The sequence below is a fragment of the Pseudomonas sp. NPDC079367 genome (genome assembly GCF_044542195.1).
Classification (GTDB): domain Bacteria; phylum Pseudomonadota; class Gammaproteobacteria; order Pseudomonadales; family Pseudomonadaceae; genus Aquipseudomonas.
This window is the reverse complement of sequence record NZ_JBITTW010000010.1, coordinates 1-57,671: the sequence shown is the minus strand read 5'-3', so window position 1 is coordinate 57,671 and position 57,671 is coordinate 1. Positions and strand designations below refer to the sequence as shown.

49 protein-coding genes, 1 tRNA gene and 1 pseudogene are annotated in these 57,671 nt (G+C 56.9%); 24 read left to right on the top strand and 27 right to left on the bottom strand.

Annotation, left to right across the window (positions count from 1 at the left end; translation table 11 throughout):
• Window positions 1-473 precede the first annotated feature (473 nt).
• Complete coding sequence (locus tag ACIGDJ_RS11705) at window positions 474-1,907, bottom strand: site-specific integrase (protein ID WP_038442568.1); 1,434 nt, start codon at window positions 1,905-1,907, stop codon at window positions 474-476.
• Between the two features lie 96 nt (window positions 1,908-2,003).
• Here ACIGDJ_RS11705 and ACIGDJ_RS11700 point away from each other — a divergent pair.
• Window positions 2,004-2,082: transfer RNA gene (locus ACIGDJ_RS11700), tRNA-OTHER, on the top strand.
• A gap of 88 nt (window positions 2,083-2,170) precedes the next feature.
• Window positions 2,171-2,536: a hypothetical protein gene (locus ACIGDJ_RS11695; RefSeq protein WP_144243166.1), complete on the top strand. Its 366-nt coding sequence runs from the start codon at window positions 2,171-2,173 to the stop codon at window positions 2,534-2,536.
• Window positions 2,537-2,697: 161 nt separating this feature from the next.
• Here the strand turns inward: ACIGDJ_RS11695 and ACIGDJ_RS11690 are convergent, their stop codons facing one another.
• From ACIGDJ_RS11690 to ACIGDJ_RS11680, 3 genes are all read right to left on the bottom strand, one after another.
• Entirely contained in the window at window positions 2,698-3,501 is an 804-nt protein-coding gene (locus ACIGDJ_RS11690) for a 2OG-Fe(II) oxygenase (protein ID WP_038442566.1), read from the bottom strand.
• Between the two features lie 83 nt (window positions 3,502-3,584).
• On the bottom strand, window positions 3,585-4,394 hold the full coding sequence (locus tag ACIGDJ_RS11685) for a glycosyltransferase (protein WP_038442565.1): 810 nt from the start codon (window positions 4,392-4,394) through the stop codon (window positions 3,585-3,587).
• Between the two features lie 166 nt (window positions 4,395-4,560).
• Window positions 4,561-5,529 carry an IS5 family transposase gene (locus ACIGDJ_RS11680; RefSeq protein ID WP_038442563.1) on the bottom strand — a complete coding sequence of 323 codons (969 nt, stop codon included), beginning with the start codon at window positions 5,527-5,529 and terminating at the stop codon, window positions 4,561-4,563.
• A gap of 124 nt (window positions 5,530-5,653) precedes the next feature.
• Between ACIGDJ_RS11680 and ACIGDJ_RS11675 the strand changes: the two genes are divergently transcribed.
• Window positions 5,654-6,757, top strand: coding sequence for an IS5 family transposase (locus ACIGDJ_RS11675; protein WP_038442562.1), 1,104 nt, complete (start codon window positions 5,654-5,656; stop codon window positions 6,755-6,757).
• Window positions 6,758-6,879: 122 nt separating this feature from the next.
• Here the strand turns inward: ACIGDJ_RS11675 and ACIGDJ_RS11670 are convergent, their stop codons facing one another.
• The 4 genes from ACIGDJ_RS11670 to ACIGDJ_RS11655 all read right to left on the bottom strand — a co-directional run bounded on the left by ACIGDJ_RS11670 (window position 6,880) and on the right by ACIGDJ_RS11655 (window position 10,259).
• Window positions 6,880-8,292 (bottom strand): ATP-binding protein, encoded by a 1,413-nt coding sequence (locus ACIGDJ_RS11670; RefSeq protein WP_235205582.1) that lies wholly within the window; start codon window positions 8,290-8,292, stop codon window positions 6,880-6,882.
• Complete coding sequence (locus ACIGDJ_RS11665) at window positions 8,268-8,933, bottom strand: response regulator (protein WP_038442561.1); 666 nt, start codon at window positions 8,931-8,933, stop codon at window positions 8,268-8,270. The genes ACIGDJ_RS11670 and ACIGDJ_RS11665 overlap by 25 nt, the downstream gene beginning before the upstream one ends.
• A 95-nt stretch (window positions 8,934-9,028) precedes the next feature.
• A complete protein-coding gene (locus ACIGDJ_RS11660) occupies window positions 9,029-9,466 on the bottom strand; it encodes a hypothetical protein (RefSeq protein WP_038442560.1) in 438 nt (145 codons plus the stop codon).
• Between the two features lie 28 nt (window positions 9,467-9,494).
• Window positions 9,495-10,259: a membrane protein gene (locus ACIGDJ_RS11655; protein WP_038442559.1), complete on the bottom strand. Its 765-nt coding sequence runs from the start codon at window positions 10,257-10,259 to the stop codon at window positions 9,495-9,497.
• Between the two features lie 262 nt (window positions 10,260-10,521).
• Here ACIGDJ_RS11655 and ACIGDJ_RS11650 point away from each other — a divergent pair, with 262 nt between their 5' ends.
• Window positions 10,522-11,205 carry a histidine phosphatase family protein gene (locus ACIGDJ_RS11650; RefSeq protein ID WP_038442558.1) on the top strand — a complete coding sequence of 228 codons (684 nt, stop codon included), beginning with the start codon at window positions 10,522-10,524 and terminating at the stop codon, window positions 11,203-11,205.
• 33 nt (window positions 11,206-11,238) lie between these two features.
• Here the strand turns inward: ACIGDJ_RS11650 and ACIGDJ_RS11645 are convergent, their stop codons facing one another.
• Window positions 11,239-11,925: a response regulator transcription factor gene (locus ACIGDJ_RS11645; protein ID WP_038442557.1), complete on the bottom strand. Its 687-nt coding sequence runs from the start codon at window positions 11,923-11,925 to the stop codon at window positions 11,239-11,241.
• 233 nt (window positions 11,926-12,158) lie between these two features.
• Between ACIGDJ_RS11645 and ACIGDJ_RS11640 the strand changes: the two genes are divergently transcribed.
• Entirely contained in the window at window positions 12,159-12,464 is a 306-nt protein-coding gene (locus ACIGDJ_RS11640) for a hypothetical protein (protein ID WP_038442556.1), read from the top strand.
• 169 nt (window positions 12,465-12,633) lie between these two features.
• Window positions 12,634-13,314: a class I SAM-dependent methyltransferase gene (locus tag ACIGDJ_RS11635; protein ID WP_038442555.1), complete on the top strand. Its 681-nt coding sequence runs from the start codon at window positions 12,634-12,636 to the stop codon at window positions 13,312-13,314.
• A gap of 139 nt (window positions 13,315-13,453) precedes the next feature.
• Here the strand turns inward: ACIGDJ_RS11635 and ACIGDJ_RS11630 are convergent, their stop codons facing one another.
• The 11 genes and pseudogenes from ACIGDJ_RS11630 to ACIGDJ_RS11580 form a co-directional block, all read right to left on the bottom strand.
• Window positions 13,454-14,830 carry a UDP-glucose/GDP-mannose dehydrogenase family protein gene (locus ACIGDJ_RS11630; protein ID WP_038442554.1) on the bottom strand — a complete coding sequence of 459 codons (1,377 nt, stop codon included), beginning with the start codon at window positions 14,828-14,830 and terminating at the stop codon, window positions 13,454-13,456.
• Window positions 14,827-15,228, bottom strand: coding sequence for a 4-amino-4-deoxy-L-arabinose-phosphoundecaprenol flippase subunit ArnF (gene arnF, locus ACIGDJ_RS11625; protein ID WP_038442553.1), 402 nt, complete (start codon window positions 15,226-15,228; stop codon window positions 14,827-14,829). Before arnF ends, ACIGDJ_RS11630 begins: the two co-directional genes overlap by 4 nt.
• Window positions 15,225-15,569 (bottom strand): 4-amino-4-deoxy-L-arabinose-phosphoundecaprenol flippase subunit ArnE, encoded by a 345-nt coding sequence (gene arnE / locus ACIGDJ_RS11620; protein WP_038442552.1) that lies wholly within the window; start codon window positions 15,567-15,569, stop codon window positions 15,225-15,227. The genes arnF and arnE overlap by 4 nt, the downstream gene beginning before the upstream one ends.
• Window positions 15,566-17,215, bottom strand: coding sequence for a lipid IV(A) 4-amino-4-deoxy-L-arabinosyltransferase (arnT, locus tag ACIGDJ_RS11615; RefSeq protein ID WP_038442551.1), 1,650 nt, complete (start codon window positions 17,213-17,215; stop codon window positions 15,566-15,568). The genes arnE and arnT overlap by 4 nt, the downstream gene beginning before the upstream one ends.
• On the bottom strand, window positions 17,212-18,096 hold the full coding sequence (gene arnD, locus ACIGDJ_RS11610; RefSeq protein ID WP_038442550.1) for a 4-deoxy-4-formamido-L-arabinose-phosphoundecaprenol deformylase: 885 nt from the start codon (window positions 18,094-18,096) through the stop codon (window positions 17,212-17,214). The genes arnT and arnD overlap by 4 nt, the downstream gene beginning before the upstream one ends.
• Window positions 18,096-20,087 (bottom strand): bifunctional UDP-4-amino-4-deoxy-L-arabinose formyltransferase/UDP-glucuronic acid oxidase ArnA, encoded by a 1,992-nt coding sequence (arnA, locus tag ACIGDJ_RS11605; protein ID WP_041024279.1) that lies wholly within the window; start codon window positions 20,085-20,087, stop codon window positions 18,096-18,098. Before arnA ends, arnD begins: the two co-directional genes overlap by 1 nt.
• Window positions 20,084-21,099, bottom strand: a pseudogene (gene arnC, locus ACIGDJ_RS11600) (undecaprenyl-phosphate 4-deoxy-4-formamido-L-arabinose transferase). Before arnC ends, arnA begins: the two are co-directional and overlap by 4 nt.
• A complete protein-coding gene (gene arnB / locus ACIGDJ_RS11595) occupies window positions 21,096-22,244 on the bottom strand; it encodes a UDP-4-amino-4-deoxy-L-arabinose aminotransferase (protein WP_038442547.1) in 1,149 nt (382 codons plus the stop codon). The pseudogene arnC and the gene arnB overlap by 4 nt, the downstream one beginning before the upstream one ends.
• Window positions 22,245-22,703: 459 nt before the next feature.
• Entirely contained in the window at window positions 22,704-23,774 is a 1,071-nt protein-coding gene (locus ACIGDJ_RS11590; protein ID WP_038442546.1) for an ABC transporter ATP-binding protein, read from the bottom strand.
• On the bottom strand, window positions 23,771-25,369 hold the full coding sequence (locus ACIGDJ_RS11585) for an iron ABC transporter permease (RefSeq protein WP_038442545.1): 1,599 nt from the start codon (window positions 25,367-25,369) through the stop codon (window positions 23,771-23,773). The genes ACIGDJ_RS11590 and ACIGDJ_RS11585 overlap by 4 nt, the downstream gene beginning before the upstream one ends.
• Window positions 25,370-25,372: 3 nt before the next feature.
• Window positions 25,373-26,386: an iron ABC transporter substrate-binding protein gene (locus tag ACIGDJ_RS11580; protein WP_038442544.1), complete on the bottom strand. Its 1,014-nt coding sequence runs from the start codon at window positions 26,384-26,386 to the stop codon at window positions 25,373-25,375.
• A 501-nt stretch (window positions 26,387-26,887) separates the two neighbouring features.
• Here ACIGDJ_RS11580 and ACIGDJ_RS11575 point away from each other — a divergent pair.
• From ACIGDJ_RS11575 to ACIGDJ_RS11540, 8 genes are all read left to right on the top strand, one after another.
• A complete protein-coding gene (locus ACIGDJ_RS11575; RefSeq protein WP_038442543.1) occupies window positions 26,888-27,859 on the top strand; it encodes an NAD-dependent epimerase in 972 nt (323 codons plus the stop codon).
• Window positions 27,860-27,893: 34 nt separating this feature from the next.
• Complete coding sequence (locus ACIGDJ_RS11570) at window positions 27,894-28,637, top strand: glycosyltransferase family 2 protein (RefSeq protein ID WP_038442542.1); 744 nt, start codon at window positions 27,894-27,896, stop codon at window positions 28,635-28,637.
• Window position 28,638: 1 nt separating this feature from the next.
• Entirely contained in the window at window positions 28,639-28,932 is a 294-nt protein-coding gene (locus tag ACIGDJ_RS11565; protein WP_038442541.1) for a lipid-A-disaccharide synthase N-terminal domain-containing protein, read from the top strand.
• A 67-nt stretch (window positions 28,933-28,999) separates the two neighbouring features.
• Window positions 29,000-30,457: a glycosyltransferase family 39 protein gene (locus tag ACIGDJ_RS11560; RefSeq protein WP_052435191.1), complete on the top strand. Its 1,458-nt coding sequence runs from the start codon at window positions 29,000-29,002 to the stop codon at window positions 30,455-30,457.
• Window positions 30,458-30,473: 16 nt separating this feature from the next.
• Window positions 30,474-31,427, top strand: coding sequence for an SdiA-regulated domain-containing protein (locus ACIGDJ_RS11555; protein WP_051903141.1), 954 nt, complete (start codon window positions 30,474-30,476; stop codon window positions 31,425-31,427).
• 201 nt (window positions 31,428-31,628) lie between these two features.
• Window positions 31,629-33,095 carry an ArnT family glycosyltransferase gene (locus ACIGDJ_RS11550; protein ID WP_397478866.1) on the top strand — a complete coding sequence of 489 codons (1,467 nt, stop codon included), beginning with the start codon at window positions 31,629-31,631 and terminating at the stop codon, window positions 33,093-33,095.
• A 251-nt stretch (window positions 33,096-33,346) separates the two neighbouring features.
• The gene (locus ACIGDJ_RS11545) at window positions 33,347-35,284 is read left to right on the top strand and encodes an LTA synthase family protein (RefSeq protein ID WP_038442538.1); all 1,938 of its coding nucleotides are present in this window, start codon (window positions 33,347-33,349) and stop codon (window positions 35,282-35,284) included.
• 714 nt (window positions 35,285-35,998) lie between these two features.
• On the top strand, window positions 35,999-36,538 hold the full coding sequence (locus ACIGDJ_RS11540; RefSeq protein WP_397478877.1) for a hypothetical protein: 540 nt from the start codon (window positions 35,999-36,001) through the stop codon (window positions 36,536-36,538).
• A gap of 6 nt (window positions 36,539-36,544) precedes the next feature.
• Here ACIGDJ_RS11540 and ACIGDJ_RS11535 read toward each other — a convergent pair whose 3' ends face one another.
• Window positions 36,545-40,681, bottom strand: coding sequence for a CheR family methyltransferase (locus ACIGDJ_RS11535; RefSeq protein ID WP_397478865.1), 4,137 nt, complete (start codon window positions 40,679-40,681; stop codon window positions 36,545-36,547).
• Window positions 40,682-40,866: 185 nt separating this feature from the next.
• On the bottom strand, window positions 40,867-42,222 hold the full coding sequence (locus ACIGDJ_RS11530; RefSeq protein ID WP_397478864.1) for a lysozyme inhibitor LprI family protein: 1,356 nt from the start codon (window positions 42,220-42,222) through the stop codon (window positions 40,867-40,869).
• A 217-nt stretch (window positions 42,223-42,439) separates the two neighbouring features.
• Between ACIGDJ_RS11530 and ACIGDJ_RS11525 the strand changes: the two genes are divergently transcribed.
• The 4 genes from ACIGDJ_RS11525 (at window position 42,440) to ACIGDJ_RS11510 (ending at window position 47,757) form a co-directional block, all read left to right on the top strand.
• Complete coding sequence (locus ACIGDJ_RS11525) at window positions 42,440-44,044, top strand: response regulator (RefSeq protein ID WP_397478863.1); 1,605 nt, start codon at window positions 42,440-42,442, stop codon at window positions 44,042-44,044.
• Window positions 44,041-44,733 carry a sensor histidine kinase gene (locus ACIGDJ_RS11520; RefSeq protein ID WP_397478862.1) on the top strand — a complete coding sequence of 231 codons (693 nt, stop codon included), beginning with the start codon at window positions 44,041-44,043 and terminating at the stop codon, window positions 44,731-44,733. Before ACIGDJ_RS11525 ends, ACIGDJ_RS11520 begins: the two co-directional genes overlap by 4 nt.
• Window positions 44,734-45,060: 327 nt before the next feature.
• A complete protein-coding gene (locus tag ACIGDJ_RS11515; RefSeq protein ID WP_178081143.1) occupies window positions 45,061-46,302 on the top strand; it encodes a glutamine synthetase family protein in 1,242 nt (413 codons plus the stop codon).
• A gap of 69 nt (window positions 46,303-46,371) precedes the next feature.
• Window positions 46,372-47,757, top strand: a complete 1,386-nt coding sequence (locus ACIGDJ_RS11510; protein WP_101156038.1) for an MFS transporter — start codon at window positions 46,372-46,374, stop codon at window positions 47,755-47,757.
• A gap of 74 nt (window positions 47,758-47,831) precedes the next feature.
• Here the strand turns inward: ACIGDJ_RS11510 and ACIGDJ_RS11505 are convergent, their stop codons facing one another.
• From ACIGDJ_RS11505 to flgA, 4 genes are all read right to left on the bottom strand, one after another.
• The gene (locus ACIGDJ_RS11505; protein WP_101156040.1) at window positions 47,832-48,578 is read right to left on the bottom strand and encodes a flagellar brake protein; all 747 of its coding nucleotides are present in this window, start codon (window positions 48,576-48,578) and stop codon (window positions 47,832-47,834) included.
• Between the two features lie 92 nt (window positions 48,579-48,670).
• Window positions 48,671-49,138, bottom strand: coding sequence for a flagella synthesis protein FlgN (locus ACIGDJ_RS11500; RefSeq protein WP_101156042.1), 468 nt, complete (start codon window positions 49,136-49,138; stop codon window positions 48,671-48,673).
• Between the two features lie 48 nt (window positions 49,139-49,186).
• Window positions 49,187-49,513 carry a flagellar biosynthesis anti-sigma factor FlgM gene (flgM, locus tag ACIGDJ_RS11495; protein ID WP_325717363.1) on the bottom strand — a complete coding sequence of 109 codons (327 nt, stop codon included), beginning with the start codon at window positions 49,511-49,513 and terminating at the stop codon, window positions 49,187-49,189.
• A gap of 161 nt (window positions 49,514-49,674) precedes the next feature.
• Complete coding sequence (gene flgA, locus ACIGDJ_RS11490; protein WP_397478876.1) at window positions 49,675-50,436, bottom strand: flagellar basal body P-ring formation chaperone FlgA; 762 nt, start codon at window positions 50,434-50,436, stop codon at window positions 49,675-49,677.
• Between the two features lie 82 nt (window positions 50,437-50,518).
• On the opposite strand from flgA, the gene ACIGDJ_RS11485 reads away from it, so the two are divergent.
• The 6 genes from ACIGDJ_RS11485 to flgE all read left to right on the top strand — a co-directional run bounded on the left by ACIGDJ_RS11485 (window position 50,519) and on the right by flgE (window position 55,568).
• Window positions 50,519-51,451: a chemotaxis protein CheV gene (locus tag ACIGDJ_RS11485; protein ID WP_101156048.1), complete on the top strand. Its 933-nt coding sequence runs from the start codon at window positions 50,519-50,521 to the stop codon at window positions 51,449-51,451.
• A gap of 46 nt (window positions 51,452-51,497) precedes the next feature.
• Window positions 51,498-52,325, top strand: coding sequence for a protein-glutamate O-methyltransferase CheR (gene cheR / locus ACIGDJ_RS11480; protein ID WP_016773612.1), 828 nt, complete (start codon window positions 51,498-51,500; stop codon window positions 52,323-52,325).
• Window positions 52,326-52,600: 275 nt separating this feature from the next.
• Window positions 52,601-53,011: a flagellar basal body rod protein FlgB gene (gene flgB, locus ACIGDJ_RS11475; protein ID WP_101156050.1), complete on the top strand. Its 411-nt coding sequence runs from the start codon at window positions 52,601-52,603 to the stop codon at window positions 53,009-53,011.
• A 3-nt stretch (window positions 53,012-53,014) separates the two neighbouring features.
• Window positions 53,015-53,458, top strand: a complete 444-nt coding sequence (flgC, locus tag ACIGDJ_RS11470; RefSeq protein WP_186552329.1) for a flagellar basal body rod protein FlgC — start codon at window positions 53,015-53,017, stop codon at window positions 53,456-53,458.
• Window positions 53,459-53,473: 15 nt separating this feature from the next.
• Window positions 53,474-54,202 carry a flagellar hook assembly protein FlgD gene (gene flgD, locus ACIGDJ_RS11465; RefSeq protein WP_101156054.1) on the top strand — a complete coding sequence of 243 codons (729 nt, stop codon included), beginning with the start codon at window positions 53,474-53,476 and terminating at the stop codon, window positions 54,200-54,202.
• 31 nt (window positions 54,203-54,233) lie between these two features.
• Window positions 54,234-55,568 carry a flagellar hook protein FlgE gene (gene flgE / locus ACIGDJ_RS11460; RefSeq protein ID WP_101156055.1) on the top strand — a complete coding sequence of 445 codons (1,335 nt, stop codon included), beginning with the start codon at window positions 54,234-54,236 and terminating at the stop codon, window positions 55,566-55,568.
• A gap of 905 nt (window positions 55,569-56,473) precedes the next feature.
• Here the strand turns inward: flgE and ACIGDJ_RS11455 are convergent.
• Window positions 56,474-57,671, bottom strand: a 1,198-nt coding sequence (locus ACIGDJ_RS11455) for a ribonucleoside-diphosphate reductase subunit alpha (protein WP_397504556.1), incomplete at its 5' end; no start/stop codon positions are given.

The window sequence follows — 57,671 nt, the reverse complement described above, 5'->3', positions numbered from 1 at the left end:
TAGATTCTGATCTGCATCACTAGATTCCCTTTGGGCGGATGTTTAGTCCTCTACGATCTTAGACAGAAAAGCTAATACCCTTTCGAGGTCCGAGGATGGAGTTGAAGCGACATAGAGGATTGGTGAATCGGGTTCATCTGATGGCTTTTCTCAGCGAGTCAATTCCCAGTCTGATGGACTCGGCGTTCACGTCGAGGGTAGCTATGGCTCCAAGAGCTGTACTTGATACGCCCGTGGAACCTCTCTGGTCTATCCAAATCGCTATCGACTCGATGGCGTCGGCAAGCGCGAGCTGGTTTTCGTGATTTTTTCGAGAATGTGCCGGTTAGGACGACATGGCTACATTTCCTCAGAGCGGAGGGAAAGATTTGCAGGGCCACGTCGAGTGTGTCGGAGCATCGCGGCAACCTAGACCGTATAGACGAGTTACGCTGTTCAAGCTCATTGGCGGCCTGTGGATAAATGAACGAGAATTATGGCGCCTTCTTATCGGAGTGCTCATGACGCCGATTCCGACTGAGTAAAACAACCTTGCCTTGCTCCCACTCTTTCTCCGCGTACAAGCAGTCTAGGTACCTACCCCATAACTCCAGTGCAGCCTTTTTCTCTGGCAGGTAGCTGTATCGGTCGTAGTGAACCGATTGCACATCGCTGCGTCCGTGAGACAAAAGCCAGCTGCGGATTTCTTTCGTAATCCCGAGTGAGGCCATCAGCGTTTCAGTGCTGACCCGAACATTCGCGTAACTGAAGTACTGAGTCTTGCCTGCGCTACTCAAAGTTTTCCCGGCATTACTGAAGCGTTTACCGGCAGTGTCAGGGCGGATGCAGCGCCGGCCAATACAGAACGGACCTGGTCCGATCTTGCTTTCAAACAAAGGCTTTAGGATTTCTTTAACCCGTTCGGTGATAGGTAGCAGATGATCCCATGCTTGAGCCTTTTGTCCTTTACCGTCGGTAAGATGCAGAAGGTCATCGGACGTATCTTCCCAAGTTACGCGGAGCAACTGCTCCATACGTTGGCCACCCATATAGATTAGGCCTTTGCAGATCGCCATTTCCCGCGCAGGCAATGTATCCAGGTAGCGCAAAAGCTCACCTAGCTCCTCTGGACTCAAGGATTCCGTCTGGCCGCCGCGGGTGTTAGCTAGGGTAGGGACCTTGGTAGCCGGATTGACGCCAATATCGAAAATTTTCGAATCGCTTACATCCCGATCCAAGGAAAGGTGTGCCTTGCTGCCATAGCTGAATGCAGCCTTTAGGTATCGGTGGACACTGGCAGCTGTTGATCGCATGTCAGTGTTGGCAGTTTGCGCTTTGTTCCCGATACCACGCCCTTTGGGCTTGCGGGCGAGTAGCGCACACATTACTAAATGAATGTCTTCGCCGGTGATGGACTTTGCTGGATGCGCCATCAGATCTGGGTGGTGCTGGATCACGTGTGTCTGAAATAGGCGCTCAACTTCTTTTGCCTTGACCTTTCCGCGAGCGGTCAGATCTTTGACGTATGCATTTAGTAGTTCTTCAAAGCTACCTTGCCGCGTAGCAAGCTGCTGCGCGAGCACTACGGCCTGTCGTTGTGTTTTCTCTGCGGCGGCTCTGGCCGCCAAGTACACCTTAACGTCGCCGTGCTCGGAAGCAATCAATGCCATTTCTGCCGCTTTGTCGCGGAGCTCGGACAGCGCCAGCCCGGGCGCTCTGGCGCTCAAGCGATATTGGCCCAGGGAGATCATCGTGTCCTTTGCGTTGAGCCGGTAGCGGAAGTAGGCGCTGATCGCACCACTTTGGCTGCGCTTGAACAAAAGACTACCCCGGGAACGGCCAGGCAAGCTTTCCGTCAACTTAGATGCAGGCGGCATGCCCTTGAGCTTTTGATCGTTCACGCTTTTGTCAGCAGTATTGGTGGCCAATTCCAGTCCCCACTTCTCATGATGCAGAACGCTACAAGGAGAAACCTCAAGACACAAGTAAAATAGATAGGTCCTTTAAAAGCAGCGGTTTGCGGTGTTTCAGGAAGTGAGCAGGATCAAGCTGACTCACCTCCTAAGGGGACGGTTGGCAGTTCGAACCTGCCCTGGGACACCAATATAATCAGGTGGTTAGCGCGATTGCGCGCTGACTAAAACTTCGATTTCAAAACGTCATATGATCGCACCGCATTTCTCGATTTTACATGTTTAAGTTCAAAGGGCAGGGCATTGAGATCATAGCGTTAGCCGATCACAATTCGGGTGACTGGATTGATGATGTGGTTGCAGCAGGAGCAAAGCACGGCAACCGGATGGTCTTTGAAAATGAACCCTTCCTTCGCAGATACCCCGATAATTACGGATATCCAAGATCGCTACTCCCATCACATTTCCTTTGGGCGCAACAGGCGACTAGTGAAAAAATCCCTTTCAGACGCCACGCCTTTACCGACCTCTGGGATTGTCAATATTCGAAAGTTTTTGCGCACCTCGGCCTTTCCGTGCGTTTGTGCGTCTCACCTGGCATCCAATTGCATCGCCACTCTCCAGTCGCTTGCATTCGACTTTAAGAATCATTTGCCGTCACGCTAATCAGCGGTTTGCTGTTGGTGGATGTCGGCGGCGCCCTCAGGGTGAGTCGTTAGCCAAGCACTGACGGACTGCAATCTACTGTGGAGTCAACCGGTCGATGCAACAGATTGGCTAAATTGCTCTATGGGCGTTTCGTAGTTTATTTTTTCTTCCTGATTAATTTATTCACGTAATACTTGAGGCTTAATCGATCTTTGGGTCTTGGCTTGTAGTGGGTTTTGTTTCTTTGTGCGGGATCGATCGCCATGGTTCCTGCAGTGTAGTAATAAAGCGCTATAGACCTGCGCGTGATGTGCTCTGGAGTTGTTAAAGGCTCTGGATGCCCATGATTGCTGTCTTTATCTGTATTGAAAATGACACATCGATTGTAAATGGGCAGGACTTTTTTAAGGCAGGACTTCATGTCGACATCCCAAAGTTCAAGGTTGCCGCCGTACTCCTCTCGCCAGTCTTCATTTAGATAAATTATGATGTTTAATCTGCGCTCAATATTAAGCTTTTTGTTGAGTCTGAAGTCCGAGTGTACCCCCAGGAAACCACCACTTTTCGTTTCATGCAGGCCGCCACCAGTAAAGTAGGGGTCGGGTATCAAGCCTTCAATACCTGTGAGCTTTTCGAGAAACTGCAACATGGGGGCCGAGTTAAAGGCGTTGAAAATAGTCTTCAAGTAGGGGGCGCATTCATTGGGACTGATTTGACGTTTTCGTTGACCTTTATAGCCGCGCTCGTAGAGCATTTCGTTGTTGGTTGGCTCGATTGGGAAGTACGAGCAGATACTCGCAATCAGCTCTTCATCTAAGAAATTATCGATGACGATGTGCGGAAATGGCGTAGCCTGAATATAGCGACTGGCCAATGAGTAACCCAAGGCGCTGGCGGCGTTCTGGTCGAAATCAAGCTCCGGGGAGGGGGTCATAGGTAGTGCTTGAGTGATGGGTGCCATTACCGCTCCAATAACTTGATATATAGACTTGTGGCTGACTTCAAGCAGATTCCAGTGCACTGCTCGTTGTGTCTCTTCGTAGCTTAACTTTTGCTGTCTTCTTTTTTCAGGCGCTTAAGGATATCGTTGTACATTCTGGTTCGTCTATGAGTCTTTTCATAGCCGCCAGCCGCTGCGACAGTGCCGGACTGGATGTGATCCAGATAACTGAAGATTTTACGCGGTGATAACATTTCAACGACATAGCCAAGCTCGGTCATGCGGTCTTGGAGGGTGTAGCCTGGCACGCGATCATCCATCGAAAAATGCATGTTGTGCTGTTTGATAAGTTTGCAGTTCCACAATGTACAGAAACTCTTCAAATACACTTCTCTGTATGGTTTTGGTTCTCTGGAGCGTAATCCAATAGAGGTTTTCAGGCGTCTGAAATGGTGTTTGACTAATCGTGAGCTAAAGCGCCAAAGAGTTCTCGTGGTTCCGCGATTTATTTGCTCTACACAGCCGACAGCTACAATTTTTTGATTTTTAATGCATTTATTTAGCATCATCGGGAAAACGTTTTTATCGAAAACAAATGTGTCAGTGTGCATGAGGAATAAATAATCAGTTTCAACTCGTTCCAAAACCAGGTCAAGTGCTTTACCGTGCGCGATATGTCCTGGCTCAGGTTCAGAGACGGAACGTTCTATTAAATTAATCCAATCAAGTGTTCGCAAGTATTCTGTGCTTTCATCGGCGGAATAGTTGTCGACGACCCATATTGGTACGCTGTGGTTGCCTACATGTTGGTGCAATAAGTCTAAACATATCTTGGTGATTTCTGGTGTCTTGTAATTTACAATGACTATGCTAAAAGCTTTAGATATTTCAGCTGGAAAACTAGTGCTGTTCATCGTCTAGGTACTCAATGATATTGTATTTAGGGAAGCTCCGATCAACTTGCCGCAACCGTGCGGCAAGTTGAAAATCCCGCTGAATTTGGCGCTATTGACCGCGAAATATCCCGTACGCGCCGCCTTGGCGAGCTTGTCAGCCCATTTCTCCGTGTTACGCGCGTAATTAGCCCATACCCATCAGCTTTTTTCGAGCCATCCATAAATTGGACAAGGCAAACAGCGTGGTCAATTGAGCGGTGTTTTTCATCAGGCCGCGAAAGCGCACTTTCACATAACCGAACTGACGTTTGATCACCCGAAATGGGTGTTCGACCTTGGCCCGTGTCTGGGCTTTGAGGTACTCGATTTTGCGCTTGGCTTTGTACAGCACGCTGCGCTTGCTCAGCTTGGAATAGGTGCTGCGTCGCGCGGCGATTTGCCAAACCACTTCACGGTTTTCATGCTCTTCGCGCTTCTCGACACCGGTGTAACCAGCATCGGCGTAGACCGCGTTTTCCTCGCCGTGCAGCAGTTCGGCAACCTGAGTGACATCGGCTACATTCGCCGCGGTGCCGTGAACGTGGTGAACCAGCCCCGACTCAACGTCGGCACCAATATGGGCCTTCATTCCGAAGAAATATTGATTGCCTTTCTTCGTCTGATGCATCTCTGGATCGCGTTTACCGTCCTCGTTTTTAGTCGAACTGGGCGCGTGGATAATCGTCGCATCGACGATGGTGCCCTGGCGCAGCGAGAGGCCTTTCTCCTGCAAATAACCGTTGATGACCGCCAGGATCGCCGGCGCCAACTTATGTTTCTCCAGCAGGTGCCGGAAGTTCATGATCGTGGTGTCTTCAGGGATCGGCGCGCTCAGGGTCAAGTGCGCAAACTGGCGCATGGGCGTGATTTCATACAGCGCTTCTTCCATGGCAGGATCGCTCAGCGAGAACCAGTTTTGCAGCAAGTGAATGCGCAGCATGGTTTCCAGCGGATACGGTTTGCGGCCACCGCCAGCCTTCGGATAATACGGCTCGATCAACGCCAGTAAACCGCTCCAGGGCACGACCTGATCCATCTCGGCGAGGAACCGTTCGCGGCGTGTTTGCTTGCGCTTGCCCGCGTATTCGAAATCGGAAAAGCTCATCTGGCTCATGAAGCACTCGGGTCAGGTGGTGAGGCTGTATTTCAGCATACTTGGAGACTTGTTCGGAGTTTCCTTAGAGGGTGTAGACAAAATAAAGTAAACTTCTTGCCTCCTTTCTATGCAGCATTGAGCCATGCCTAAAACTGGACGCCCACCGGTAATCGCTGCGCACCATTATCCTCTGCTGGCCAGGCTCGCTCATACGCAGCCTTATTCCAGTCAAGCCGAACTGGCGCAAGCATTCCATGCAGAAACGGGCATCACCGCGCATCCCGACACCTTTGCAAAAGCGCTGAGACTGGCCGGGATCGTTCGAGTAAAGGAACGTGCCAAAGGTAGCTTCCAGCCTCCCGAGCCTCGTAAGTCTTATGGCTATACCGAGGCACACCGGCGTCAGTTGCCGGAGCAACGCTACCCCAGTTGCCTGACTGATGCAGAATGGACGTTGGTCGCTGATTTATTTGAAGTCTCGGGAGGTCGAGGCGTACCGCCTCGCTACTCCCGGCGCACTCTTTTGGAAGCCTGCTGTTATGTCGTGCGCACAGGGTGCTCCTGGCGAATGCTGCCTCGCGAGTTTCCCCATTGGGACAATGTCTATAAAACCTTTCGGCGCTGGAGCGCTCAGGGCAAGTTTGAGCAAATGCACGACCGGCTCCGTGCCCAATGGCGAGAGCGGGTGGATCGTGATGAGCGGCCGTCAGCCGCTGTTCTGGATTCCCAATCAACGCGCAGCTCTCCCCAAGGCGGTGAAAGCGGTTACGACGCAGGCAAAAAGGTAAAAGGACGTAAGCGAAGCCTTATCGTAGATACCTTGGGCCTTCTTTTGGCCGTGAGCATCAGCGCAGCCAGTGTGCAGGATCGAGATGCGGCAGACGACGCCGTGACCTCCTCGATGGACAAGTACCCGTCATTAAATACCCTGTTCGTCGACAGTGCCTACGCTGGAAAGTGGGCCCAGCGTATGCAGCACACTCATTCGCTCGAGATCCAGGTCATACGAGGAGCGAACAATCGCCGCACCGGGAAATGGCATTCAGAGCAAGGCGATTTGTTCACGGCAGCGCCGGTTGCGAGCGGCTTTGTGGTCATGCCCAAGCGCTGGGTGGTGGAACGGACTCATGCCTGGAATGAGCGAGCCAGGCGGCTGATCATGCACCACGATCGGTTACTGGATGTGAGTGAGGCTTGGGTATGGCTGGCTGAGGCTCGCATGCTCGCTCGTCGACTTACTACTTGATTTTGTCTACACCCTCTTAGATGTAGAGACAATTGAGCCTGTAACTGGTTTTCGCTTATTTGTTCATGCAAAATCTGCGTGACTATAAAACCTGATTTGGTAAAAAAGTCAAAAATAAGTAGTCATTGTTTCGGTGGTTTTTTGAGTGGAGAGACTGAAAAACAGCCCCCCGCGGGTGCTACAGCACTTGCCTGTTTCAACCGTACCGAAACACATAAACCGCTCTTCTTCGTCTCGTCCGAGAAACTCAATAAAACGCGCATCCCTGTGCGGTCTGCTATTGCCTTGACGATAGACAGGCCCAGCCCTGAGCCTGCTGCATCGGTCCCCAGGCTGCGATAAAATGGATCGAACACCCGCGTGTGTTCCTCTAAAGAGATGCCTGGGCCTGAGTCTTTGATCTGTAGGATTGCAGTCTCTTGCACCTGCTCCACCGCAAGGTCTATCCGTCCGCCATGCGCGGTATAACGGATCGCGTTGTCCACCAAATTTTTGATCAGGATTAACAGGTCCATCTCGTTGATGAAGACATGCACGTCCTCGATACTCTCAACACCAATATCGATGTGTTTGCGTTCAGCCAACGGCAATAAATCCTCCAATACACGTCGATAGATTTCATGGACTGAAACGGCTGTCTGTGGTCGATTGGAGCTCGATTGTGCGGCAGCCAGGGTCAGCAGTTGATCGATCAGATTTCTACCGCGCTCTATCCCCTGTGACAACGGCAACAGGCGCTCACGGGCCGGCCCCGGCATCTCAGTGGCGGCCAGTCGCTCAGCTTGCAGGGAAAGTGCCGTCATGGGTGAACGCAGCTCGTGGGCAGCATCAGCGACGAAACGACGCTGGTTTTCCATGGACTGCGCGACACGCGCGAGCAAGCGATTGATAGCCACGACGAAAGGCCGAATCTCGGTCGGCAGATGGCGCTCGTCGATAGGGTGCAGTGCCTGTTCATCGCGTCGATCGATGTCAGCCGAAAGGGCGGCAATCGGACGGAACAGTTTGCGCACCAGGTCGCCCACCACCAGCAATAGCACCGGAAACAGAATGAGAAACGGCAGCAAACTTCGCCAGGCGCTCTCGCGGGCCTCTTTGTCGCGCACTCCGGTTTCTTGAGCGACGACGATGCGTTCACCGCGGGCTGTGGTTCTGACCAGCACGCGAAAGTCTTCGCCGGTGACATTCAAAGTCGAGAGGCCATCGGCAAGCGTGGTGGGGAAGGGCAGTGGTATCAAGGCGTCATCGTTGCCGATAGCTTTGCTGCCATCGGCCAGGTATTGCACGATGACCCTGGACTCTTCATTGTCGCCATCGACTTCTTGGGATGCGGGATAGTGTAGGGACATCTGCTGCCGATCAAATAAGACGGCCACCTGACGCAAGGTATCGTCCTGCATTTCGTGGGCCTCGTCGAACGCAGAGACAAACGCAAAAATCCCGGCCAGCACCGCAACGATCAGGATGGCCAGCGATAGCGTCACGGACAGGCGTAGTTGTACCGAGTCCCTCAAACGCTTTTTGAAACCATCCATCCCATACCCCTGACGTTCTTGATGACATGGCTACCCAGCTTGCGCCGCAGTGAGTGGATCAAAAATTCCACCGCGTTGCTTTCCACTTCATTGCCCCAACCATAGAGGCGGTCTTCGAGTTCACTACGCGAGAGAATTGCGCCTGGCCGAATCATTAATGCCTGCAACAGGGCGAACTCGCGACTGGATAATTGGATGTCGCGATTTTCTAAGGTGGTGGCTTGTTTGGAGATCAAGTCCAGCGACACTACGCCATTGTCCAGCACGGACAGGGCCGTGCCACCTTTACGACGAAGCACGGCTCGCATACGGGCCAACAGCTCCGCCATATCGAACGGTTTGAGCAGGTAGTCGTCAGCGCCGCCGTCAAGGCCGCGCAGGCGATCACCTAGGTCGTCCCGTGCGGTGATGATCAGCAATGGCACCGGGTTGTTGCTCCTGCGAATGCTGTCGAGTACATCCAGCCCATCCTTCCCGGGCAACCCAAGATCCAGTAGCACCAGGTCATAGTGTTGGGTGTCCAGCGTTGCAAGAGCGGTGAGACCGTTTTTCACCCTGTCAGTGGCATAACTCGCATCGCTCAGGGCACCCTGGATCGCATCGCCAATCATCGGGTCGTCTTCAACCAGCAATATGCGCATTTGCCGCTCCGGAAAAAAGCGCGACCGTCATGACCGTCACGCCAGTATTGAAGCACCTGTACAAATGTTTGCCAGCTGTGGGATCACCTTCGGGATCAGGATTTGCCCTTCATCGAATCGAAGGCCTTCAACAGCTCATCCATCATAGCCTTGCAGTCGTTCTGTTGCGGGTTACTAGCGCGCAGGGCATCGAGTGCGCGGTCGATCGACTTGTCCACCACATGCCAGTCGCTGGCGGCGCGAGGTTTGATCCCGGCTTCGGCCGAGTCCCAAGCGGTTTCCAGATCCTTGATACGGACCTTCGCACCGGGCAGATCATTTTTGTCGACGAGCACGGCAACGTCGGCGGCTATGTTGCGGAACTCGGACAGATCGCCCAATTTTGAATTCGACCGGGATTGAGTGCTCAGCGAACTTGAGGTTGTGCCTGCATTGGGTTTGTCGGCAGGTTTCGAACAACCGGCGACGACGCTGAGCAAAAAAATGGACGAGACGATGGCAACGTGGCGAATGATGTTTTGAATCTGGCTCATGACGATTCCTTAAATGACTTTTTGACGTTTACTGAGTAACTGTTTTGCGATTGCCGACGTTGATTTGCGCGACCGCAACCAGAATGACAATGACGCACAGGAAGATTGTGCTGGTCCAGGTGGCACCCATTCCGAGACCACCGTAGGTTTTGGCTTGTGTCAGCAAGTCGCCGAGGGAGGCGCCGAACGGGCGGGTCAGGATGTAGGCGATCCAGAACGTCAGGACCCTATTGCTGCCCATGCGCCAGGCCACCAGGGTGGCAGCAATCAGCGCTCCGAAGATCACGGCACCGAGGGTGAAACCCAGACCCAAGGCTTCGGTAGCTAGGTCGCCGGCGGCGGTACCGAGGGCAAAGGTGCAGAGAACCGTGGCCCAATAAAACGACTCTCGCCGCAGCGTGATAATTTCCCGGATCGATACGTTGTGTTCGGTCCGGTACCAGACTAGGAAGTTAATCGCCAACAAGGCGGAAAATACTGCCGTGCTGGTGTATAGACTGACGTCCAGTACGTCGGTCAAAATATCGGTGATTTGTGTCCCGACGATGCTCACCAATACGACGGTCAGCCAGTAAATCCAGGGTGTGCAGGCTTTGGTGCGCAATTGGTAGAACATCGCTATGGCCAGTAAAACCGCCATGCCGATACTGGTCGGGCCCGCGCCGAAGCCGGCATCGACGGCAAGAAAGTCAGCGCCTGTTTCACCTACGGTCGTTGACAAGATCTTGATCACCCAGAATGACAGAGTCACTTCGGGCACCTTGTTGAGCCAGCCGGCAATTGCGTATTTCATAGTCGGGTAGCCTCTCCTGAGCAGCGCGGAATGTGCGCAGGAGAGAAGCTACGTAACGAAACTTAGCTGAGCCTGAGGGGAGGCAAATCGGCAGGGTGAGAGCGTAACCGACTGGGTCAATGAACTTCCGGGTTTACTGTTTTTTCACATCGCTTTCACCGCTCCCGCACAGCGGCGCATTTATCTTGGCGTTAATGGCATGGTGAAGTTCTAAGGGGTAACCCTGGCTGGCACCAGAGTCCTGATGCTGCAGGTTCGATGTATGCCCTACACCCATATCAATGGCTCGTTAATTTCAAGATTGGTCCCGCACACTCTGCGATTACGCGGAAAATATCTCGCGTTGATCATCACTCTTGTGCTCGGCGCGGTGCTTGTATGGTTTTCGACGGCGACGCCTGTGATGGATCTGGGCGTGGGCAACAACTTGATAAAGTCAGGGCTGAAAGAGCAGTGGAGGCAAGGTTCCGTTGTGGCCCTGGTCAGGCACGCCGAACGATGCGATCGATCGGCGAATCCTTGTCTGGGCGACGCCGAAGGCATTACCGTCAATGGCAGTAATGCTGCGATAGCAGTCGGCACAGGTATACGACAATTAGGTCTCGAAAAAGTCCGGATAATCGCCAGTCCTTCGACTCGTACCCGGCAGACTGCTGATCTGATATCGGGCCGGGCCGTGCCAACTCAGGACTGGGTGGCTGAGTGCGATGATGGATTCAAAGATGCCGTGTTAACTCATAAAAGCCGCAATGAGAATCTGATCTTGATCACCCACAGCGGTTGTATCGATCATTTCGAGCGCCTGATGGGGGTACGTGCGGGACAGCGCTCCAGCGTTTACATGCAAACCATATTTGTTCAGGTGGACGGCAGTCACGAACCCAGGATTCTCGGATCATTGAATGCCGCACAGTGGAAAGCACTGGCTGACGCTCATTCAAATTGATCAACGTACCTTCACGGTGTTCGACGTCGGGGGCTATAAGTAAGAACCGTTCTGAGTGCAGAGTTTGTACCCAATTCCATGTACGGTGTGCAGCAGTGGTTCATCAAATGCTTTATCCAACGCACGTCTCAACATGTGGATATTACTGCGAAGGCTGTCGCTGCTAGTAGGATGTCGCCCCCAAATGAGATCTTCGAGTTCCGTCCGTTTAACAACATGCGGGCTTCTGCGCATGAGGGTTTCCAGCAGTTTCATACAGGTAGGATTCACCTTGAGGGGGATCCCGGCGCGAGAAATTTCCAATGTGTCTAAATCAAACTGGAGATCGGCTACAACCAGAACCCGATTCATGTAACCAACACGACGCGATACTACGGCTTCGATCCTGGCAAGAATTTCAGACATGGCAAATGGCTTGGTGACGTAATCATCAGCGCCGACCTTGAAACCGGTCAATCGATCTTCCAGTTGGTCTCGCGCACTCAACATCACAATGGCAACGTCGGATTTGGAATTCTGACGCAAGCTTTGGCAAATCTGGTTACCATCGATGCCAGGGATCATGACATCCAGAACAATCGCGTCGAAGTCTTTCGAGGCGGCTAGATGAAGCCCGCTCAGTCCATCAAGTGCTCCCTCGACGGTGTGCCCCTTCAGCGTGAAAAAATCCATCAGATTGTCGTGAATGTCCCGATTGTCCTCAATAATCAAAATGTTCATTGCATAGCCTTTATGCTTCTAATCAAGTTAACCGCACTCTGATGATCATGGAGGAAGGGCAAACGTTCCATCTCCTCTATCTTGTATTCTGCCGCGTTTTGACGGCGCCACATGAATGATTAGAATAAACTTTTCGTGCATTTGTTCGTTGGGCGGCTGGCCGCTTTGTAGCTGAGTCGCCTACGCTGAGACGATCAGGGTAAAAAAGCTCAATTGCAGAAAGGAGGCACGGTATGCATGGCTACGGAATGGTGGGGGATTTGCTTCATCTAGCCCTTTATTTGACGACCATTGCATTTTGGGTGTTGTTTTGGATGGTCTGCATTTTCAATGCCAAGGGCCGACTGAAAAGTCTCCTGGGGGCCCACGCATTCATGATTTGTGTTCTGTTATTCCCGGTTTTGCCCGCGACTTTCATTGGTGGGGCATTGATTGCTTTTGGTATCGAAGGCCTGGTCTGGAGCCTTTGTATTACAGGGGTAGGTTTGCCGATTGCTGGCATGGGGTTAGTTCAGCGCTACGTTAAAAATCGATACTGACAGGACGGATAAGTCCAGTACGCTTCTGAGCTTGGACATTGCAAAAAAGGCTAGGCGGTGGATCGTTTGGCGGGCTTGAAAGGACGGTACTACAGAAAATTCACATCAGGTTGACCTTTCAGCGACAGGCGGATGTTTACCCTACGATCCTGGCCAATGGAGATCGCCAATGAGCGCCCCTGTCAAACTTAAATTTTCCGAAAAATACGATAAAGATCACGCAGAACAATACTTCCTGAAGCATCAGGATGGTCTGTCGCGGAAATTGTCCCATTATCGGGACGTACAGATGGCGCGCCATGCGTTACACGAGGCGGGAGACCCCGGACTGGTTCTCGACCTTCCATGCGGTGCGGGGCGGTTCTGGCCTTTGCTTGCAGAAAACTCTAATCGAATCATCATTGGCGCAGACAATTCGCCGGATATGATTAAAACCGCACTGGAGAATCAACCTGCCGATATCGTCAAGCGTGTGAAGTCTCTCGAGACTTCAGCGTTCTCCATTGATCTACCTGATAATTCGGTGGACAGTATTTTCAGCATGCGATTGATTCATCATATCGGTGAATCCGCGCATCGATTGACGATGCTGCGAGAGTTTCATCGGGTGACGCGAGACACCGTCATCCTATCGATGTGGGTAGATGGTAACTTCAAGTCATGGAAGCGAAAGCGTCAGGAAAAACGGCGTAAAGCCAAAGGCGAGCAGAGTGAATACCAGAACAGGTTTGTTATTCCTCGATCCGTCGCAGAAGCTGAATTCAAGCAAGCCGGATTCGTGATAGATAGCAAGTCTGACTTTATCCCGTTTTATGCCATGTGGCGTGTCTACGTTTTGCGCAAGATTTAAACTCTGAGCAAGGTGTCCAGAGCTGTCTTCAGGGATTCGAGCCGGCTATACAAATCCTCCGTGAATCCCCTCGACTTTGCCTGATGAACCCGGTGCCGTGAACGTTGCACCACGTAACACTAGCCCCGGGTTTCAGGAATCAGAGCGCGACTCTGGCATTCCACTTTTGGTGTGGGATGGGCAACCTGCACGAATCGCCTCGCCCTATCGGGAAGTACTGAAAACCCCGGTGTGCCAGACGTTCTGCGTCGTACAGGTTGCGGCCGTCAAAGATCACAGGGGCTTTGAGCCGTTTGTGGATCAGATCGAAATCCGGCGCTTTGAACTGCTGCCACTCGGTGCAAATGATCAGCGCATCGGCACCACTGAGCGTTGCTTCCGGTGTGCCCATCAGACTCAGCTTGGGTTGGTCCTGATACAACGATTGAGTCTGCTGCATCGCCTCAGGATCGAATGCCCGGACATGTGCGCCTACTTCCCACAGCGCTTCCATGAGCACCCGGCTGGGGGCATCTCGCATGTCATCGGTGTTGGGTTTGAACGCCAGGCCCCACACGGCAAAGGTCCTGCCACGCAGATCACCTTTGTAGAACGCGTTGATGCGTTCGAACAACTTGTGTTTCTGCCGCTGGTTGATGGCTTCCACTGCCTGCAGTAGATCATTGGAGCATTGAGCTTGTTGTGCGCTGTGGATCAGGGCGCGCATGTCCTTGGGGAAGCACGAGCCGCCATAACCGCAACCGGCATAAATAAAGTCGTAGCCGATACGCGAGTCGGCACCGATGCCCAAGCGCACCGATTCGATGTCGGCGCCCAAATGCTCAGCCAATTCGGCGATCTGGTTGATGAAGCTGATCTTGGTCGCCAGCATGCAGTTGGCAGCGTACTTGGTCAGCTCGGCGCTGCGCAGGTCCATGAACATGATGCGGTCATGGTTGCGATTGAACGGCGCATAAAGCTCGCGCATGACGTCGCGCACTTCATCGCGCTCGCAGCCGATGATGATCCGGTCTGGACGCCGGCAATCGGCGACGGCCGAGCCTTCCTTGAGAAACTCTGGATTGGAGACGATATCGAAATTCAGTGTTTGGTCGTAGCGTCGAAGGGCCTCGATAATCCGATCACGCAGGGCATCACCCGTGCCTACTGGCACAGTGGATTTCTCAACGATAATGATTGGCTCACTGCGGTGCCGGGCGATGGCTTCGCCCACCGAAAAGACACTGCTCAAATCGGCTGAGCCGTCTTCCTGGGACGGCGTGCCCACGGCAATAAACAAAACCTGACCATGCTCCACGGCAAGCTTTTCTTCGCAGGTGAAGCGTAGCCGTCCGTTATCCAGATTGTCCTTGACCAATTCAGCCAGGCCAGGTTCAAAGATGCTTACTTGCCCTAGATTAAGGGCTTTCACTTTTTCGTAGTCGATGTCCATGCAGACGACATCATGACCGACCTCTGCCAGGACGGTTGCCTGGACGAGGCCGACATAGCCGCTTCCGAATACGCTGATTTTCATGGTGCACTCCTGAGTTCGGGCGCGTGAGCAGGTCGAGAGTGGATGGTGATGACGCCGAGGATGACCAGGGCCACCCCCAGACTTTTAGAGAGACTGAATCCTTCGTTGAACACCGGTAGCGCGGCGGCGATTAGGTACACCAGTGCATAGCTGATGCTCAGCAGCGCATAAGCCCGGCCCAGCGGCACATCGCGCAGGGCGGCGAGCCAGCAGAGCATCGACAGGGCATAAGCGAGAATGGCGGCCAGCACCACGACCACAGCGGTCGGATCAATCGGGGCGGTCAGCCAGTGTTCGGGTGGCGGCAGGCGCGTCATGCTCCAGCGCATGCTCAACTGCGCGGCGCTGCCCAGCAGCACACTGCCGAGGGCGAAGGTCAGGCCACGGCGCAGGTTCATGTGTGTTGCCCCAGCAGCGCCACGCCACTGATGACCAATGCCACGCCCAGCCAGTGGCGACGGTCGATGCTTTCGTGGAAAACAAAACGAGCGACCAGGGTGATCAGCACGAAATTCAGGCTCAGCATCGGGTACGCGACGCCGACTTCAAGACGCTGCAGCACCAGTAGCCACACCAGCAAACCCGCGCCCAACGCGGCGATTGCCAGCCATAACCACAGTGAGCGCAGTTTTTCGCCCCAGCCCGACGCCTTGCCGCGCCAGCTTTCCACGGCGTACTTCTGGGCAATCTGGCCCAGGCAAGTCAGCAGGCAGGCGACCAAAAGCAGCAACAGGCTCATGACGCCCCCTGAGGGATAATCAGAATGACCAGATTGCCTTGTTCATAGCGTTTGCCATCCTTGGGTAGTCGTTCGATTTCTTGCAGTTCGTCGTCACCCTTGACGCGCATGACCACGCCGACCGAGCCGCTTTGGCGGGCCTCGCGCATCCACTGTTGCACCTGGTTCGGGTCGACCCGCTGCTGTATTCCGTCAGGGTAAGCGAGGCCATATTTCAGCTCGCCTATCGTGTTGTACAACGCCACGTCCGGGCGTTTCAGGCGCCAGGCCAGGGCCGACGCAGCGCCCAGATCGTTGCTCAGCAAGTGGGCGGTCTGGCCGAGTTCCGCGGCGTGTTCAAGGACAAACTGATCAGGCATCTTGTTAGCGACCACGGACTTGGGCAATCCGGCTGGCAGCAGCCCGATCAGCAACAGGCTGCCAAACGCCGGCGCCGCCCAGCATCGCAAAGGCCTGAAGGCTTGTAGCAGGTTGGCCATGATCCAGCCGATCAAACCGATGAACATCAGCACCAGGTTGTGTGGCTCATGGTCGTACAGCGGTTTTTTCAGTTGTAGGTAGACCAGCGCAAGCAGGGTGATCAGGCCCAGGAGCAGGTTGAGCAAGCCATTGATGCCCAGCACCCGGCCTTGCTCCAGCCGCAAGCGATCCGCCAGTGCGTTGCCCAACAACAAGGCCATTGGCAACAGGCACGGCAGGATGTAGCTCGGCAGTTTGCCTTTGCTCAGGCTGAAAAATAGCAGCGGCATCAGCAACCACAACAGCAGAAAGCCGATGCTGGCCTGACGACGTGTTTGCCACGCCTGCTTCAGCGCCGACGGCAACAACGCGGCCCACGGCAGACTGAACGCGACCAGCAACGGCAGGTAGTACCACCATGGAGCGTCGTGCTGCGCGTCGTCCCCGGCAAAGCGGCGAATGTGTTCGTGCCAGAAGAAAAATCGCCAGTAATCCGGTTCCTGCACATGCACCGCCAAGACCCAGGGCAGGCTCACGGCGATGGCCACGACAATCGCCAACGGACCGTAGATCAGCAGCTCGCGCCAGCGTTTCTGCCAGACCATCCAGGGCAGGGCGATCAGAACCGGCAGCAGCCAGGCGAGAAAACCCTTGGTCATGAACCCCATGCCACACGCTAGGCCCAGCAACGCCCAACCGAACAGGCGCTGGCCACGGCTGACGCTGTCCAGGGAAAACCACAACGCCACCAGACTCAGGTTGACCCAAAAGGTGAATTGCGGATCGAGGTTGGCGTAGCCCGCGGCGCCGGCGACTACGGTGAGGCTCATGTACAGCAGCGCACAGGCAAAACTCTTGCGCGGTTCGTTCCAGAGCCGGCGAGCGATCAGGTAACACAGCAATACGCTGAGCCCGGTGCTCAGGGCCGAAACGAAGCGCACGCCGAACAGGTTCTGGCCAAACAACGCCTGACTGGCGGCGATCATCCAGTAACCGGCCACCGGTTTTTCGAAATAGCGAAGGCTCATGAAATGCGGCGACACCCAGTTGCCACTCAGCAGCATGTCCTGGCTGATCTGGGCGTAGCGGGTTTCGTCGGGAATCCATAAGCCATGACTGCCTAATGGCAGCAGGTAAGCCAACAGAAAAATCCCCAGCAACAGCGGCAATGCCCAGGGCTTGCTCATACGCCTTGCACTCCCAGCCAGCCTTCGCGACCTTCAAGCGTGCCACGCAGCACGCGACCGGTCGGCAGGGTGCCGGGCGCCTCGGGCAGCAGATTGCCCAAAGGTTGAAAACGGATGTTTCGCGGGCGCGCATCGGCCAGCAGTTGACGAAAATCGTTGGCCATCAGAATCCCTTCTACTTCGGCATGGATGGTGTAGACGTTGAGTTTTTCGGGGTGGAAGCGATCAAGAATGAAGGCGTTGAAGTCCTTGGCCGCCACGGTGGGGCCGACCACCTCATCAAAGGTGGGCAGGTCCACCGGGATCTGCGGCGCTCCGAGGCCGCCACCGGCCAGGGTCGGCTGAAACAGGCTCTGGCCCCGGCAGTCGCTGTTGTAGCGAAAGTTGAATCCTTGCTTGGCCTCGATCACGCTCTCGTCCGCCCGCCAACCGGCGGCCGCCGAGCACTCGACGGGTTGCCCAAGGATGTCGCTGAGTTCGTCCACGCCCTGACGAATCTGTTCCACCAGCTGCGCGTCGCTCCAGTGTCCGACATTGGCCTGCCAGCCATGGTGATCCCAGGCGTGCAGACCGACTTCATGACCGGCCGCCAGGGTTTGACGCATCAAATGTCCAAGGTTGCGGCCAATCGGCTTGCCCGGCCACGCGGTGCCGGCCAGCAAGATATCCCAGCCGTACAGGCCGGCGGCATTGGAGCGCAGCATCTTCCAGAGAAACTGCGGGCGGATCAGGCGCCACAAATGCCGGCCCATGTTGTCCGGCCCGACACTGAAGAAAAACGTCGCTTTGACCTGCGCTTCATCGAGGATTTCCAGCAGCCTCGGCACCCCCTCACGGGTGCCTCGGTAGGTGTCGACATCGATTCGAAGGCCTGCCTGCATCAACGTTTGTCCGCGATTTCGAGCATGGCTTCACGCAGGAAGAAATCCAGGGTGTTGCCGATGGTTTCACTCATCTCTACGGTCGGCGTCCAGTCCAGCAGACGCTTGGCGTTGGCGATGCTCGGTTTACGGTGGGACACGTCCTGATACCCGGTGCCGTAGAACGCCTTGCTTTCGACATCGCGGAACCCGGCGAACGGTGGGAAGTTGTGGCGCAGCGGGTGCGCTTCGAACTGCCGCAACAGTTCCTCGCCCAACTGGCGAATGCTGGCTTCGTTGTCCGGGTTGCCGATGTTGATGATCTGGCCGTTGCACGCGTCGTTGTCGTTGTCGATGATTCGCGCCAGCGCTTCGACGCCGTCGGCAATGTCGGTGAAGCAGCGTTTTTGCTCACCGCCGTCGAACAGACGAATCGGCGTGCCTTCCACCAGGTTGAGGATCAGCTGGGTGATGGCCCGGGAACTGCCGATGCGTGCCGAATCCAGACGGTCCAGGCGCGGGCCCATCCAGTTGAAGGGGCGGAACAGGGTGAAATTCAGGCCTTTCTGGCCGTAGGCCCAGATCACGCGGTCGAGCAGTTGCTTGGAGGTCGAGTAGATCCAGCGTTGCTTGTTGATCGGCCCGACCACGAGGTTGGACGTGTCCTCGTCGAACTTGTCGTCCTGGCACATGCCATAGACTTCCGACGTCGACGGAAAAATCACCCGCTTGTTGTATTTGACGCAGTAGCGAACCAGCTTGAGGTTCTCTTCGAAATCCAGCTCGAACACGCGCAGCGGGTTGCGGGTGTATTCGATGGGCGTGGCGATCGCCACCAGCGGCAGGATCACGTCGCACTTCTTGATGTGGTACTCGATCCACTCGGAGTGGATGCTGATGTCGCCTTCGACAAAATGAAAATTCGGATGGCTGCGCAAACGCTCGATCGCATCGGAGCCGATGTCGAGGCCGTACACCTCGTAGCGGTCATCGCGCAGCAAACGCTCGGACAAGTGATTGCCGATGAAGCCGTTGACGCCGAGGATCAGCACGCGCGTGTGGCGTGGCGTGCGTCCGGATTCGGCACCGCGCAGCAAGGAGCCGTCCACCAGACCGAGTTCGCCGGCCAGTTGCGGCCCGCTCAGGTACAAGCCGTTGTCGTTGCGCTGGCCGGCGCTGATCACCAGCGAGTCCTCGCCGCAGGCAAGGCGCAGCGGGTCGACACTGATGACCCGGCCCGGTGCCTGGCCTTCGTTGCCTTTGACGACTTCAGCGCTCCAGACAATCAATTTGTGCTCGCCCACCGCGCAGAACGCGCCGGGATAAGGTTGGGTGACGGCGCGCACCAGGTTGAACAGTTCTTCTGCCGGTTTCTGCCAGATCAGCTTACCGTCGGCGGGCGTGCGGCGACCGAACGTCGTGGCCTTGGATTCGTCCTGAGGGATCTCGCTGACCTTGCCGGCGAGCAGCGCCGGCAAGGTGTCACGCAACAGGTCGGTAGCGGCCACGCGCAGTTTGTCGTGCAGGCTCAGCGCGGTGTCGCTGCACTCGATTGCAACCTTCTTCTGCGCGAGGATGGCACCAGCATCGGCGCGCTTGACCATGCGGTGCAAGGTCACGCCGGTTTCGCTTTCGCCGTTGACCAGCACCCAATTGGCCGGCGCACGACCGCGATAGCGCGGCAGCAATGAACCGTGCAGGTTGAACGCGCCTTTGCCTGCCGTGGCCAACAGCGGTTCGCTCAGCAGATGGCGGTAGTAGAACGAGAACAGGTAATCCGGATTGAGCTTGGCGATGCGCTCGATCCAGAGCGGGTGGTTGACGTCTTCCGGGGCATGCACCGGGATGCCGTTGCGCGCACACTGTTGCGCTACGGAGCCGTAAAAGGCGTTTTCCTTAGGATCATCGGCGTGGGTAAACACCGCAGCGATGTCGAAGCCCGAGCTGAGCAGGGTTTCAATGCCGGCACAGCCAATATCGTGATAAGCGAAAACAACTGCTTTTGCACTCATGAGAGAACCTGATCGGAAGAAGAGGAAGTGAGGCCGTCAACGGTGACCACGGGAACGGGTGTGGCGGGCTGGCTGCGCAGGACTTTTTCGATAAAGAACCGCGGGCGCGCACGGACGTCGCTGTACATCCGCCCCAGGTATTCACCCAACAGGCCCATGCCGATGAATTGCCCGCCAGTGAAGATGAACAACACGGCGAACAGCACGAACGTCCCGTCGCCGGCCCAATGGGCGCCGAAGGCCAGACGCAGAACGATCAGCGCAATGGCAAACAGCACGCCGAGGGCCGCCATGGCGAAGCCGACAATGCTCAGCAATCGCAGGGGCGTGGTGGTCATGCAGGTGATCAGGTCGAACATCAGGTTGACCAGGCGCATCGGGCTGTACTTCGATTCACCGTGTTCGCGTTCGGCGTGGGTCACCAGGATTTCCGTGGTGTGCCGGGCGAAGCTGTTGGCGAGGATCGGGATGAAGGTGCTGCGTTCGCGGCAGGCGAGCATCGCGTCGACAATCGATCGACGATAGGCGCGGAGCATGCAGCCGTAATCACTCATGGCGACGCCGGTGGAACGCTGCACGGCGAGGTTGATCAGCTTTGACGGCCAGCGACGCAAGGCCGAATCCTGGCGGTTGCTGCGCACCGTGGCGACCACGTCATAGCCGAGTTCGGCCTGGGCCACCAGGCGTGGGATCTCTTCGGGCGGGTTTTGCAGATCGGCGTCGAGGGTGATGATGACATCGCCTTTGCACTGCTCGAAACCGGCCATGATTGCCGCGTGCTGGCCGTAGTTGCGATTGAGAATGACCGCTACCACCGGGCTTCCTTTGAGCGATGCTGCCCCAATATTTGCGCCGATTCGTCCCGACTGCCATCGTCGACCAGCACAATTTCGTAGTCATAGTGCAGTTGCTGGCACGCCGCTTCGGTGCGCCTGAGCAACTCGGGCAAGCTGTCTTGTTCGTTGTAGACCGGGATGACGATTGACACGCAACGGATTGGGTAAGGTTTCACAGGCTTGAGTCCATAACGTTTTCAATGGCGCCGACCACACGGTCGACGTCATCGCTGGTCATGTCGGGGAACAACGGGATCGAGCACAGCCGTGCCGAGTTCCATTCGGTGTTGGGCAATTGGATGTTGGGGAAGCACTGGCGGTAGTAGGTGTGCAGGTGCGTAGCGATGAAGTGGATGCCGGTGCCGATGTTCTGCGCCTGCAAGGCTTTCATGAAGGCTTCGCGATCCAGTCCACAGCGCTCGGCGTCGATGCGCAGGATGAACAAGTGCCAGGCGTGCTGTTGCGGGTAAAGCGGAATGGCCAGTGGTTGCACCGGTGAGCCTTCCAGACGCTGCAAATAGCGCCTGGCCAGTTCGGTGCGCTTGGCGTTGATCTGGTCCAGACGTTCCAGTTGCACCAGCGCGATAGCGGCATTGATGTCGGCCAGGTTGTATTTGAAACCCGGCTCGATCACCTGAGCCTGAGGTTTGCGGCCGTGGGTCAGGCGGTCATAGGCGTCGACGCCGAGGCCGTGAAACTTGAGCATGCGCACCCGACTTGCCAGGGCTTCATCGTCGCTGACGAACATGGCGCCCTCGGCGCAGGTCATGTTTTTGATCGCGTGGAACGAGAAGATCGCCGTGCCTTTCGCGCCGACATGACGACCTTTGTAGAAGGTGCCTGCGGCGTGAGCGGCATCTTCGATGACGGGGATGCCGTGTTTGTCGGCCAATGCATACAGCGGATCGAGATCAAACGCGGCGCCGGCGTAATGCACCGGAATGATCGCTTTGGTGCGTGGCGTGATCGCCGCTTCGATGCTCGACAGGCCACTCATCAACGTGTCGCGATCCACGTCGACGAATACCGGCGTCGCCCCCAACAAGCAAATCATGTTGGCGGTGGACACCCAGGTCTGGGACGGCGTGATGACTTCGTCGCCCGGACCAATACCCAATGCCAATAACGTGATGTGCATCCCGCCGGTGGCCGAGGACAATGCCACGGCATGACGGCATCCCACGTAGTTGGCGAAGTGTTCTTCGAGTTGCTGGTTTTTCGGCCCGGTTGTGATCCAGCCAGAGCGCAATACTTGCTCTGCGGCGGCAATTTCCTCATCGCCGATGCTGGGGCGGGAGAACGGAAGGAACGCTTGACTCATGGGCACCTCGGGGCTGAAAAGTGAATAGCCTTTGAGGCTAAAAACATGGATTGAATGACAGCGTAGACGCTAAAAGAGAAAAGCTGCATCAATCAGTTACCTGAAATACTTGATCAAACGCTCCAGTAGATTTTTCGTGCCGGGGTAGGCAAGCGAGAGCTCGCAACGGGTCAGCCCGTATTCATTGAGGTTAAGTGCGATATTGTGAAAGAAGTATAAAAAGCCGGTCGGCAAATCGTTTATCTGCACCAGACAGACACTATTAAAATTTTGGTCTCTCTCTCACGCCTTTAATGGGAAACGTCTTACAGAATGGTTGTCGTTTTGTATTACGTTCAAGTCATTCAGGTTTTCGTTACCCTCTATTATTCGAAGTCATTTCGTTTAAATGATTGGCCAGCGGCCGATACGATTAGTTGCCAGAATGCGCCGGTCGGTGGATCTTCGATCTTTGAAAGCTCAAGGTTTGCCCAGTACGTGGGCATGACCGATCATCGAGACGTAAACCGCACTGCCGGCAGGTGGTGCATACAGGCCCGAACTGCGAACCATCAAAGATCGTCCCGACAGATCGTCGGCTGCATGCGCCTGTAACTGCACGGTCAAGGTGCAGGTGTTGCCGCTGAAATCGCGCTCGGTGACCACGGCTCGGCAGCCGACCTCTTCGGAAGGGCCTGGTTGGATGCTGACCAGGTGCAGTTGCTCGGGACGCAGCATGATCTGCGCCGATTGGGTGTTCCGATGATTGTTCACCGGGATACGACCGAGATCGCAATGGGCCCAGCCGGCTTCGATTCTGGCGGGCATGACCACGGCATCCCCCAGAAACAGCGCGGTTTGTTCATTCTCGGGATAACGGTACAGATCCAGCGGATGGCCTGACTGCACCAGCCGACCGTTGCGCATCACCGCCAGCTGATCGGCAAACGACAAAGCTTCGCTCTGGTCATGGGTGACCAGAATGGTGGTGACGCCAGCGTCGCCTAGCAGCCGCGCGACCAATTTGCGCATGGCGGCGCGCAGGCCGGTATCGAGCGCCGAAAACGGTTCATCCAGCAACATCAAGCGCGGCTGTTGCGCCAACGCCCTCGCCAGCGCCACGCGCTGTTGCTGGCCGCCGGAGAGTTCATGGGGCCAACGGTTGGCCATGTTCGCATCCAGCGCCACTCTGTCCATCAACTCCGCGATGCGCTCCTGTTTTGCGCCGCCCTTGGTCGAAAGCCCGAATCCGATGTTGGCGGCCACGGTCATGTGCGGGAACAGGGCGCCGTCCTGAGGCACATAACCGATCTGGCGTTGGTGGGCGGGTACTTCGTGCGTGTCGTCGACCAGCGTCTGGCCGTTGAGCGAAAGGCGCCCCGCATCCGGGAACTCGAAGCCCGCGATCATTCGCAGCAAAGTGGTTTTCCCTGAGCCGGACGGGCCGACGATGACTGTTCGGCTGCCCGTCGGCACCGACAGGTTGATGCTCTCCAGCGCTTGATGGGCGCCGTAGGATTTGCAGATGGAATGGAGTTCAAGAGCGTTCATCGGCCAGCCGTTCGTTTGGATTGGTGATAAAGAAGTCCGGTCAACGGAAGCGACAGCAGGATCATCAACAGGGCGTAGGGCGCCGCGGCGGCGTAATCGATCTCGCTGGTCATGGCCCAGAATCCAGTGGCCAAGGTGCGCGTGCCGTTTGGGGCGAGCAGCAGGGTGGCGGTCAATTCATTGGTGATCGCCAAAAATATCAGCGCGGCACCTGCGGCAGCGCCGGGCGCGGCCAGACGCAAGGTGATCAGCCATAATGCACGGGCGGGCGAGCGGCCTAGGCTGCGGGCCATGTTTTCCAGCTCAACCGGCGCCTGTGCGATGCCTGCGCGCAAACTCACTAGGGCGCGCGGAAGAAACATCAGCAGATACGCCAGCAACACCGTGATAGTCGTCTGGTAAATCGGCCGGGCGAAATGGATGGTGACGGTCACCAATGCCAGGGCCACGACGATCCCGGGCAATGAACTGGTGATGTAGTTGCAGCTTTCCAGCACACGTTGCAACCGGCCCGGCGAGCGAATCGACAGCCAGGCAATTGGGATGCCAGCGCAGGTGGTGAGGACTGCACCCGCAACGCCGAACAGCAGGGTCTGTTCCAGCGCCGGCATCAATTCGTCCAGTTGCCAAACCTGCGTACCTCCGGCGATTAACCACTTGCCTAATGTAATCAATGGCACACCCAGCGCTAGGGCGCATGTCAGCACCTGTAAAGTCAGCGCGAGTGTGTTTGCGGTCGGCGACAGACGCATAACACGCTGCTCGCGGGCGCTGCCCGACCCGACCCGGGCGTAACGCGCACTGCCGCGAGAAGTCGATTCGACGGTCAGCATCACCAGGCAACACAGGGCGAGCACGCTGGCCAGCATGTTTGCGGCGGGGCCGTTGAAGGTGGACTTGAACTGATCGAAGATTGCCGTGGTGAAGGTGTCGAAGCGGATCATCGCGTACAGGCCATATTCGGCCAGCAGGTGCAGGCCCACCAGCAAGGCACCGCCACAGATGGCCAAGCGCAGTTGCGGCAGCACCACTCGGAAAAACACCGCCCAAGGTTTGAGACCCAGCGATTCGGCAACGTCTTCGATGGCCGGATCGAGACGACGCAGCGTCGCAGCAACCGGCAGGTACATGAACGGGAAGTAGGCGATGACCGACACCAGGACCCCGGCAAACAACCCGTGAATCGGTGGGACCAGGCTGACCCAGGCATAGCTGTGAACGAAGGCCGGCACCGCCAGCGGCGCGGTCGCCAACAACGACCACCAACGCCGCCCCGGCAGGTCGGTGCGCTCGGTGAGCCAGGCCAGCGCCACACCGAGCGTGACGCACAAGGGAATCGTGAGCCCCACCAGCAACACGGTGTTGATCAACAACTCGCCAACGCGGGGGCGGAACACCAGCGGCACGAGCGTTGCCCAGCCGGCCTGATAGGACACGCCGATGACGAAGCCAATCGGCAGCAGCGCCAGTAGCGACACCAGCACCGCCAAACCGACCACCCACTCGCCACCGCGACCCGCAAAGAGACCACGAGATCGTCGCCGCAAATTCGCGGGAATCGCCTCAGCGACACCCGTCAGCAAGGTTTCAGGCATCAATTAAAGCAGTCCAGCCTGAGTCATAAGCTCCACGGCTTTTTTACTGTCGAGTTTTGAGGCATCGACGTTCGGTGCGTCGAGTTGCTGCAACGGCACCAGTTTTGGATTGGATTCAGCGTTTTTACCCACCGCGTATTCAAACGATTTACCGGTCTTGAGCACTTCCTGACCGTCTTTGCCAGTGACCCACTTCAGGAACGCCTGGGCTTGTTCTTTGTGTTTACTGGACGCCAGTACGCCGCCACCCGAGACACTGATAAATGCACCCGGATCCTTGTGCTTGAAATAGTTCAAGGCAGTGTCCTTGCTGTTTTCGCCGCTCTTTGCTTTATCCCCGAAGCTGTAATAGTGGTAGATCACGCCGCTGTCGACCTGCCCGGCATTCACCGCTTTCAACACGGAACTGTTGCCCCGGTACGCGGTGAAGTTGGTTTTCATCCCCTTCAACCATTCGAGGGTAGCGGTTTCACCCTTGAGCTCCAGCACTGCGGCGACAATGGCCTGGAAGTCGGCACCGGCCGGTGACGCCGCCCAGCGACCTTTCCATTTCGGATCGGCGAGGTCCATCAGCGACTTCGGCAATTCGGCTTCGAGCAGTTTGCCCGGGTTGTAGACAAACACCGTGGAGCGCGCGGCGATTCCCACCCATTTGCCATGGGCCGGACGATAGGCTGCACCGACTTGTTCCAGAGTGGTCGGCGCAACAGGCGCAAACAGCCCCGCGTTGTCGACCAGCACCATGGCCGGGGAGTTCTCGGTCAGGAACACGTCGGCCGGAGACGCAGCGCCTTCCTGCACAAGCTGATTCCCCATCTCGGTATCATCGCCATTGCGTACGGTGACTTTGATTCCGGTTTCCTTGGTAAAGCCTTCGATCCAGGCTTTGGTCAGGCTTTCGTGTTGAGCGTTGTAGACCACGATGCCATCAGCCTCTGCCGCATACACGTGGCCGGCGCTCAGCAGCGCGGTGGCCAGCAGTGCTGTTTTGAGGAACGAGGGGATAGGGGGCATCATTCTGTGGCAGCTCCTGATTCTTTTTAGAGGTCATGCACACAGATTCGCCGGCTATCAATGCGAATCATTTGCATGTTTTGAGGTGCAGCGAATGTAGAGAGCAAAATGAGAAAAAAACGTCAAAAAACCGTTAATACATGTCATTTTCATTCGGTAGATGGCACTCGCCTGATTGCCCTCTGATTGATATCAAACGATCATCGCCTTCGCTCCATCCATCCCTTTTGCGCACCAGCCGAACGCACAGAAAAGTTGTGGCCTATAGCGCCTGCAGAAAGCCTGTTCTCCTTTAAAATTCGTTGTTTATAGCCCTTTCCCGCTATTACCTCTTGCCACTCACGAAATTTTCATTTCTTTTTGATTATAAGCCTTTGCAGGTACAGAAAAGCCTTGCCATCTAGCAGAGTGATTTATGGAAGTGACCGTCCCTTGTAGTGACTATGTCGGTTTGGCACAGCCAACCCGCTTAGCAGATGTTTGTCGCGCGCAAGGACGAGGCGTATGAGAGTACTGGTAACCGGCGTTGCAGGTTTTATCGGGTTTCATACCGCCAAGCGCCTATGCAGCGATGGCCACGAGGTTATTGGCATCGACAACCTCAACAGCTACTACAGCGTTGAGCTGAAACAGGCTCGACTTTCGCAACTGGCGGCATGCCGCAATTTCCAGTTCAAGTTGCTGGATGTGGCCGACAAACAAGCGCTGCTGGATTTGTTTGCTGAAAATGAGTTCGAGCAAGTCGTTCACCTGGCAGCCCAGGCTGGTGTGCGCTATTCCATCGACCACCCGGACGCCTATGCGCAAAGCAATCTGGTGGGATTCCTTAACGTGTTGGAAGCCTGTCGTGCTCATAGACCGGCGCATCTGATTTACGCCTCAAGTAGCTCGGTATACGGATTGAACGACCATTTACCGTATGCCACGACTGACCCTGTCGATCGGCCGATGTCGTTCTATGCCGCGACCAAGCGCGCCAATGAACTTATGGCTCATTCCTACTCGCATCTCTACGGCATTCCCACTACCGGTCTGCGGTTTTTCACCGTTTATGGGCCTTGGGGGCGGCCGGACATGGCGCTGTTCAAATTCACTGACGCGATCCTGAAAGGTCGCCCCATTGATGTGTACAACGATGGCGCAATGTCCCGCGATTTCACCTATATCGACGACATTGTCGAAGGCCTTATGCGATTGATGCCGCTGCCACCTACCGATGAGACCGGCGCGCGAAACAAGGTTTACAACATTGGATTTGGCGCGCCGGTGAAGCTTCTGGAGTTTGTCGAGTGCATTGAAGAGGCACTGGGAATCCGGTCAGTGAAAAATTTCATGCCGTTGCAGTCAGGCGACGTTCTTAACACGTGGGCCGACACTCGCGAGCTGGAAGACCGTGTGGGTTTTCGCCCGCAGATCACGGTGTCCGTCGGCGTGCAGTCGTTTGTGGATTGGTACCGCAACTATTACGGCGTTTAGCTACTCACTTCTTCGCTTTATTTACGGAAACGTCATGCAAGAAACTCCTTATGTGTCGGTCCTGATTCCGGCAAAAAACGAAGCAGGTAACCTCATTCCACTATTGGAGGAAGTGCGTGCCGCGTTAGCCAACGAGACCTTTGAAGTCATAGTGGTTGACGATGGGAGCACCGACGCCACCGCCATCGAATTACGAACGCTACAAAGTAGTGGTTACAGTCAATTGAGGGTGCTCAGTCATGCACGTTCCCTCGGGCAGAGCACCTCGATTTACCACGCAGCTGAAGTGGCGCGTGGGCATTGGTTGGCAACCCTTGATGGCGATGGCCAGAACGATCCGGCCGATCTACCGAAAATGCTGGACCTGGTTCGTGGTTCGGAGGGTAAACCCGCAGGCGTCAAGCTGGTGGCGGGTCATCGCGTAAATCGCCGGGATACGGCGAGCAAACGCTGGGCTTCGCGATTCGCCAACAATCTGCGCAGTCGCTTGCTGAAAGACCAGACCCCCGATACCGGCTGCGGTATTAAGTTGATTGAACGCGAGGCGTTTCTACGCCTGCCGTATTTCGATCACATGCACCGCTTTATTCCTGCACTGATCCGCCGTCACAACGGACGAATGTTGGTTCAGCCGGTGAACCACCGTGAGCGTGGAGCCGGGGCTTCCAACTACGGAAATCTTGACCGGGCTCTCGTGGGCATTGTTGATCTGTTCGGGGTGTGGTGGCTGGTAAAACGCACCCGCCTGGAAGTCGACGCACAAGAGTCCGAGGTCTGACATGGGTAGAGAATCTTTGTGGTTGGCCATTGGCTTCGTCGGTCAGTTGGCATTCACCGGGCGGTTTGTTCTGCAGTGGCTGTACAGCGAATACAAAAAACGCAGCGTGATCCCTGTCGCATTCTGGTACCTGAGCATCGTCGGTAGTGCGCTGCTATTGGCATATGCAATCTACCGCGAAGACCCGGTTTTTATTGTCGGCCAGTCCTTCGGTTTTATTGTGTACCTGCGCAATTTGCAGTTGATTGCCAAGCATCGTGAGCAGGAAAGCCACGAACTGGATAAAAAGGACTGAGACGGTGCGGATACGACTATCTTCTTCGCGGTTAGAGCTATTGGCTTTTGTGGTGTTGACGTTGGTCATGGTGGGAGCGGGTCTCGGCTGGCGCCAACCGTTGAACGTCGATGAAGAGCGTTTTCTCGGCGTAGCCCTGGAAATGCTGCAGAACGGTTCATGGTTTATTCCCCATCGGGCTGGCGAAATTTACGCAGACAAACCTCCACTTTTCATGTGGGCTGTGGCGCTGTTCGTGCAGCTTACTCACCTGCCAAAAGTGGCCCTGTACTTGCCCGCGCTATTAGCAGGTGCCGTTACTACGGCCTGCTTGTATGACCTGGGCCGTCGCTTGTGGAGCCGGCGAGTAGGTGTAATTGCAGCGATATTGTTTCTCGCGACCTACCAGTCCTACAGCATTTTACGGACGGGGCAGATTGATGGCTTTCTGGCTCTTTGGATAATTCTGGGTATCTACGGTCTATGCAGGCATTTATTGCTCGGCCCGGCGTGGCGCTGGTACTACGTTGCCTGTGCAGCCATGGGGTTTGGCATCATCAGCAAAGGTGTGGGCTTCCTGCCGGTGTTGATGCTGATCCCCTATGCGTATGCGGTGCGCAAAGGTTGGAAAGGCGTGGTGCCCATTCCCGGCAAAGCGGGGGCCTGGTGGCTGGGGCTGCTGGTAGCGTTGGCAGCCATTGCGGTATGGCTGGGACCTCTGGTGGTGATCGTGTTGCAGGGCAGTTCCGATAGCCTGGCTTATGCTCAGGAAATCTTGCTGAAGCAAACGGCTGGCCGTTACGCCAATGCGTGGGAACACCGCGAACCTTTTTGGTATTTCTTCGTCCAGGTTATTCCCAAGTACTGGGTGCCGATTTTTTTCATGCTCCCATGGCTAGTGCCAGCTTGGCGTAAGCAACTGGCCAAGCATGACGGTCGAGTGTTGGTGCTACTCGGTTGGGTGGTACTGGTGTTGTTGTTTTTTAGCCTGAGCAGCGGCAAACGCAAGCTGTATATCTTTCCTGCGTTGCCCGCACTGATTCTGTTAGTGGCGCCACTTATTCCCTGGATGCTGCGCCGATGGTTCAGCAAGCGTCCGAGGGGGCGGACGGTATTTGTTGTATTGACCGCGGTGTGGTTGGGCGCGTGGTTCGTGCGCGGCTTCATCGAGCCCCGAAAAGAAGGCATTAACCCTCACGAAACGATCATGCGTGAAGTGGCGCGACTGACTGGAAACTCCGAGTTGGTGCTGGTCGGTTGGCGTGAAGGACACTGGTTGTTCGCGCAGCAACCTATTGTGCATTTTGGCTTTGCGAACCACCGGGCTTTGGAGCAATCAGCCCTCTGGCTTCGTAACCACCCGCAGGCCTATGCGTTAGTGCCCGCGCACGATCTGGAACGTTGTTACGACCTGCAAAAAGCTCGCAGTGTTGGCGATACCTCAAGGGCTGAGTGGTTCCTGGTTGGCGCGGACGCGGACAACCATAGTTGCCAGTCTCCCGCGCCAGACAAGGTTTACTCATTCGTGTGGAAGCGTTCCCTGTGAGGGGCGGAGTTGTTCTATGAATATTGAATTGAGTGCTGCTCTGGGGTTGCGAAGACCTCAGCGACGACATCGTCTACGCATTTTTATTTTTGTGTTTCTGTTGTTAGGAGTGTTTGGGACGAATTCCTCCCGTTTCTACTGGCACCAGCAGCTTTACCACTCTGTACTGCAAACCTGGAGCAGTGCCAGTCAAGCGACTGGCTTATGGCTGCCAGGCTTTGTGCCTGATGTAGTGGCCAAGCCAATAGAGGGCATTGAAGAAGACATCTCAGGGATCACCTACGACTACGACCATGACCGGTTGCTGACCATTACCAACGGCGGGCTCATGCAAATTGTCGCTCTCGACCGAGCCGGCAATGTACTTGAGCGTTATCCGCTTGAGGGCTTTGACGATACTGAAGGATTGGCCTACATGGGCAATGGTCGAGTCGTTGTCTCTGAAGAGGGTGACCAGCGCCTGACGTTTATTCAACTGCCCGAGAAGTCCGCGACTATTCGAAAGGGAGCAGAGCCGTTCATCACCGTAGGTGTCAACCTGAGCACAAACAATAAGGGCTTTGAAGGAGTGACCTATGACCCTGTAGGGGACCGATTGTTTGCGATCAAGGAGCGCGACCCGCGACAGTTGTATGAGATTGGTGGAGTGTCGAAGAGCCTGAATGGAAACTTGTCCATCAACTTGATCGATCGAACTGAATGGGTGAACCATAGCTTTTTCGGGCGTGACATCGCCGACGCTTATTACGATCCGGGCACTGGCCATCTCGTTTTACTCAGCGAGCAATCCAAATTATTGATTGAGCTGGATAAAGAAGGCCGCTTTGTCAGCTACAAAAGTCTGCTCGAAGGCGTGAAGGATTTTTTCTCGCCCAACGTGCATCCGGAAGGCGTAACCATGGATGCGCAAGGCCATTTGTATGTCGTGGCGGAGCCGAACTTGTTCTATTCGTTTATGCGTAAACCTTGAAGTCGCTTCCCCGGATGAGCTCTTCAGTTTCCCCCAAAGAGCAAATCCCGGGTGGCTATAGCGCCCGACTATCCCTCCAATAAAACTCGCGGGGACGGACTTGAAGGCGCAATACGTTGTTATTTTCACGAAAACACGATGAGCTGACCCGTTGAGCAGACTCACGCATTTTCGTGCATCTTTGGGATGAGTGAGGCGCGTATGAGTACAGAAGGCGAGGTATTTCGGCGGATGCAAGCCGCGCGGCGTGCGCTGGACTGGGCAACCCTGGGCGTGGCGGTGTTGCTCCTGCTGCTGTTTTACTGGGGACTGGGGAGTCTGCCGTTTCTGAGCGTCAATGAAGCCCGGCGCGCGGTGACGACACGGGAAATGTACGAGTCTGCCCAATGGCTGTTGCCGTACATGAACGGCGAGCTGTACCTGTCCAAACCGCCGCTGTTCTATTGGCTGGCCCTGGTCAGCATGTCACTGTCGGGCAGCATCTCCGAATGGAGCGTGCGCCTGCCTTCGGCGCTGTTTGCGACGGTATGTTGTCTGACCTTGTATCGCCAGGCTCGTGCATTCGCCGGGCGACAAGTGGCGCTGCTGGCTGTGATGTTCCTGGCGGCGAATGCCGGGTTCAGCCTGTTTGCCCGCCGTGCAGAAATAGAAATGCCTTTGACCGGCCTGTGTCTGCTGGCACTGTTTTGTGCATGGCGCTTTCTGTTCGCGCAAGGTGGTCGCAGTTGGGTCTGGCTCAGTTACGGGCTGCTCGGCTGTGCCTTGCTGACCAAGGGACCGGTCTGCCTGTTGTGGGTGACCGCACCGATACTGGTCTATGCGTTGATCAGCCGCGATCGCCTGGCCCGAGCTTTTCTGTGTGACAGCCGGGGCTGGATGCTTGCGGTGCTGATCGGGATTTCCTGGTATCTGGCGGTGTCCATGCAGGAGGGCTGGGGAGTCTGGTCGGCCATCATCAACGAAGACATCGTCAAGAAAATCAATGGCCAGGGTGCAGAAGCCTGGTATGCCTATCTGTTGTATTTGGGTGGGGATTTCTTTCCCTTCTGGCTGATATTACTGGTGCGGCCGCGGCAACTCTGGCACGCCATCCGTCTGAGCCCGCAGTTGACCCTGTTGCTGTGCTGCATTCTGGTGCCGCTGCTGGTCTTCTCGCTGTTCACCGAAAAGCACGCCAAGTACTTGTTGCCTGTTTACCCGGCCATCGCCCTTTTGTTGGCCTGGCACTGGAGCCAACTGCTGACCGAGGCCCGGCACCCTTGGTGGCGCTGGAGTCTGCGCGTTGTTCCGGCCGTGGTACTGGCGGGATACACGCTGTTCTACCTGGGCCTTGAAGGGCGGGTGTTCGCCCATCGGATCGACGGATTTCCGCAGATAAAGGCCGCCACCGACGCGTACCCAAACTTCCCGGCCTATAGCTTGGGAGCTGCGGACATTCGCCTGGTCTATTACATGGGTCGGCCCGTCAGTTCGATCACCGAGTTGGAAGCCAGCAGCGTAGCCCATACGCCGGGCCTGCTGTTTGTCCGGGAACCGCTTCCTGCGGCATTGCAAGCCTTGGCGCCTTGCACCCTGACGCGGATCGAGTCGTACCTGAGACCCAAGCGTTCGGCCCTGCTGCTCGGGCTGGGCTCTTTGTGCGCCAATCAAGGCCAGATCAAACCTTGAAACTGCGTCATTGAAGCTCTGCATGACTGGAGGTTGGGCTTGCCGAACGCTTGCAGCCTAACCTTTTCAATAACCTGTACTCTTCATTGCTTTGACGAAATTTTGCTAATTCGTCGGATAGATTTACTTCCCCTCCAAATGAGTCGTAATTCAGTGAGTTCGAAGACAAGAATGTCTCAGTGCTTATGACTTGTCGGCCAATCGGCACAGCAATTTGCAATCTGGAGGGGAGCACAACAAGGAGTTTTTTAATGCGTTTGCCCGCTTCAGCCCCTCTGCGTTTCCTACTGATAATCACAAGCCTGTGGCTAGTGATTTTTTTCCTCACCCGCCTAGTGTTACTCGCTACTCATCTTTCAGAGTCGGGCACTGCATTTGCGTCGATCTTTGGCATCGGCGTCTTATACGACCTGAGCTTTTTACTGTACGCCGCAACGCCGATGAGCCTTTATCTGCTGCTGTGCCCGCCGTCGCTGTGGCGTTTACGCGGTCACCTCTGGTTTTTGCAGGGGCTACTGACGCTCAGCGTTTTCGCCATGTTATTTACTGCGGTGGCTGAATGGCTGTTCTGGGACGAGTTCGGCGTACGCTTCAATTTTATTGCCGTGGATTATCTGGTGTACTCCGACGAGGTGTTGAACAACATCCTGGAGTCCTACCCAATTGGCAAATTGCTTAGCGGGCTGGCGGTGATCGCGGTTGTCATTTGCATTGCTCTGCACAAACCTCTACAGCGGGTGATTGGTGCGCCGTTGCCGTCCTGGCGCCAACGCCTGCTGAGTATCGCAGTGATTTTCGCTCTGAGTGCTGTCGTTCTGTTGGTCGTTGACCAAGACACTCCACGTGGTAAGGGGGGCAACACCTATCAGCATGAGCTGGCCAGCAATGGTCCCTACCAGTTCTTTGCCGCATTTCGCAATAACGAGCTGGATTACGATAAGTTCTACGGCACGTTGCCCAATGACGCGTTTGGCAAGAACATCCACCAAGAGTTGGCGGAAGGCGATGTGCGGTTCATCGGTAAGGATTCGCTCGATGTCCGTCGAATCGTGACCCAGAACGATAAGACCCAGCGACATAATATTATTTTGGTGACAATCGAAAGCTTCAGCGCCAAGTACATGGGCAGCAATGGGGGCGTCGGTAACCTGACGCCCAACCTCGACCAACTGCGTAAAGAGAGCCTGTACTTCAACAACTTCTATGCCACTGGCACCAGGACGGACCGCGGCCTGGAAGCCATTACGTTGTCTATACCGCCGACGCCGGGACGCTCTATTGTCAAACGGGTTGGCCGTGAAAGTGGTTTCGCCAGCTTGGGCCAACAGCTGAATCACGTCGGTTACGACAGCGTTTTTGTGTATGGCGGCCGTGGCTACTTTGACAACATGAATGCGTTCTTCAGCGGAAATGGTTATCGGGTCGTCGATCAAAGCAGTGTCGATGAAGCTGAGATCCAGTTCAAAAATGCCTGGGGTATGGCTGATGAAGATCTTTACCAGCAAACGCTGAAGCTGGCAGACCAGAATTTTGCCAAACAGACACCTTTCCTGCTGCAACTGATGACCACCTCCAACCATCGTCCATACACTTACCCTGAAGGCAGGATTGACATTGCATCCGGTGACGGACGTGACGGCGCTGTGAAATATACCGACTATGCAATCGGCAGGTTTCTTGAAGCAGCCCGAAAGAAAGCCTGGTTCGACGACACTATCTTCGTCTTTGTCGCTGACCACACCGCTGGCAGCGCGGGCAAGGAAGACCTTCCGATTCGCAACTACCAGATCCCTTTGTTCATCTATGCGCCCAAGCTCATTCCGGCACGTGAAGAAGGCCAGCTAGCGAGTCAGATCGACCTGGCTCCAACCCTGCTTGGCCTGTTGAATCTCAATTACGAATCGACATTCTTTGGTCGCAATTTGCTTCTGCCTTCCACCTTGCCGCCCCGCGTTTTGGTAGGCAATTACCAACACCTTGGCCTGTTCGATGGTAAAGATCTGGCGATTCTCAGCCCGCGAGCGATGTTGCGACGCCACGATGACGCGCTGGGTGCCAGCCATGAGGTGACGGTTCAACTCGACGACCCTCTTGTCTCACGTGCGATTACCTACTACCAGGCCGCGAGTTATGGTTTCACCCATGGATTGTTGAATTGGCCCGGCAGTGAAAACATCACCAAGCAATAGCTCCCGACACTAATCGCCCCCGCATACCGGTCTATTTATGTGGGGGTTAAAGCTGGGTAACCGTCCAGCCCTCACACCCTCCTGATCGCAACGAATGGGGCGAAGGTGTCCACCTAATTTTGAAGTGAACACCCTCTCTAGCCTTTTTGAGCTGACGTCAAGAGCACGAGCAGATCTTCAATGCGTTCGACACCACGAAAGGCAGCGGCATGGAAATGAGGCCGGATATCTGCAGGTCGGTGATCAGCGCACACGGTGTTACGCTGGTCGTCTGAACCGTGAACAGGGCGCCCGGATGACTGTGCGAGGCGGTTTGGATGCTGGCGGCATGCCCTCGAGCTTTTGATCGTTCACGCTTTTGCCAGCAGTATTCGTGGCCAATTCTAGTCCCCACTTCGGTCCCCACTTCCCATGATGCAGAACGCTACAAGGAGAAACCTCACGACACGAGTAGAATAGATAGACCCTTTAATAACAGAGATTTGTGGAGTTTCAGGAAGCGAACAGAATCAAGCTGACTCACCAAAGCATCTGCCTCCTAAGGGGAAGGTTGCAGGTTCGAACCCCGCCTGGGACACCACTTCTTCAACACCGAAAGCCCCGTCGCATTTACGTGCGACGGGGCTTTTTGCGTTTAACGTCAGCCGACGAATTGTTGTGGCGATCCGCCGGATCTGTGCCTTAATTTCCGACTCCCAAGGGAGGACAGCCATGGTGCGACGTCGGGGTGCCCAGTACTGGTTTTGGACCAACAGCCGTTTAGCGTTGCACAGCCATGAAGAGGTGTTGAGCGACGGCTTGCAGATCGAGGTGCAGGCGCGGATCAACACAAGCGGCGTGACACAGGTGTTCGTCGGGGTTTATCTGCCGGACGGGCGGGCGGTCAGTGAAGAGTTTCACGATCTTGAAACCCAGGAGTCTTGCGAGCTGGCCTTGAAGTGGGGCACCCGGCGGGCGCGGGAGATCGTTGTCGATTATCAGGGCTTCACCGCGCCGCACCGTGTGCAATGCGTTTTAAGTACGGTGGCGACTGACCCTCTGTCGCTGGCCCTGCGCCGGATGGACATGAGCGAAACCGAGCGGCTCAAGCTCAGGGCTGCCGACGCCTGGTCGGAATACCTGGAAGCCAAAGCCGTCGTGCTTGAGTTGATGCGCCGCACGCGCGTCGATCCCGGCCTCTGGGCCGAGAGCAAGGCGCGTTTGCAGCAGGCGATCGATCGCCGGGTCTGCGTGCAGCGCGCTTATCTGTGCTGAGTGCTGTTATAGCAACTCCGAGCGGCGCAGCGCCTCGATGGTTTCAATCAGATCGTCGTACGCCACGGGTTTGCCCAAGTGCTGATCGAAGCCGGCTTCACGGGACTTCTGCATATCGCTCTGAGTGCCATAACCGGTGAGCGCGATCGCCGGTACGTTTTTCACCAGCGGTAACTTACGCAGTGCAGCCATCAGTTCATAACCGCTCATGACCGGCATGCCAAGGTCGGAAATGATCAGATCGAAGCGCGTGCCCTCGGCAGCTTTCAGGGCGGCCACGGGGTGGTCGAACGCGGTCACCTCGGCATCTTCCATTTCCAGCAGCATCTTCAAGGTCTCGAGCACTTGCGGCGAGTCATCAACCAGCAGAATGCTCAAGCCCACCAGCTTGCCCGACTCCGGTTCTGCCGGCGGCTGCTCAGCGGTTTCTACGGTTTCGGTTGCCAGCGGCAGGCATACGGTGAACGTGCATCCGGCGCCCAGCCCCGGTGAGGCGACCCGTACCGTGCCGTGTTGCGCCTCGGTCAGTTGCCGTACCAGCGACAAGCCAATGCCGAGCCCTTCGCGTTGATGATTGGTGTGCTGCTTTTCCGCCTGGCCGAACAGGTCGAACACGTGTTCGAGGTTTTCTGCGGCAATGCCGACGCCGTTGTCCTTGACGTTGAGTTGAGCCATTTGCCCGCTCTTGCTGGCAATCAATTCGATGCGCCCGGTCGGTGGGGTGAATTTCAGCGCGTTGTTCACCAGATTCCAGATGATTTGCTCAACACGGGTAGGATCGGCATGGATGAACAGCGACTCTTCCGGCAGTTGCAGTTCGATGTGCGTTGCATGCTGCTCATTCAGCACAACCGTGTGGATGTCACGCAGTACGGTGCTGAGGTCGACTCGCGTCAATTGCAGCTTGAGCTTGCCGGTGCGTACGCGAGCCACGTCGAGCAAATCGTCGATAATCCGCGCTTGGCTGTTCACAGCATCGCAAATGGTGTTGACGGCTTTGGTCGCCGGGCCAGCAGTGCGGATCATCGGCAGGCGGCGAAGCAGTTCGGCATTGAGCTGAATCAGGTTCAACGGATGCTTGAGTTCGTGGGACATGACTGCAAAGAATTCGTCGCGCAGCGATACCGTGTTGCGTGTCTGGGCCAGTTCCTGGCTTTGCTCGTCCTGCGTGCGTTTATGCCCGGTCAGGTCGCGAGCGATCTTCACATAACCCTGCAGATGATCGCCGCTGAGCAACGTGACTTCGCCGCTGCAGAAAAACCGGCTGCCATCCTTGCGAACGTGCCAGCGCTCGTCCTGGGCGCGCCCGTGCAGACGAGCCGTCGCCAGTTCGTTTTCGGCCATACCGGCGTTGCGGTCTTCGCCGGTAAAAATGAAATCGTAGAACTGCCCCTCGGCCTCGCTCTTGGGGTGACCGAAGATCAGTTCGGCACCCTTGTTCCAACTGGTGATCACACCCATTTCATCGAGAATGATGATTGCGTAATCGCGGGTGCTTTCGGCGACCAGACGCATGCGTTCTTCGCCCAGGCGCAGCTCTTCCTCGGCTTCGCGGCGCTTGCTGATGTCGATGAAGGTCAGCACCGTGCCGTCGATATGGTCTTCGCTGGAGCGGTAAGGCAATAGACGGGCGATGTACCAGCGATTATCGGTGCTGTTGACCTCGCGTTCGATCATGTTCAACGATTCGAACACCTGCGCAGCGTCCTCGGCCATTGCCGGGTAATTCAAGCGATGAGTGATATCAAGCAGCGAACGGCCGGTGTCTACCGGCAGCATGCTGAAGATGTCCGTGGCACGAGGCGTGAACCACTTTATGCGCATGCTGCGATCAACGAATACCGTAGCAATGTCAGTGGAAGCGATCAGATTGGTCAGATAATCGTTGATCTTGTCGGTTTCTTCGACTTTGGTCTTCAGTTCGTAATTGACCGTCAACAGCTCTTCATTGATTGACTGCAACTCTTCCTTGCTGGTCTCCAGCTCTTCGGTGGCCGAGCGCAGTTCTTCGTTGATCGCCTGCATCTCCTCATTGGAAGCCTTGAGCTCTTCGCTGGAGATTTCCGACTGTTCGATGGTGTCCTGCAAATGCAATTTGGTGCGTTGCAGCTCACGTTCGAGGTTGGAGAGCACCTGGCTTTCAGTCTGCAGCACCGTGGTCAGCGCCTGCTCGTGCGCATCGATCTCCGTTTCATCGAAGGTCACCAGCACACACTCGCTGTCGAAGTCGTCGTCCTTGTACGGCTGTGCAATCAGCGTGATGCGGAACTGGCGCTCCTCACGCTTGAGCACCACTTCTCGCGAGCATACGGTGACATTGCTCTGCTGCACCTGGAACAGCGTGGTGCGAATTTCCAGGCGCAGCTCCGGCAGGATCAGCGTCAACAAGTTGCGTGACAGCTCGCCGCCGACATGCCGCAGGAAACGCCCGGCGGCTTCGCTCATGTGCAGGATATCGGCATTGGTGTCGACGATGATGCTCGGCGGGGCGAAGCGTTCTATGGCGCGGCGGTGGATATCGGCAAACGACAGCTTGACGGGCTCGATGGCCTTCGATGGCGGTCGGGAAACGCTGGTGCGCATGTAGCCGCCGCGTGGCATGGTCGGTGTTCTGCGGCTGTTCGGGGTACCGGTCTTGGCACGGAAGATGCGGTTGCGCTTGTCTACTGGCGCGAACAGTTCATGGCAGGCATCGGCACTTTCCGAGGTGCCGAGAAACAGGAAGCCGCCCGGTCGCAGGGCAAAGTGGAACATCTGCAGGATTTCCCGCTGCACCTCGCGATCCAGGTAAATCAGCAGATTGCGGCAAACGATCAGGTCGATCTGCGAGAACGGCGGATCGGACAACAGGCTGTGCTTGGCGAACAGCACTTTCTCGCGGATCTCCTTGCGGATCCGGTAGTGGTCATCGTCTTTGACGAAATAATGCCGCAGGCGTGTTGGCGGTACGTCGGTGACGATGGCTTGCGGATAAGTGCCGGCGCGGCCGGTGGTGATCGCACGTTCGTCGATATCGGTGGCGAACACTTGCAGGTTGGCCTTGCTGCTTTGTACCTGCATCTGATCGTCGAGCAGGATCGCCAGGCTGTAGGCTTCCTCGCCGGTCGAGCAACCGGCAGACCAGACGCGCAGTTCTTCTTTTTCCGACGAGTCGGCAACCGATTGCACCAGTTGCGGCAGCACATCGCGCTCAAGGGCTTCGAAGGCTTCGCGGTCACGGAAGAAGTTGGTCACGCCGATCAGCATATCGCCGAGCAGGGCCTTGGCTTCTTCCGGGGTATTTTGCAGGTAGTCGTAGTAGGCGCTGAGGTCAGACTGGCTGGTGACCTGCATGCGCCGCTCGATGCGGCGCAACACGGTGGCGCGCTTGTAGTGTTTGAAGTCGTGGCCGGTGCTGCTGCGCAGGTACAGCAGGATTTCATGCAGGCGTTGTTCGGCGATTGCCGCCTCGTGTTCGTTGACAGGCTTCAAGGCTTTCAGGCTCGGATCATTGGCGCTGGGCAGTTTGATGTTCTGAGAGTTGCGCCAGAGCTCCATCAGCTTCTGCGGCATCTCAACCACTGGCACAACCAGATCGACCATGCGCGTCTCGATGGCGGCGCGCGGCATGCCGTCGAACTCGGCGTCTTCCGGCACTTGCACCAGCGTCACGCCGCCCTGTTCCTTGATTCGCGACAAGCCCACCGCACCATCGGAACCGGTGCCTGACAACACCACGCAGAACGCCCGTTCACGGTGCACATCGGCCAGATCGCGAAAGAACAGGTCGATGGCCGTGTGGCGCGCCTGCGGAGAACCGGCCGTGCTGACCCGCAGATAGCCGTCGTTCATCGACAGCGAATGCGCTGGCGAGATCACGTACACGCAATTCTTTTCGATCGGCACCGGCTGCGTCACTTGCAGCACCGGCATGCGCGTCGACTCCTGAATGATCTTGTCGGCGATGCTCTGATGATCGGGCGACAGGTGCAGAATGATCACAAAGGCCATGCCGGTGTCCTTGGGCATGTGCTCGAAAAACAGCTTGATCGCTTTCAGGCCGCCCGCCGAGGCGCCGATGCCCACCACCGGAAAATTCAGGTGGCTGGGTGTCACATCCTTGCGCTCGGGCGCAGAGGGCGAGGCAGGGGTTTTCGAGGTCATGGCATTGGCCTTTTTTTGTGGCGGTACAAGCGTATCGCAGACGTCCGGGGGCGCAGGTAATTGAGCAGAATAAACCTCATTTGCAGATCTGCCTTCATTTTTGCAAGACAAACGCCTTGTCTGGGCGTGTGACATCCCTGAAGCGGCAAGCGTGCCGATTATTTTGCCGGTGTGATGATCGGTGGTCAGCCGCCGTTGAGTTCGACTATCCCGATGCTTGCATTGACGTCGGTGAGATGCCTACGGCCGTAGACTTCGTAGGCAGTCCCGCTTGCCTCTTCACCCGGTTTGCGCACCGCCAATTGGGCGAATAACCCAGTCATTTCGCTGTAGCTGCCGAACCAGTCAATCAGCGCACCGATGTAGCATTCCCCGCCGATCATCACCGGCAGATCGGTGATCTTCTCGATGGCGTAGTGCGTCGGGCCGTAGCTGTAGTAATCGTCGTCTCCGGTACCCGTGGGAGGAATTGGGCAAAGGGGCGCGTTATTGGTTGAGTCGGGGGCGGCTTTCATCGCTTGAGTGACGGCGTGGTCGAGTGCCGCGTGCAAATCCGCTTCGAGCTTATACGTGCTGGTGCCGTCCTCTTTGTTTTGAGTCGCAGGCACTTGCAGTGTGTAAGCGTAACGCGCGGTCACGGTTGGTACTTGAAGGTTGACCTTCAGCGGATTGAGCAGATACAGATTATCGACACCGTAGGCGCTGTTTCGATAGGCGGCATAAATTCTGTCGTGGAGTTTGATCCAACTGATCGCCTGATTGGCGCCACGGTCGTTGGTATGGAACAGCGAACTTTCCCGCTCGACAGATCTTCTGACAAACCGCGCGCCCGTCCGGCGCCAGGTTTCCACGTAGGTGAACAGGCCGGTGCCGCCTGCGTAGGTCTGAACGATAAGGTCGCGCTGGCCGTCATTGTCCAGATCCAGCAGTGCGTAGGTCGTCGGTCCTGTTTCGGCGGCGCCTTCGATGTTCGAGGCGTTCAATGCTCGCCACTCATCCTCGCTCACGCCTTTGGGGCGCGACGTGGGGAAGTTGGTTTGCTCGCCGTAACTGTCATCGACTGGATCGCCTGCGAACGATGTCTCAGAAGAGTCCAAAGCCCGTGCGTCCAAGGCACGCTCCAGCGCAAATTCCGGGTGGCTTTTGCTCTCGGTCCGAATGCTTTCCTGCAGATCGTTCATTGCCTGAAGATCAACGGCATCCGGTTGCCACGCCACGGCTTGCGTCCACTGTGCCTGCAATGCTTGCAGGCGCTGGCGATAGCTGCCATCCAGGCAAGCGACATCATCTGCGCAGGCATTGCGGGTTTTCAGCCAGGCGCGCTGGGTGCGCTTGAGTTCAGGTTGCGCCGCTGTGGCAGTTGTCATCACCTGGCGGTACAGCCCACCCATCTGCGCGTCCAGCTCATACAGTGGTTTATTCGCGCAAATCGTGATTTCGGCAGCGCTTGTGGCTTTTGTGCAATCCATCGCTGCCGCTGTCGCTTGCTGGATAAAGGCCAGCAAACCCGCTGACAGGATGTAGCGTCCCTTGATGTACACGATTCAGTCCCTATGGAAATCCTTGAGCAGGCGCGCAGAGTAATACTCCAGGCAACATTCTTGAAGCACCACCCTCAGGCCCCGGCACTTTTGGCCGATAACCCGAACGGTGAGTTCAGACTCGCGCGAAATCGCTTGATGGCGCATGGCCTCCAGCTATCATTTGCGCGCCTGAAATCGCCTCGGTTCGTTTTCTTCAATTGCCTGGAAATCTTCGATGTCGTCGTATCACCAAAAAAGCTTTCTGATCGTCGATGATTTTTCGGATTTCCGCAGTTCCGTGCGTTCGATGTTGCGTGAGCTTGGCGTCAAGGATGTCGATACCGCCGACACCGGCGAGCAGGCGCTGAAGATGTGTTCGCAGAAGTCCTACGATTTCATCCTGCAGGATTTCCATCTCGGCGATGGCAAGAAGAACGGCCAACAAGTGCTAGAAGACCTGATGTCGGAAAAGCTCATCAGCCACGAAGCCGTCTTCGTCATGGTCACTGCCGAGACCAGCCAGGCCATGGTGCTCAGTGCACTTGAGCACGAGCCGGATGCGTACCTGACCAAGCCGTTCAACCGTTCCGGGCTGGCCCAACGCCTTGAGCGTCTGGAGCAACGCAAGACTTTGCTCAAACCGATTCTGCAGGCCCTCGATCGCGGTAAGCCGGTCGAGGTGCTCAATGCCTGTATTGCCCTGTGCAAACAGGACATCCGCTACTCGCCACTGTGCCTGCGTTACCGCGCCGATGCGCTGCGCGACATGAACCAGAACGAGGCGCTGGAGCGGCTCTATGACAGCATCATCGCCGACCGTCCGTTGCCGTGGGCTTTTGCTGGATTGGGAAAACTGCTGTTCAAGCGCGGGCAGGTCTCGCAGGCCAAAGAAGTTTATGAAAAAGCCCTGAAAGTCTTTCCGATGATGCCGGCACTGTATGACGGCATGGCCGATGTGCTGGTGGCCGAAGGCGACAGCAAAGGCGCGCAGCGGGTGCTCGAAGAAGCGATTCGCCTGTCGCCATTGGCGGTACGCCGCCAAGCGCTGCTGGGCAAACTGGCGATGGCCAACGAAGATTTCGAAACCGCTTCGCGTGCCTACCGTCAGGCCGTGTCGCAAGGGGCCCAGTCGCGCTTCAAAGACCCGGAAAGCAATCTCGGCCTGGCGCATGCGCTGATCAGCAAGGGCAGCGATCGCGGCCTCGACACGCGCACGCGGCTGGAAATCAACACCACCCTCAGCGCCGTGGCCAAAGAGAACCCGAGCGACCCCGGCCTGCAAATCCGTGCGCGACTGATGAAAGCCACCAGCCTGTTGCTCAACGACGCCGAAACCGCTGACAAACTCACCGAACAAGCACTGATGCGCCTCGATGGCATGGAGCAATTCATGAGTCCTGAGGCCGCGTTGCTGGTGGCCAAACAGTTGCAGATGCTCGGTCAGGCCGAGGCGGGCACTTCGATGCTCAAGAGTTGCGCGGAGATCTACGGTGATGACCCGGCGGTGATGAAAGACATCGCCAAGCTCACCGACGATCCGACCATTCTCAGCTCGAGCAACGCTGCGGCCGATCTCAACCGCCAGGGCGTGCGCGTATACAAGACCGGTAACCTGGTCGAGGCCCGCGAGGTATTTCGCAAGGCGCTCAAGCTGCAACCGAAAAACATCAGTATTGCGCTGAACCTGGCCCAGTCGCTGCTGCACGGCACCGACACCAGTGTGCCGTCGGCGGAGCTGGAAGAATGTCGGGCCTGCCTGAAAATGGTCGGCCTGATGCCCGACACCGACGCGCGGTTTGCGCGTTATCAGAAGCTGAAAAGCAAGGCGTTTGGCGAATGAAGCAAGTTGATCCGGCGCTGGATTTTTCCACGGTGATTGCCTCCACCGTGCATGACATGAAGAATTCCCTGGCCATGCTGATGCAGGCGCACAGCCAATGGCTGGCGCGTTTGCCCAAAGAGCTGCGCGAAGGTTCGGAGCAGGGCGTGATCGATTTCGAGTTTGCACACTTCAACGGCATGCTGGTGCAACTGCTGGGGCTGTACAAACTCGGCGTCAATCAGCTGCCGCTGCAGCCGGCCTATCACGAACTCGACGATTTCATCGAGGCGCAACTGGCCGCGCATCAGGAGGTGTTCGCCAGCCGCGGCATCATCGCCACTTATGAAGTCGACCCGTTGAGCCCGCTGGGTTTCTTCGATCGCGAGCTGATCGCTTCGGTGCTTGGCAACTGCATCAACAATGCGATCCGTTACGCCCGCGAGTCGCTGCTGATTACCGTCAGCGACGAAGCCGGGCAACTGGTGCTGAGCATCAATGACGACGGCGTCGGTTATCCGCGCGAGATGCTCGAGCGCCAGGCCGATTACGTGCAGGGCATCAACCACGGCAGCGGCAGCACCGGCCTGGGTCTGTATTTCGCCAATCGCATCGCTGCGCTGCATCAGCGCAACGGCGTGGAAGGGCGCACCGAAATCAGCAATGGCGGGCCGTTGGGTGGCGGGGTGTTCAGCCTCTACTTGCCCTGAGGACTGGTGTAGGAGCTGACAAGTGCAACGAGGCTGCGATCTTTTGATCTTGAAAAATCAAAGTCAAAAGATCGCAGCCTCGTTGCACTCGTCAGCTCCTACGCAGCTCCTACGGCTCCTGCACATGATCGGGATTTTTGTGGGCTCTGCTTGATATTCCGAACAGGCGAAGCCTATTTTGTCCGGGTCGCCGTTCGCGGCTCGCACAACAACAAGGATTGCGTCATGACAACCGATGGCCAGGGTTCACTCGCGCAGCGATTGACCGGCATTGATGAGATTGAATGTGTCACCCCGGATCTGAACGGTGTGCCACGGGGCAAGGTGATGACCGCTGAGGGTTTCCTCGAAGGGCGGCGTTTGCAGTTGGCGCGCGGTGTGCTGCTGCAATGCATCATGGGCGGTTATCCGCCGGCGCGTTTTTACGGCAGCGATGACGGCGATCTGGCGCTGGTCGCCGACCCTGCGCAGATTCATCGTCTGCCCTGGAGCGACGAGCCGCGCGCCATGGCAATTTGCGACGCCGACGAACTGAGCGGGGAGAGCTCCAGCCTCTCGACCCGTGGCCAGCTCAAGGCGGTTATCGCCCGTTATGCCGCGCACGGGCTGGCGCCGGTGGTGGCGACCGAGCTGGAGTTTTTTGTCTTCGCACCGAACACCGATCCGACTCAGCCGTTCCGTCCGCCGGTTGGTCTCGACGGCCGTCGCGAGGATGGTCAGTCGGCGTTCAGCGTCAGTTCCAATAACGGTCTGCGGCCATTCTTCAGCGAAGTGTATAAATGCATGGCCGCTCTCGGTCTGCCGCGCGACACCTTCATGCACGAAATGGGCGTCAGCCAGTTTGAGATCAATCTGCTGCACGGCGATCCGCTGCTGCTGGCCGACCAGACGTTCCTGTTCAAGCACCTGCTCAAAGAAGTCGCGCTCAAGCATGGCCTGACCGTGGTGTGCATGGCCAAACCGTTGGCGCACACGCCGGGCAGTTCGATGCATATTCATCAAAGCATCGTCGAAATCGGCAGCGGCAGGAATGTCTTCACTGACGCCAATGGTGAGCCGACCGCCATGTTCCGCCACTTCATCGGCGGGCAACAGGCAGGCCTCGCCGATTTCACCGCACTATTCGCACCCAACGTGAACTCCTATCAGCGCCTGTGTCATCCGTACGCGTCGCCGAACAATGCCTGTTGGTCCCACGACAATCGCGCCGCCGGCTTGCGTATTCCCGCCAGTTCGCCGGCCGCACGTCGGGTCGAAAACCGCTTGCCGGGCGCCGACGCCAATCCTTATCTGGCCATCGCCGCCAGTCTGGCGGCGGGTTTGCACGGCATCGAGCAGGAGTTGGAGCCGAGCGCAGCGATCCAGGGCGAATTTGCGGTGCCCGATAATCTGGCGTTGCCGTGTACCTTGCACGCCGCGCTTGAACGTCTGAAACGTAGCCAGTTGGCGAGGGAACTGTTCGGATCGGAGTTCATCGAAGGCTACATCGCTTCGAAGACCATGGAGTTGACCAGCTTCTTTGATGAAATCACTCCCTGGGAGCGCCGTGTGCTGGCCGCCCAGGCCTGACGTTTTGCTGCCATCGGGCGGTCGTTCTGACCGCCCGGTATTCACTGCAAGGAGCCGCTCGGAACGCCGATGCGCCAAATCTGGAAATCCTTTCGAGCGCTGTATTTCGCCTCGCTGATGATGTTGATCGGCTCAGGCCTTCTCTCTACTTATCTGGCTTTGCGTCTGGCTGCCGACAATGTCGACGGGCTGTGGGTCGGTGCGCTGATGGCGGCCAACTATTTCGGCTTGGTGCTGGGCGGCAAGATCGGCCATCGCCTGATCGCCCGGGTCGGGCATATCCGTGCGTACTCGGCTTGTGCCGGGATCGTTGGTGCAGCGGTGCTCGGCCACGGCCTGGTGGATTGGCTGCCGGCGTGGCTGGTGCTGCGGACAATCGTCGGTCTGGGCATGATGTGCCAGTACATGGTCATCGAGAGCTGGCTCAACGAGCAGGCCGACGCCAATCAGCGCGGGCTGGTGTTCAGCGGCTACATGATTGCTTCGTATCTGGGCCTGGTGCTGGGCCAACTGATTCTGGTCATGCACCCCGGCCTCGGGCTGGAACTGCTGATGCTGGTGGCGCTGTGCTTTGCCCTGTGTCTTGTGCCGGTGACGTTGACCCGACGGATTCACCCAGCGCCACTGCATCCGGCGCCGATGGAGCCGCGCTTCTTCATCAAACGTGTGCCGCAATCGCTGAGCACGGTGCTCGGTGCCGGTCTGATCATCGGTTCGTTTTATGGTCTGGCGCCGCTGTATGCCTCGCAGCAGGGGCTGTCGACCGAGCAGGTCGGTCTGTTCATGGGTAGCTGCATTTTTGCCGGTCTGCTGGTGCAGTGGCCGTTGGGCTGGTTGTCCGACCGTTATGACCGCGCGCTGCTGATTCGCTGCTTTGCCGGGTTTCTGGCGGTGGCGGCGTTGCCGTTGGCGATCATGCCGCAGGTGCCGCTGGAGGTGCTGTTTGTTGTCGGCTTTTTCTGTTCGCTGGTGCAGTTCTGTCTGTATCCGCTGGCGGTGGCGTTCTCTAATGACCACGTCGAAGGTGATCGCCGCGTATCGCTGACCGCCATGTTGCTGGTGACTTATGGTGTTGGCGCGAGCATCGGGCCGCTGCTCGCGGGTGTGCTGATGAAGTTTCTCGGCAGTCAGAGCCTGTATGCGTTCTTCAGTTTCTTTGCGTTGGTGCTGGTCTGGCGGATTCGCCCGAAAGCGGTTACCAACCTGCATCAGGTCGACGACGCACCGCTGCACCACGTGGCAATGCCGGACAGCATGTCGAGCTCGCCGCTGGTAGCGGCGCTTGACCCGCGTGTCGATGAGCAGGTGGTGCAGGAGCAGATGGTGCAGGACCCGGCGCCAACAAATCCTGAGCCGGAACCCGAACCCGTCGCCCAGCCGGAAGCAGTGGCCGAATCCGATCTGGACAGCGTCGATGACAAACCTGCGCCGGATATCAGCGGCGGCAGGCCCTGAAGTTCACGTAAAAGATTGGCGCATAAAAAAGGGCAGTCCTGTGAAGGGCTGCCCTTTTTATTGGTCGCTGCGAATCAGAGGTCGTCTTTGTCGAAACGCCGTGCTTCACGCTGCAACTGATAAACAAAACGCTCGACGTTGCGGGCAGCCTGACCACTGATGTTGTGGAAGCGCAGACCCGCGAAGGTGATGTTGAGTTTTTCTTCGAAGTGCAAATAGCGCAGCTCGACCGACGTTGGCTGGTTGCCGAACAGCGGCGGAGCGATCAGGCGATCGTAGACCTGGCCCAGTTGCAGGCGATCTGTGATATCGCCTTCAAAACGGAATTTGCACCCGGTGGCGGAGATATCCAGCAGCTTGCCGTGCAGAGGGACCTTGAGCTTTTCCCCGCCCAATTCAACGCTGACCAGATCGGTGAGTTTCAGCGCGGCGCGGAAGGCATTGCGGCGCTGGTGGTAGACCACTTCGCTCGGCAGGTCGCCGGTGTAGAAGCGGTCGCCCTCGGATTCTTCGATGTTCAGCGTGCCGTTGCATTCCCAGGCAATGCGTACGCCGTCATGAAAGCCTTCGACCTTGAACGGTTCGCCAGCCTGCAGGAAACGCTCGCCATCGCGCGGAATCATTTCGTCGAGTGCAATGGTTGCGGTTTCACGGTCGACCTTGATCAGGTAACTCTGAAAACGCTGGCTGCGTTCATGGAAGGTAATGATCAGCGGATCATGGCTGTCTTGCAGCTGGCGCAGGTTGCTGGAGATTTCCAGGGGCGTGGTGAGCACCTTCGGAGGCTGCGGAGCATCATCCGCGCTTAGGGTGTTGGACACGGTTCTTCAATCTCCAGACAAAATAAGACTACAACTGGCCAGTATTTTGCCAGCATGTTGCGCAGGTGGATAGTGCAGGGCCACCGAATGGCTCATGCCTGGCTGAGCGTACGCGGCTTGACCGGTTTGGCGAAGGTCCCGCTGGCGTCGTACAGCGCTGGCGGCTCACCGCCGGTGAGGATCTTCAGCTGATTGGCCGTGGTCGCCTGCTGGATCTGGATCGACTGGCCGTTCTTGACGTTGGCGGCCTGGCACTGCGCAATCAGCGCGGTCAGTGCATCGCCCTGAGCCAGCAACTGCTCGCCAATACTCGATTGGCTGGCCAGTTGCTCAAGCCCGCTGCGATCGGTCGGCAGGTTGAGGCTGGCGAGGATTTCGCTGCGCTTGCGGCCATGCTGCTCGAGCAGAATGATCAACGCTTGCTTGGTCGCCAGAATGTCTTCCAGCAGCGGCATGTCACGACCATGCAAAGCGAGGGATTCGGTTTGCAATAACTCCAGCAATTGTTGCGCTGGAGCAAAGTCGTCGTTGATCAGTTGCAATAAGTTAGTGTCGTGCATGGCTGGCCTTGGGGTTTAAGCGTCCAAAAGCCTGGCGCCGGCAAAAGCCTAGCGCTGGGCTTCGAAGTTGAGCAGTTTGCTGGCTACACGGTTGCTGTCGACTTTATAGCTGCCATCGGCAATCGCGGCTTTCAACTCGGCCACGCGGGCTTTGTCGACAGCAGGCTGATCGCGCAGCTTGTCAGTGACCTTCTGCAACTGTTGAGCCTCATTGCTGAGGTGTACCGACTCCCCGCTTTTGGCGGCATTGGCCTGTTCGGCCTGGGTATTCAGCGGCGCGGAGGGGCTGTTTTCAGCACTTTCCTTGGCGTTGCTGGTACGTGTATTGCCTGTCAGAGACGAGGAACTGTTCAAACGGCTGAAATCGATAACCATGATAAAAACCTCTGGGAATTTGGACGCTTGCCATGTTTTCGGCTATCCCCTGAAAAACTTTAGGCCCAATTAACCATAAGCTTGCATGCGCCGTTGCGAGACCTGCTGCGGCACAGTTTAGGGAAGCGACGGGATCGGCGCCAGTTTTCTCCACAGGGCTTTTACATGGCCACTTCGACCTGTCCCGGCGCAATCACCTGCGCCTTGATAACTCTTTGAGAATTAAGGTTTTTTACTCGAATCTGTTCTTTCATGCCGCCATTGGAGAGTGCTTCCCCCGGCATGCGTACGGCGAGGGTGCCGCTACGCGCAGTGATCACCACCTGGTCGCCCTTACGCACGACTTCGGCCTGCTCCAGATGCACCAGCGTGATGACCTGATCGGCTACCGTTGGTCGGGTCAATTTTTGCCCGATCGCTTCGTCGACCGAGGTCAGGAAACCCTGATTGATCGTGCTGACGTCGCGCTCACGCAGGGTCACATCCTGCGGCTGGATAATGCCGGCGCGTTTCAGCGGGCGAGTGGTGGTCACGATCTCGCGAAACAGGCGGACTTGAGCGGGCACGAACACCGTCCATGGCGAGCTGCCTTCGCAGCGGACCTTCACCGTAACGCGGCCCAATGGTCGCGCCGGGCTCTCGAGGGTGGCTGTCAATTCCTTGTCGCACATGGGCATGCGCATGCGCGGGTCGAGCTTGTTGACTTCGATTTCGTAGCGGCCTTCGGTTTGACTGGAAGCCAAATAGTCTTCTACGGTGAATTCAAGAAAGCCCTGAGTCACGCCGATAAGCATATCAGGCAAGGTAACCGCATCTGCATTGGCAGGACTGCCAGCAAGCAAGCAGCAAACGGCGGACACCGCGCAAAGCCCTTTGCGAAGGGAGGATGTCAGGCGTCGGGAAAATGTCGTTTGAGCGTTCATACGAGTTAAAAAGCAAGCGCCGTGCCGTTTAGCAATGAATGTGCGTCGCAACAACACTTGGCGTTGGTGTAGGAGTCTGGGCATGGCTGGTGTAATGGATTCGGTGAACCAGCGCACGCAACTGGTAGGGCAGAATCGCCTCGAGCTGCTGTTGTTCCGTCTCGACGGGCCGCAGCTCTACGGGATCAACGTGTTCAAGGTACGGGAAGTGTTGCAATGCCCGTCACTGACATTGATGCCCAAGTCCAGTCCTGTCGTGTGCGGGGTGGCGAATATACGGGGAGCGACCATTCCGATCCTGGATCTGGCAATGGCAACGGGCTCCGGTGCGTTGAAAGACAAGAAAAACCCGTTTGTGATCATCACGGAGTACAACACCAAGACCCAGGGTTTCCTGGTCCGCTCGGTGGAGCGCATCGTCAACATGAACTGGGAAGAGATCCATCCGCCGCCCAAGGGTACCGGTCGCGATCACTACCTGACCGCGGTGACTCGGGTCGACAACCAGCTGGTCGAAATCATCGACGTCGAGAAGGTGCTGGCCGAAGTGGCACCGACGCCGGAAGCGATCTCGGTGGGCGTGGTCGATGTCGAAACGCAGACCAAGGCGTTGTCGCTGCGGGTGCTGACGGTCGATGACTCGTCGGTGGCGCGCAAGCAGGTCACGCGTTGTCTGCAGACCATCGGTGTCGAGGTGGTGGCGCTGAACGACGGCAAGCAGGCGCTGGATTACCTGCGCAAGCTGGTCGACGAGGGCAAGAAGCCGGAAGAAGAGTTCCTGATGATGATTTCCGACATCGAGATGCCGGAGATGGACGGGTACACCCTGACGGCGGAAATCCGCGGCGACGCACGCATGCAAAAGCTCCATATCATCCTGCATACTTCGTTGTCGGGGGTATTCAATCAGGCGATGGTGAAGAAAGTCGGCGCTGATGACTTTCTGGCCAAATTCCGTCCTGATGACCTCGCATCCCGGGTAGTCGACCGGATCAAAGCAGCAGATATCAGCTAGGGGCCTTCTGCTCCTGGTGTTCAACACGATTTAAGAGGCGGCACCATTGTCTACGGGTAATTTGGATTTCGAACAGTTCCGGGTCTTCCTGGAAAAGGCCTGTGGCATTTTGCTCGGTGAAAACAAGCAGTATCTGGTCTCCAGCCGTCTCAACAAACTGATGGAGCAGCAAGGCATCAAGTCGCTGGGTGAGCTGGTGCAGCGCATCCAGACCCAGCCGCGCAGCGGTTTGCGCGAGCAGGTGGTCGATGCCATGACGACCAACGAAACCCTGTGGTTTCGCGACACCTATCCGTTTGAAGTCTTGAAGAACAAGGTACTGCCGGAAGCGATCAAGGCCAGTCCCAACCAGCGTTTGCGCATCTGGTCGGCGGCCTGCTCGTCGGGGCAGGAACCCTATTCGCTGTCGATGTCGATCGACGAGTTCGAGCGCAGCAACCTTGGTCAGTTGAAGATGGGCGTGCAAATCGTTGCCACCGATCTGTCGGGCCTGATGCTCAACAACTGCAAGACCGGCGAGTACGACAGCCTGGCGATCGGTCGCGGCCTGTCGCCGGAACGCCTGCAACGCTATTTCGACCCGAAAGGGCCGGGTCGCTGGGTGGTCAAGGCGCCGATCAAGAGCCGGGTGGAGTTCCGCTCGTTCAACCTGCTCGACAGCTACGCAGCGCTGGGCAAGTTCGACATCGTGTTCTGCCGCAACGTGCTGATCTACTTCTCTGCCGAAGTGAAGAAGGACATCCTGTTGCGCATTCACAGCACGTTGAAGCCGGGCGGGTATCTGTTCCTCGGTGCTTCCGAAGCGCTGAACGGTTTGCCGGATCATTACCAGATGGTTCAGTGCAGCCCGGGGATTATCTACAAGGCGAAATAACCGGTTCGCGGCAATACAAAAAACGGGAGGCCCTCAAAGGCCTCCCGTTTTTTTTGCCTGACACCGCACCCCGAGCCTTCGGCAGCTCCTACAGGTTCGGTGTTGGCAGGCGACAGCGGCAGAAAAGCGGCATACGGCGGAAACCGGTTGCCGCTTTTCTGGCATTGCCGCTTTGCCTGTTTGGCGCAAAGCCCCGGAATACGGGACTTTGCCCATTTGGCACGGCGCTTGCTAAAGCTCAGTTACGAAAAACCGGTCACCTGAAGGTTCCCGACATGAGCATCAGCTTCGACAAAGCGCTGGGCATTCACGAAAAGGCATTGGGCTTCCGCGCCCAGCGTGCCGAAGTGCTGGCCAACAACATCGCCAACGCCGACACCCCGAACTACAAGGCGCGGGATCTGGAATTCTCCAAAGTGCTCGAAGCACAGACCGAGAAGACCAGGACCGGCGGCCACTTTGCCCTGAACATGACCAACAGCCGTCACATCGAAGCTGAAGGGCTGGGCAATGGCGACGAGTCGCTGATGTATCGCACGCCGATGCAGCCTTCGATCGACCAGAACACCGTTGACGCTCAACTGGAACAGTCGAACTACGCGGAAAACGCCGTCGGCTTCCAGGCCAGCTTCACCTTGCTCAACAGCAAATTCAAAGGGCTGGTGTCAGCCCTGCGCGGAGAATAATCCATGTCCCTGTCCAGCGTTTTCAACATTGCCGGCAGCGGCATGAGCGCGCAGACCACGCGTCTGAATACCGTCGCCTCGAACATCGCCAACGCCGAAACCGTTTCCTCGAGCATCGACCAGACCTACCGCGCCCGCCACCCGGTGTTTGCCACCATGTTCCAGGGCGGCCAGGCCGGCGGCAGCAACTCGCTGTTCCAGAACCAGGACGCGGCCGGTCAGGGTGTTCAGGTGTTGGGCGTGGTCGAGGATGACAGCAACCTCGAAGCGCGCTACGAGCCGAACCATCCGGCCGCCGACGCCAAGGGCTACGTCTACTACCCGAACGTCAACGTGGTGGAAGAAATGGCTGACATGATTTCCGCGAGCCGCTCGTTCCAGACCAACGCCGAAATGATGAACACCGCCAAAACCATGATGCAGAAGGTACTGACCCTCGGTCAGTAATAAGGGGCGACTGCCATGAGCGTTACGGATACCACCAGCAGCCTGAGCATGAACGACATCCTGGCCAACTCGTCGAAGAAGGCCAGCGGCACCACCTCCGGCGGCATCGCTTCGGCGACCGACAGTGCCACCGGCGGCCAGGCGTTGGGCAAGGATGCTTTCCTGCAATTGCTGGTCACCCAGCTGAAAAACCAGAACCCGCTCGACCCGCAGGACAACAGCGCTTTCGTTGCGCAACTGGCGCAGTTCAGCAGCCTGGAAGGCATCACCACGCTGAACTCCACGGTCAGTGGCCTTGCCGGCAACTACAACTCGTCGCAGGCGCTGCAGGCTTCGTCGCTGGTTGGTCGCAACGTGATCGTGCAGACCAATACCGCCCAGCTCGACGACCCGAGCAAAGGCCTGACCGGTTCGGTCACCGTGCCTTCGACGATTGCCGCCGGCACCGTGACCATTACCGACAAGGACGGCAAAGCCGTGCGCACCATCGACCTGGGCAGCCGCGCTGCCGGCGATGCCAGTTTCACCTGGGACGGCAAGGACACCGCCGGCACCGTGGTGCCGGTCGGCACTTACACGTTCAAGGCCAACGCACCGATCAACGGCACCGCGACTGACCTGGCGACCTACCTGCCAGCGACCGTCAACAGCGTGACGATCAGCCAGACCGGTGGCGAGCTGATGCTCAACCTGGCCGGCAAGGGCACCGTTGCCCTGTCCAAAGTACAAACCATTGGTATATAGAGCCGACTAACCCGGCACGAAGGAGTGGAACATGTCTTTTAACATCGGCCTTAGCGGTCTCTATGCCGCCAACAAACAACTCGACGTCACCGGCAACAACATCGCCAACGTCGCCACCGCCGGTTTCAAATCCTCGCGCGCAGAATTCGAAGACGTGTATTCGTCGACTCGTCTGGGCAGCGGCAGCAAAGTCATCGGCAACGGCGTGCGCCTGGCCAACGTTTCCCAGCAGTTCACCCAGGGTGACATCAACAACACTGGCAACGTGCTGGACATGGGCATCAACGGTTCCGGCTTCTTCACCATGAGCAACAACGGCTCGATCTCGTACACCCGTGCCGGTACCTTCAAGGTCGACAACGCCGGTTACATCACCAACACCAACTACACCTCGCGTCTGCAGGGTTACGGTGTGGATGCCAACGGCAAAATCCTCAACGGTGTGTTGACTGACCTTAAGATCGACACGTCGAACCTGGCGCCGAAGTCGTCCTCTTCGGTGACCTCGAGCATCAACTTGAATTCGTCGGCGCCAGTGATCGTCGACACCGGTACCGGCGCCGTCAAGTTCGATCCGTCGAAGCCTGAGACTTATACCAAGTCGTTCAGCACACCGATCTATGACACTCAGGGCAACTCCCACGTCATGGACCAGTACATGGTCAAGAGTGGCGAAAACACCTGGAAGGTTTACACCCTGGTTGATGGCCGTAATCCGGACGCTACCGGCAGCAACCCGGTGACCACTGCGCCGGTTGCTTCGACGCTGTCGTTTGACAGTTCCGGCAAGCTGGTTCAGGTAAGCACGCCTGACCCGGCGGATCCCGCCAACCCGATCATCAGCAGCGATCTGAAACTGACCAACTGGGTGCCGGGCACAGTGACCGATGGCGATTTCACGCCTAACGGCGCGGCAGCCAACCCGAATGGCGTGACCATTTCGATGGCCAAGACCACTCAGTACAACGCGGATACTTCGCGGACAATTCCGACTCAGGATGGTTACGCCACTGGCCAGATCACCAACCTGACCATCGACGGCACCGGTACCCTTTTCGCCAACTTCAGCAACAACCAGAGCAAGGCGATCGGTCAGGTTGCGCTGGCCAGTTTTACCAACGAACAGGGTCTGCAGGCTGTTGGCGGTACCAGTTGGAAAGAGACTTTCGCTTCGGGTATTCCGGGTTACGACGCGCCGAAGACCGGTACGTTGGGTGAGGTGGTGTCCAACTCGCTGGAAGAATCGAACGTTAACCTGACCAACGAGCTGGTTGATCTGATCAAGGGTCAGAGCAATTATCAGGCGAACGCCAAGACCATTTCGACGCAAAGCACGATTATGCAGACCATTATTCAGATGACCTGATTCGGGTTTCTGACTGGTTTTTTTGGGCCCCTCGGTTTTGAGGGGCTTTTTTTTGGGGCCGTGGCGGCCTTTGGGCCGACCAGGTTCTTGGGGTTTTGGGGGAATATCCGTTTTGTGCGGTGCTGCGGCTGGCGGTTTCGCCTGACGGCGACTTACTTTTTTACAAGCGCCAAAAAAAGTAAGCAAAAAACGCTAGCTCCTACGTTCGGCCCTCGCAGGCTCGGGTCCCTTCGCTGCGGGATCGATCCGGGCGCAGCGGCTACGGTTTGCTTCGCTGCACCTACTTGCGCTGTGTCTGGCTGCGCCAGACGGTCGCTGCGCTCCCACGCCCGGATCAATCCCTCCACTCAGCCTTCCGACGTCGCCGGTGGATCAAGATCAAAAGCCTTACTCGAGCTTGCGCTCATTGTTGAGTGGGGCGGCTTCGCCGCGGGCAGCTGCGCTGCTTTGCTTTTGCTTTTGCTTTTGTGGGAGCGAGCCTGCTCGCGATAGCGGTCTGGCGGCCAACCAATTTCACCCAGATACCCACGATCCAACTGTAGGAGCCGCCGAAGGCTCGGGCCGCGATCGGACGATCTTTTGATCTGGCTCTTGATCTGGCTCTTGATCTGGCTCTTGATCTGGCTTTTGCTTTGCTTCAGCTCTTGATCTTTCGCCCCTTCGGCGGGCTTCGTTACGGGATCGATCCGGGCGTGGTAGCGCAGCGACCGTACGACCAGGTCTCTGAAAAGGTGACTCGCTGTAAGAGCGAAACCATAAGAAGCCGTTACCGCAGCAACGGATATTCACCCAAACCCAAGCCCAAACCCCAAAAAAACAAAACCCCCGACAAACCAGAAGTCTGTCGGGGGTTTTCTTTTTTCTCGAGATATCAGGCGTCTCGCAACGCCTGATCTCAGCTCAGCTTATTGGCAAGCTTCGCAATCCGGCTCGTCAATCGCGCAGGCCTTTGGCACGGGTGCCGGACCTGCCGGAGCGGCCAGGACCGAATCGTCGCCGTGGTTGCCGCCGCTGGAAACAGCGTTCAGCTTACCGGTGTTGATGGTCGACTTCTCGGTGCTGGTCGCGGCCAGGGCACGGAGGTAGTAGGTGGTTTTCAGACCACGGTACCAGGCCATGCGGTAGGTCACGTCGAGCTTCTTGCCCGATGCGCCGGCGATGTACAGGTTCAGCGACTGGGCCTGGTCGATCCACTTCTGACGACGGCTGGCGGCGTCAACGATCCACTTGGTGTCCACTTCGAACGCGGTCGCGTAGAGCTCTTTGAGTTCTTGCGGGATGCGTTCGATCTGCTGAACCGAACCGTCGTAGTACTTCAGGTCGTTGATCATGACCGAGTCCCACAGGCCGCGCGCTTTCAGGTCGCGAACCAGGTACGGGTTGATCACGGTGAATTCGCCCGACAGGTTCGATTTCACGTACAGGTTCTGGTAGGTCGGTTCGATCGACTGCGAAACGCCAGTGATGTTGGCGATGGTCGCGGTCGGTGCGATGGCCATGATGTTCGAGTTACGGATGCCTTTCTGCACACGGGCGCGAACCGGTGCCCAGTCGAGGGTTTCCTTCAGGTCGACGTCAATGTACTTCTCGCCACGCTGTTCGATCAGGATCTGTTGCGAATCCAGCGGCAGGATGCCTTTGGACCACAGCGAACCGTTGAACGTCTCGTAGGCGCCGCGCTCGTCGGCCAGGTCGCAGGAAGCCTGGATCGCGTAGTAGCTGACCGCTTCCATCGACTTGTCGGCGAACTCGACGGCAGCGTCGGAGCCGTAGGCGATGTGCTGCAGGTACAAGGCGTCCTGGAAGCCCATGATGCCCAGACCGACCGGACGGTGGCGGAAGTTGGAGTTCTTCGCTTGCGGCACCGAGTAGTAGTTGATGTCGATCACGTTATCGAGCATGCGCACGGCAGTGTTCACGGTGCGTTGCAGCTTGGCGGTATCGAGCTTGCCGTCGACGATGTGGTTCGGCAGGTTGATCGAGCCCAGGTTGCAAACGGCGATCTCGTCCTTGTTGGTGTTCAAGGTGATCTCGGTGCACAGGTTCGAGCTGTGGACCACGCCGACGTGCTGCTGCGGGCTGCGCAGGTTGCAAGATCGGAAG

Coding starts and splice junctions, on each gene's coding strand:
- ACIGDJ_RS11650 (WP_038442558.1), top strand. CDS start 10,522: ATGCCCTACACCCATATCAATGGCTCGTTAATTTCAAGATTGGTCCCG.
- ACIGDJ_RS11590 (WP_038442546.1), bottom strand. CDS start 23,774: ATGAACGCTCTTGAACTCCATTCCATCTGCAAATCCTACGGCGCCCAT.
- ACIGDJ_RS11545 (WP_038442538.1), top strand. CDS start 33,347: ATGCGTTTGCCCGCTTCAGCCCCTCTGCGTTTCCTACTGATAATCACA.
- arnD (WP_038442550.1), bottom strand. CDS start 18,096: ATGCAGGCAGGCCTTCGAATCGATGTCGACACCTACCGAGGCACCCGT.
- ACIGDJ_RS11515 (WP_178081143.1), top strand. CDS start 45,061: ATGACCGCTGAGGGTTTCCTCGAAGGGCGGCGTTTGCAGTTGGCGCGC.
- ACIGDJ_RS11585 (WP_038442545.1), bottom strand. CDS start 25,369: ATGCCTGAAACCTTGCTGACGGGTGTCGCTGAGGCGATTCCCGCGAAT.
- ACIGDJ_RS11565 (WP_038442541.1), top strand. CDS start 28,639: ATGGGTAGAGAATCTTTGTGGTTGGCCATTGGCTTCGTCGGTCAGTTG.
- ACIGDJ_RS11570 (WP_038442542.1), top strand. CDS start 27,894: ATGCAAGAAACTCCTTATGTGTCGGTCCTGATTCCGGCAAAAAACGAA.
- ACIGDJ_RS11685 (WP_038442565.1), bottom strand. CDS start 4,394: ATGAACAGCACTAGTTTTCCAGCTGAAATATCTAAAGCTTTTAGCATA.
- ACIGDJ_RS11665 (WP_038442561.1), bottom strand. CDS start 8,933: ATGCGCATATTGCTGGTTGAAGACGACCCGATGATTGGCGATGCGATC.
- flgM (WP_325717363.1), bottom strand. CDS start 49,513: ATGGTTATCGATTTCAGCCGTTTGAACAGTTCCTCGTCTCTGACAGGC.
- arnT (WP_038442551.1), bottom strand. CDS start 17,215: ATGAGCAAGCCCTGGGCATTGCCGCTGTTGCTGGGGATTTTTCTGTTG.
- ACIGDJ_RS11640 (WP_038442556.1), top strand. CDS start 12,159: ATGCATGGCTACGGAATGGTGGGGGATTTGCTTCATCTAGCCCTTTAT.
- ACIGDJ_RS11670 (WP_235205582.1), bottom strand. CDS start 8,292: ATGGATGGTTTCAAAAAGCGTTTGAGGGACTCGGTACAACTACGCCTG.
- ACIGDJ_RS11500 (WP_101156042.1), bottom strand. CDS start 49,138: ATGCACGACACTAACTTATTGCAACTGATCAACGACGACTTTGCTCCA.
- ACIGDJ_RS11560 (WP_052435191.1), top strand. CDS start 29,000: ATGGTGGGAGCGGGTCTCGGCTGGCGCCAACCGTTGAACGTCGATGAA.
- flgA (WP_397478876.1), bottom strand. CDS start 50,436: ATGAACGCTCAAACGACATTTTCCCGACGCCTGACATCCTCCCTTCGC.
- ACIGDJ_RS11630 (WP_038442554.1), bottom strand. CDS start 14,830: ATGAAAATCAGCGTATTCGGAAGCGGCTATGTCGGCCTCGTCCAGGCA.
- flgC (WP_186552329.1), top strand. CDS start 53,015: ATGTCCCTGTCCAGCGTTTTCAACATTGCCGGCAGCGGCATGAGCGCG.
- ACIGDJ_RS11655 (WP_038442559.1), bottom strand. CDS start 10,259: ATGAAATACGCAATTGCCGGCTGGCTCAACAAGGTGCCCGAAGTGACT.
- ACIGDJ_RS11680 (WP_038442563.1), bottom strand. CDS start 5,529: ATGAGCCAGATGAGCTTTTCCGATTTCGAATACGCGGGCAAGCGCAAG.
- ACIGDJ_RS11520 (WP_397478862.1), top strand. CDS start 44,041: ATGAAGCAAGTTGATCCGGCGCTGGATTTTTCCACGGTGATTGCCTCC.
- ACIGDJ_RS11575 (WP_038442543.1), top strand. CDS start 26,888: ATGAGAGTACTGGTAACCGGCGTTGCAGGTTTTATCGGGTTTCATACC.
- ACIGDJ_RS11690 (WP_038442566.1), bottom strand. CDS start 3,501: ATGGCACCCATCACTCAAGCACTACCTATGACCCCCTCCCCGGAGCTT.
- ACIGDJ_RS11660 (WP_038442560.1), bottom strand. CDS start 9,466: ATGAGCCAGATTCAAAACATCATTCGCCACGTTGCCATCGTCTCGTCC.
- arnB (WP_038442547.1), bottom strand. CDS start 22,244: ATGAGTCAAGCGTTCCTTCCGTTCTCCCGCCCCAGCATCGGCGATGAG.
- flgE (WP_101156055.1), top strand. CDS start 54,234: ATGTCTTTTAACATCGGCCTTAGCGGTCTCTATGCCGCCAACAAACAA.
- flgD (WP_101156054.1), top strand. CDS start 53,474: ATGAGCGTTACGGATACCACCAGCAGCCTGAGCATGAACGACATCCTG.
- arnE (WP_038442552.1), bottom strand. CDS start 15,569: ATGAGCCTGTTGCTGCTTTTGGTCGCCTGCCTGCTGACTTGCCTGGGC.
- arnA (WP_041024279.1), bottom strand. CDS start 20,087: ATGAGTGCAAAAGCAGTTGTTTTCGCTTATCACGATATTGGCTGTGCC.
- ACIGDJ_RS11555 (WP_051903141.1), top strand. CDS start 30,474: ATGAATATTGAATTGAGTGCTGCTCTGGGGTTGCGAAGACCTCAGCGA.
- flgB (WP_101156050.1), top strand. CDS start 52,601: ATGAGCATCAGCTTCGACAAAGCGCTGGGCATTCACGAAAAGGCATTG.
- ACIGDJ_RS11580 (WP_038442544.1), bottom strand. CDS start 26,386: ATGATGCCCCCTATCCCCTCGTTCCTCAAAACAGCACTGCTGGCCACC.
- ACIGDJ_RS11535 (WP_397478865.1), bottom strand. CDS start 40,681: ATGACCTCGAAAACCCCTGCCTCGCCCTCTGCGCCCGAGCGCAAGGAT.
- ACIGDJ_RS11510 (WP_101156038.1), top strand. CDS start 46,372: ATGCGCCAAATCTGGAAATCCTTTCGAGCGCTGTATTTCGCCTCGCTG.
- arnF (WP_038442553.1), bottom strand. CDS start 15,228: ATGAACCTGCGCCGTGGCCTGACCTTCGCCCTCGGCAGTGTGCTGCTG.
- ACIGDJ_RS11525 (WP_397478863.1), top strand. CDS start 42,440: ATGTCGTCGTATCACCAAAAAAGCTTTCTGATCGTCGATGATTTTTCG.
- ACIGDJ_RS11485 (WP_101156048.1), top strand. CDS start 50,519: ATGGCTGGTGTAATGGATTCGGTGAACCAGCGCACGCAACTGGTAGGG.
- ACIGDJ_RS11695 (WP_144243166.1), top strand. CDS start 2,171: ATGTTTAAGTTCAAAGGGCAGGGCATTGAGATCATAGCGTTAGCCGAT.
- ACIGDJ_RS11675 (WP_038442562.1), top strand. CDS start 5,654: ATGCCTAAAACTGGACGCCCACCGGTAATCGCTGCGCACCATTATCCT.
- ACIGDJ_RS11635 (WP_038442555.1), top strand. CDS start 12,634: ATGAGCGCCCCTGTCAAACTTAAATTTTCCGAAAAATACGATAAAGAT.
- ACIGDJ_RS11645 (WP_038442557.1), bottom strand. CDS start 11,925: ATGAACATTTTGATTATTGAGGACAATCGGGACATTCACGACAATCTG.
- ACIGDJ_RS11550 (WP_397478866.1), top strand. CDS start 31,629: ATGAGTACAGAAGGCGAGGTATTTCGGCGGATGCAAGCCGCGCGGCGT.